This window comes from Armatimonadota bacterium, from assembly GCA_036504095.1.
Lineage (GTDB): Bacteria > Armatimonadota > DTGP01 > JAKQQT01 > JAKQQT01 > DASXUL01.
Genome location: DASXVS010000023.1, coordinates 1 through 57,671 on the forward strand (window position 1 = coordinate 1; position 57,671 = coordinate 57,671).

At 62.5% G+C, this 57,671-nt stretch carries 46 protein-coding genes (1 of these 46 running past the window's edge); 24 read left to right on the plus strand and 22 right to left on the minus strand.

What is annotated here, in order from left to right; genetic code table 11:
* Positions 1 to 177: 177 nt before the first annotated feature.
* A complete protein-coding gene (locus VGM51_03725) occupies positions 178 to 567 on the minus strand; it encodes a hypothetical protein (GenBank protein HEY3412150.1) in 390 nt (129 codons plus the stop codon).
* Positions 568 to 1,727: 1,160 nt separating this feature from the next.
* Here VGM51_03725 and VGM51_03730 point away from each other — a divergent pair.
* A complete protein-coding gene (locus VGM51_03730) occupies positions 1,728 to 2,042 on the plus strand; it encodes a hypothetical protein (protein HEY3412151.1) in 315 nt (104 codons plus the stop codon).
* A gap of 2,282 nt (positions 2,043 to 4,324) precedes the next feature.
* On the opposite strand, the gene VGM51_03735 is transcribed toward VGM51_03730, so the two are convergent.
* The 6 genes from VGM51_03735 to VGM51_03760 form a co-directional block, all read right to left on the minus strand.
* Positions 4,325 to 7,768, minus strand: coding sequence for a S8 family serine peptidase (locus VGM51_03735; protein HEY3412152.1), 3,444 nt, complete (start codon positions 7,766 to 7,768; stop codon positions 4,325 to 4,327).
* A gap of 657 nt (positions 7,769 to 8,425) precedes the next feature.
* Complete coding sequence (locus VGM51_03740) at positions 8,426 to 8,668, minus strand: hypothetical protein (GenBank protein HEY3412153.1); 243 nt, start codon at positions 8,666 to 8,668, stop codon at positions 8,426 to 8,428.
* 234 nt (positions 8,669 to 8,902) lie between these two features.
* A complete protein-coding gene (locus VGM51_03745; protein HEY3412154.1) occupies positions 8,903 to 9,208 on the minus strand; it encodes a hypothetical protein in 306 nt (101 codons plus the stop codon).
* Positions 9,192 to 9,806, minus strand: coding sequence for a ParA family protein (locus VGM51_03750; GenBank protein ID HEY3412155.1), 615 nt, complete (start codon positions 9,804 to 9,806; stop codon positions 9,192 to 9,194). The genes VGM51_03745 and VGM51_03750 overlap by 17 nt, the downstream gene beginning before the upstream one ends.
* Before the next feature lie 167 nt (positions 9,807 to 9,973).
* Positions 9,974 to 10,816 carry a toprim domain-containing protein gene (locus VGM51_03755; GenBank protein ID HEY3412156.1) on the minus strand — a complete coding sequence of 281 codons (843 nt, stop codon included), beginning with the start codon at positions 10,814 to 10,816 and terminating at the stop codon, positions 9,974 to 9,976.
* Between the two features lie 112 nt (positions 10,817 to 10,928).
* A complete protein-coding gene (locus VGM51_03760; GenBank protein ID HEY3412157.1) occupies positions 10,929 to 12,206 on the minus strand; it encodes a DnaB-like helicase C-terminal domain-containing protein in 1,278 nt (425 codons plus the stop codon).
* 324 nt (positions 12,207 to 12,530) lie between these two features.
* Between VGM51_03760 and VGM51_03765 the strand changes: the two genes are divergently transcribed.
* Genes VGM51_03765 through VGM51_03775 form a run of 3 tightly spaced genes read left to right on the plus strand, consistent with a single transcriptional unit; the run spans position 12,531 to position 15,939 of the window.
* Complete coding sequence (locus VGM51_03765; protein HEY3412158.1) at positions 12,531 to 13,826, plus strand: nucleotide sugar dehydrogenase; 1,296 nt, start codon at positions 12,531 to 12,533, stop codon at positions 13,824 to 13,826.
* A 20-nt stretch (positions 13,827 to 13,846) separates the two neighbouring features.
* Positions 13,847 to 14,998: a UDP-N-acetylglucosamine 2-epimerase (non-hydrolyzing) gene (wecB, locus tag VGM51_03770; GenBank protein ID HEY3412159.1), complete on the plus strand. Its 1,152-nt coding sequence runs from the start codon at positions 13,847 to 13,849 to the stop codon at positions 14,996 to 14,998.
* Positions 14,995 to 15,939 carry an NAD-dependent epimerase/dehydratase family protein gene (locus VGM51_03775; GenBank protein ID HEY3412160.1) on the plus strand — a complete coding sequence of 315 codons (945 nt, stop codon included), beginning with the start codon at positions 14,995 to 14,997 and terminating at the stop codon, positions 15,937 to 15,939. The genes wecB (VGM51_03770) and VGM51_03775 overlap by 4 nt, the downstream gene beginning before the upstream one ends.
* 153 nt (positions 15,940 to 16,092) lie before the next feature.
* Here the strand turns inward: VGM51_03775 and VGM51_03780 are convergent, their stop codons facing one another.
* Both VGM51_03780 and VGM51_03785 read right to left on the minus strand, forming a co-directional pair.
* On the minus strand, positions 16,093 to 17,961 hold the full coding sequence (locus tag VGM51_03780) for a helix-turn-helix transcriptional regulator (protein HEY3412161.1): 1,869 nt from the start codon (positions 17,959 to 17,961) through the stop codon (positions 16,093 to 16,095).
* Positions 17,962 to 17,968: 7 nt separating this feature from the next.
* Positions 17,969 to 19,105 (minus strand): DegT/DnrJ/EryC1/StrS family aminotransferase, encoded by a 1,137-nt coding sequence (locus VGM51_03785; protein ID HEY3412162.1) that lies wholly within the window; start codon positions 19,103 to 19,105, stop codon positions 17,969 to 17,971.
* Between the two features lie 431 nt (positions 19,106 to 19,536).
* Here VGM51_03785 and VGM51_03790 point away from each other — a divergent pair, with 431 nt between their 5' ends.
* Positions 19,537 to 20,175: a PEP-CTERM sorting domain-containing protein gene (locus VGM51_03790; GenBank protein HEY3412163.1), complete on the plus strand. Its 639-nt coding sequence runs from the start codon at positions 19,537 to 19,539 to the stop codon at positions 20,173 to 20,175.
* A 234-nt stretch (positions 20,176 to 20,409) separates the two neighbouring features.
* On the opposite strand, the gene VGM51_03795 is transcribed toward VGM51_03790, so the two are convergent.
* The gene (locus tag VGM51_03795) at positions 20,410 to 20,607 is read right to left on the minus strand and encodes a hypothetical protein (protein HEY3412164.1); all 198 of its coding nucleotides are present in this window, start codon (positions 20,605 to 20,607) and stop codon (positions 20,410 to 20,412) included.
* A 248-nt stretch (positions 20,608 to 20,855) separates the two neighbouring features.
* On the opposite strand from VGM51_03795, the gene VGM51_03800 reads away from it, so the two are divergent.
* The 6 genes from VGM51_03800 to wecB (VGM51_03825) all read left to right on the plus strand — a co-directional run bounded on the left by VGM51_03800 (position 20,856) and on the right by wecB (VGM51_03825) (position 23,956).
* Positions 20,856 to 21,317, plus strand: coding sequence for an alpha/beta hydrolase fold domain-containing protein (locus VGM51_03800; GenBank protein ID HEY3412165.1), 462 nt, complete (start codon positions 20,856 to 20,858; stop codon positions 21,315 to 21,317).
* A gap of 207 nt (positions 21,318 to 21,524) precedes the next feature.
* Complete coding sequence (locus VGM51_03805; protein ID HEY3412166.1) at positions 21,525 to 21,743, plus strand: hypothetical protein; 219 nt, start codon at positions 21,525 to 21,527, stop codon at positions 21,741 to 21,743.
* Entirely contained in the window at positions 21,744 to 21,896 is a 153-nt protein-coding gene (locus VGM51_03810; protein HEY3412167.1) for a hypothetical protein, read from the plus strand.
* Positions 21,897 to 21,962: 66 nt separating this feature from the next.
* The gene (locus VGM51_03815) at positions 21,963 to 22,268 is read left to right on the plus strand and encodes a hypothetical protein (GenBank protein ID HEY3412168.1); all 306 of its coding nucleotides are present in this window, start codon (positions 21,963 to 21,965) and stop codon (positions 22,266 to 22,268) included.
* The gene (locus VGM51_03820) at positions 22,208 to 22,666 is read left to right on the plus strand and encodes a hypothetical protein (GenBank protein HEY3412169.1); all 459 of its coding nucleotides are present in this window, start codon (positions 22,208 to 22,210) and stop codon (positions 22,664 to 22,666) included. Before VGM51_03815 ends, VGM51_03820 begins: the two co-directional genes overlap by 61 nt.
* 183 nt (positions 22,667 to 22,849) lie before the next feature.
* Positions 22,850 to 23,956: a UDP-N-acetylglucosamine 2-epimerase (non-hydrolyzing) gene (gene wecB / locus VGM51_03825; GenBank protein HEY3412170.1), complete on the plus strand. Its 1,107-nt coding sequence runs from the start codon at positions 22,850 to 22,852 to the stop codon at positions 23,954 to 23,956.
* A 323-nt stretch (positions 23,957 to 24,279) separates the two neighbouring features.
* Here wecB (VGM51_03825) and VGM51_03830 read toward each other — a convergent pair whose 3' ends face one another.
* From VGM51_03830 to VGM51_03870, 9 genes are all read right to left on the minus strand, one after another.
* Positions 24,280 to 25,290: a hypothetical protein gene (locus VGM51_03830; GenBank protein ID HEY3412171.1), complete on the minus strand. Its 1,011-nt coding sequence runs from the start codon at positions 25,288 to 25,290 to the stop codon at positions 24,280 to 24,282.
* An 8-nt stretch (positions 25,291 to 25,298) separates the two neighbouring features.
* On the minus strand, positions 25,299 to 26,126 hold the full coding sequence (locus VGM51_03835; GenBank protein HEY3412172.1) for a glycosyltransferase family A protein: 828 nt from the start codon (positions 26,124 to 26,126) through the stop codon (positions 25,299 to 25,301).
* The gene (locus VGM51_03840) at positions 26,123 to 27,394 is read right to left on the minus strand and encodes an HAD-IIIA family hydrolase (protein HEY3412173.1); all 1,272 of its coding nucleotides are present in this window, start codon (positions 27,392 to 27,394) and stop codon (positions 26,123 to 26,125) included. Before VGM51_03840 ends, VGM51_03835 begins: the two co-directional genes overlap by 4 nt.
* Entirely contained in the window at positions 27,391 to 28,401 is a 1,011-nt protein-coding gene (locus tag VGM51_03845; GenBank protein HEY3412174.1) for a GHMP kinase, read from the minus strand. Before VGM51_03845 ends, VGM51_03840 begins: the two co-directional genes overlap by 4 nt.
* Before the next feature lie 7 nt (positions 28,402 to 28,408).
* Positions 28,409 to 29,512, minus strand: coding sequence for an NAD-dependent epimerase/dehydratase family protein (locus tag VGM51_03850; protein ID HEY3412175.1), 1,104 nt, complete (start codon positions 29,510 to 29,512; stop codon positions 28,409 to 28,411).
* 40 nt (positions 29,513 to 29,552) lie between these two features.
* The gene (locus tag VGM51_03855; GenBank protein ID HEY3412176.1) at positions 29,553 to 30,227 is read right to left on the minus strand and encodes an EpsI family protein; all 675 of its coding nucleotides are present in this window, start codon (positions 30,225 to 30,227) and stop codon (positions 29,553 to 29,555) included.
* The gene (locus VGM51_03860; GenBank protein HEY3412177.1) at positions 30,227 to 31,090 is read right to left on the minus strand and encodes an exosortase/archaeosortase family protein; all 864 of its coding nucleotides are present in this window, start codon (positions 31,088 to 31,090) and stop codon (positions 30,227 to 30,229) included. The genes VGM51_03855 and VGM51_03860 overlap by 1 nt, the downstream gene beginning before the upstream one ends.
* Positions 31,091 to 31,268: 178 nt before the next feature.
* A complete protein-coding gene (locus VGM51_03865) occupies positions 31,269 to 32,429 on the minus strand; it encodes a VanZ family protein (GenBank protein ID HEY3412178.1) in 1,161 nt (386 codons plus the stop codon).
* Positions 32,430 to 33,620 carry a glycosyltransferase gene (locus VGM51_03870; protein ID HEY3412179.1) on the minus strand — a complete coding sequence of 397 codons (1,191 nt, stop codon included), beginning with the start codon at positions 33,618 to 33,620 and terminating at the stop codon, positions 32,430 to 32,432.
* Between the two features lie 281 nt (positions 33,621 to 33,901).
* Here VGM51_03870 and VGM51_03875 point away from each other — a divergent pair, with 281 nt between their 5' ends.
* The 9 genes from VGM51_03875 (at position 33,902) to VGM51_03915 (ending at position 49,890) form a co-directional block, all read left to right on the plus strand.
* A complete protein-coding gene (locus VGM51_03875; protein HEY3412180.1) occupies positions 33,902 to 35,185 on the plus strand; it encodes a hypothetical protein in 1,284 nt (427 codons plus the stop codon).
* Between the two features lie 533 nt (positions 35,186 to 35,718).
* Positions 35,719 to 40,221, plus strand: coding sequence for a putative Ig domain-containing protein (locus tag VGM51_03880; protein HEY3412181.1), 4,503 nt, complete (start codon positions 35,719 to 35,721; stop codon positions 40,219 to 40,221).
* Between the two features lie 153 nt (positions 40,222 to 40,374).
* Complete coding sequence (locus VGM51_03885) at positions 40,375 to 42,084, plus strand: AMP-binding protein (GenBank protein ID HEY3412182.1); 1,710 nt, start codon at positions 40,375 to 40,377, stop codon at positions 42,082 to 42,084.
* A gap of 32 nt (positions 42,085 to 42,116) precedes the next feature.
* On the plus strand, positions 42,117 to 42,365 hold the full coding sequence (locus VGM51_03890; protein ID HEY3412183.1) for a phosphopantetheine-binding protein: 249 nt from the start codon (positions 42,117 to 42,119) through the stop codon (positions 42,363 to 42,365).
* A gap of 41 nt (positions 42,366 to 42,406) precedes the next feature.
* Positions 42,407 to 43,543: a hypothetical protein gene (locus tag VGM51_03895; protein HEY3412184.1), complete on the plus strand. Its 1,137-nt coding sequence runs from the start codon at positions 42,407 to 42,409 to the stop codon at positions 43,541 to 43,543.
* 6 nt (positions 43,544 to 43,549) lie between these two features.
* Positions 43,550 to 44,998: an MBOAT family O-acyltransferase gene (locus VGM51_03900; GenBank protein ID HEY3412185.1), complete on the plus strand. Its 1,449-nt coding sequence runs from the start codon at positions 43,550 to 43,552 to the stop codon at positions 44,996 to 44,998.
* A gap of 36 nt (positions 44,999 to 45,034) precedes the next feature.
* Positions 45,035 to 47,449 carry a hypothetical protein gene (locus VGM51_03905; protein ID HEY3412186.1) on the plus strand — a complete coding sequence of 805 codons (2,415 nt, stop codon included), beginning with the start codon at positions 45,035 to 45,037 and terminating at the stop codon, positions 47,447 to 47,449.
* A gap of 57 nt (positions 47,450 to 47,506) precedes the next feature.
* On the plus strand, positions 47,507 to 48,802 hold the full coding sequence (locus VGM51_03910) for an O-antigen ligase family protein (GenBank protein HEY3412187.1): 1,296 nt from the start codon (positions 47,507 to 47,509) through the stop codon (positions 48,800 to 48,802).
* Positions 48,799 to 49,890 (plus strand): acyltransferase, encoded by a 1,092-nt coding sequence (locus VGM51_03915; GenBank protein HEY3412188.1) that lies wholly within the window; start codon positions 48,799 to 48,801, stop codon positions 49,888 to 49,890. The genes VGM51_03910 and VGM51_03915 overlap by 4 nt, the downstream gene beginning before the upstream one ends.
* Before the next feature lie 13 nt (positions 49,891 to 49,903).
* On the opposite strand, the gene VGM51_03920 is transcribed toward VGM51_03915, so the two are convergent.
* From VGM51_03920 to VGM51_03930, 3 genes are all read right to left on the minus strand, one after another.
* Positions 49,904 to 51,004 carry a glycosyltransferase gene (locus VGM51_03920; GenBank protein ID HEY3412189.1) on the minus strand — a complete coding sequence of 367 codons (1,101 nt, stop codon included), beginning with the start codon at positions 51,002 to 51,004 and terminating at the stop codon, positions 49,904 to 49,906.
* Positions 51,001 to 52,404, minus strand: a complete 1,404-nt coding sequence (locus tag VGM51_03925) for a glycosyltransferase (GenBank protein HEY3412190.1) — start codon at positions 52,402 to 52,404, stop codon at positions 51,001 to 51,003. The genes VGM51_03920 and VGM51_03925 overlap by 4 nt, the downstream gene beginning before the upstream one ends.
* A 71-nt stretch (positions 52,405 to 52,475) precedes the next feature.
* Positions 52,476 to 53,786, minus strand: a complete 1,311-nt coding sequence (locus VGM51_03930; GenBank protein ID HEY3412191.1) for a nucleotide sugar dehydrogenase — start codon at positions 53,784 to 53,786, stop codon at positions 52,476 to 52,478.
* A 235-nt stretch (positions 53,787 to 54,021) separates the two neighbouring features.
* Between VGM51_03930 and VGM51_03935 the strand changes: the two genes are divergently transcribed.
* The 4 genes from VGM51_03935 to VGM51_03950 form a co-directional block, all read left to right on the plus strand.
* Complete coding sequence (locus VGM51_03935; GenBank protein HEY3412192.1) at positions 54,022 to 55,476, plus strand: polysaccharide biosynthesis C-terminal domain-containing protein; 1,455 nt, start codon at positions 54,022 to 54,024, stop codon at positions 55,474 to 55,476.
* Positions 55,477 to 55,579: 103 nt separating this feature from the next.
* Positions 55,580 to 56,539: a GNAT family N-acetyltransferase gene (locus tag VGM51_03940; protein ID HEY3412193.1), complete on the plus strand. Its 960-nt coding sequence runs from the start codon at positions 55,580 to 55,582 to the stop codon at positions 56,537 to 56,539.
* Between the two features lie 19 nt (positions 56,540 to 56,558).
* Complete coding sequence (locus tag VGM51_03945) at positions 56,559 to 56,792, plus strand: acyl carrier protein (GenBank protein ID HEY3412194.1); 234 nt, start codon at positions 56,559 to 56,561, stop codon at positions 56,790 to 56,792.
* Between the two features lie 8 nt (positions 56,793 to 56,800).
* Positions 56,801 to 57,671, plus strand: the 5' portion of a protein-coding gene (locus VGM51_03950; protein HEY3412195.1) for an amino acid adenylation domain-containing protein. The gene runs 686 nt beyond the window's last position; only the first 871 of its 1,557 coding nucleotides appear in the window; it begins with the start codon at positions 56,801 to 56,803; the stop codon falls past the right edge of the window.

Genomic DNA, 57,671 nt, shown 5'->3' on the forward strand with positions numbered 1-57,671 from the left:
CAGCGCTCGGATCTCCGGAATATGCATCAACCATTGAGGTTTGGCCGGCAACAGCAGTTTCCCCCTGCTTCTCTATGTTGGCGCACAGCTGTGTCCAAACGAGCAAAAATCGCTAACGATAATGGGTGTTATCAACCACGATCCCCTGAGCTGCCAGTTCCCTGCCCTAGTGCCGCGCTAGTTGGTGGTGGACGGGCGTAGCCCTGCTCCTCCAGCCAGGCGCGATGGGCCTGCACGCTGGCCCGCGCAAAGGCCGGCCTGCCCTGCCCGCCAAACGAAGAAGTCGTCGAGAGCCTGGGCGTACATTTTCTTCGTGGTGGGGCTGGAGACGGCGTCCAGCACCTGGGGGCGAATCGTCTCCAGGAAGACCGCCAGGCGGTCGTGGCGGCGGATCTCGTGGTCCAGCCGGCCGCCTTCGGCCAGCAATTCCTCCAGGCGGGCGATCAGTGCAGGCCGCCGGCAAATCAGCGTATTGCCGGGGCCGGGCTCGGCGCCGCAGTGGCGCAGCAGCCGCCAGGCGACGGTTTTTGAGACGCCCAGCAGTTCCTCGAGCTGGCGGCGGTCCACCCAGTCGGCGGTGGAAAGCCGGAGCGACTCCAGTGCGGCCGGAATCCGGTGGTAATAGGTGGGGTGGGTGGGTATAATCGAAGCTCCCTTGACTCTATCAGGTTAGCGACGATCGTTTCACATGATGGTTTTCTAGCATGTTATAATGGAACTTATAGCACGTTGAGAGGCTACCATGCCTTTTCCCCTCCAAATCGCCCTCTTCTGCCCCTGCGGCGCCCCCGCACCCCCAAAAGCCCCCGCTGCCCCCTCTGCCGCCAACAACAGGCCAACTCCCAACGCCGCTTCGGCGGCCTCCGGACTAACCGTTGTACATGAATGACGCCGCGCGCAGGCGACGAGGAATTCCACCAGATGCCGCACGTGAACTTCATACGCCGTCAGCAAGGATCGACAGCGAAATCGTGCCACGGCTTGCCCGTCTGCCTAGCGAGTCCTTCAACAGAGGTATGCGAAGGCTTTCATACGTCAATACTCCGCCCGTTTCTGCCTGCTGTTGCACCAGCAGGACTAAGTGACGATATAGCTAATCGCGATGACGGAGTGACCGAAGCGCCCCGAGAGCAACCAACCCCGCACCTAACAAAACGTAGGAACTAGGTTCCGGTACCGGCGAGGGGGTAGGAATATCCGCTGGGAAAAGTGGTGGGTACACCGGCGAGAGGACTGGGGAGAGATCCTGTGGTAGTATCACCGGCGGTGTCACGGGTGGCGTGACCGGAGGAATTGCGGGAGCAGTCCCTGGCGGAGTGAAGAGCAGATTCACTGCAGGAGTCTCTGGCAGTATCACGGGTGAGGCCACTGGCGGAGTCGCTGGCGGTGTCACGGAGGAGGTCCCCGAAGGAGGGACGGGTGGGGCCACTGGCGGTGCCACTGGCGGTGCCACTGGCGGAGTCGCTGGCGGTGTCACGGAGGAGGTCCCCGAAGGAGGGACGGGTGGGGCCACTGGTGGGGCCATTGGCGGAGTCACTGGTGGGACCACTGGTGGGGCCACTGGCGGGGTCCCCGAAGGAGGGACGGGTGGGGCCACTGGCGGAGTCGCTGGCGGTGTCACGGGTGATGTCATCGGAGGATGGACGGGTGGGCCTACTGGCGGAGTCACTGGTGGCTGTACCGTTCCGGGCTGCGGAGTCATGTACCCGCCGCCAATTGACGGGATAATGTACGTTGGGATCATCGTCAGTCCCTCCGGAGTCGTACCCGGAGGATTCAGCGCCAACGGAACCACCACCGACGCAAGTTCAGTTGCGATCTCGCCCCGCGGCGCGTGGAAGGTTGGATCGTCCGTTGGCGATTGTGGCAATGAAGTCAGCGGCAACTCAGGCGCATTGAATACGTCCTCCGGTGGCTCCTTCCAGCTGACCGGCGCAGAGGGGGAATTCTCCAGCCGGTTGCCGCACCGGGCGCGGATCATGCTCTTGCCGTCGGTGATCACCTTCTCACCCTGTTCCAACCGTAGCTTCTTCTTCGTGTAGTAAATGCGATCATCCTTGCGGTAGGAGACATACGCGACCTTAGGCTCAGTCAGTGTCACCAGAACCGCCTTGCGGTAGTTGAAGCCACGGTAATGCTTCGCCACCACCGGATCTCTGTCCGCGGCTTCCTGCACATCACGGGGTCCGGCGACGCCTCCCGGCACCACAGAGTAGGGATAGACCGGTCGATTCGGCAATCGCAAGCTAAAGTCACGATTCTGTTCATGCACTGAGGCGACCGCGGCGATTTGCCGTTGTGGTGACTTCGCGAATCGCTCACTCACCATGAAGACCCCAGCGATCAATCCGACAGCTGCAATCAACGCCCACAGCCCACGCTGCGGGTACCGCTTCTTTCTCGTCCTCGGTAGTATCTTGGAATTCATTTCAGGACATCGGGTAGCAGTGCGTTTGGGCAGAGAAGGCAGCAGAGAGTCCCACCACCGTAGCGATATGCGAGTAAGTCCACCCCCACCGAGAATGGATCAGGTGTCAAAGTCTCCATATCCCATCTTCCGCCGGTTGTGCTGCAATCTCAATCGCGGTAGCACTAGGACAAAAGGCACATTTCAGCATCCAAACTGTAAAGCGAGGAGAGCCCCTTGTGTGCCACTGGGGGCGACCGCCGGAAGTTCCCTACGGGGATTCACAGAAACGGTGGTTCTGAGACCAAGTCCCTCCATCTACCTCATCACATGGATGAGTTCCGTGATGATCACGATATTCAAGCCCTTCCATTTCCTCGGCTGTCTGTACCCCTTGCCGCCACCATGGTGACGAGTCAGATATCGGGAGGAACAGTCGACGCCGGACACTTGGAAATCGTCTCCGTTCACTATTTGCCAGTCGCGATAAGAATCTGGCTACAGATTGCATGAGAACTTCCGATAGATGATCAGGGACGCGCGGCCATCATGGACCTATGGCCGCATTCGTAGGGCCGTCCTTCTCCTCCTCGACGGCCCTACCAGCCCCCTGCAACTGTCCACAAGAGGCCCTTGCGGCTCATCCGTCTAGGGCCAGTACTACAGTAACCCACTCAAGTTCTCTCTCGATGACACCATCCAGTAAGTGCGTTCGCTACCGGCGAGGCTAACTGTGTCGATCATTCCTGGAAGAACGCTGCCTAAGAATTGGTGCCACATCTCCAGAAGGAGCCCCCGGTGTTACCCGAAATCTCGGGCCGTTGCTACCTGGTATGAACCGCAAGGTACTGGGCTCGCTGTTTTTGCCGTTGGATGCGCGTCAGGTGGTGCAGGACATCATCCATTTACCAACGACGATGGCGAAGCGCAAGTAGTCAAAGGCGCTGGGGACCTAACACTCGGCATCCCGTAGAATCCCGAGCGAACTTTCGTGGAGGCTTCGCCGTGTCCTACATCCGAGAGGGAGGGGACGTGATTAGCCGCCAACTAGTGTGAGGGCATTCGACGCTGAGAAATGACCCGGCGGGACGTCCAATTGAATACCGCCGGCCTCCGGGCCAAGCACAGAGAGCACACGATGCCGTCAAGCGGTAGGCAAATCCAGTCTGAAGAGACCAGAAACGTAGGTCATCGTGCCTCCCGGTCGCGTCCCGGCCCGATCAGATCGAGCACTTGCCTCCACTCACCAGGCGTGGCGAATACGCGGTAGCGATGGCTGCAACTGTAACATCGGAGGGTGTGGAACTGGAAGATCCGCAGGAGAAGATCTCTCAAATCCTTGTCCCTCGATGGCCGAGTAACAGGGGAGGCGCATTTAGGGCAAGGAAACACGGTAGGTCCTTGACCCAGAATACCACTCATTCTGGGAGATCGAGCTCGCCTGCGAGGTGCCTCGGTGCCATAGACCCTGCCGATCGCTGGCACGAATGCGGCGCTTGCGGGTTGTCTGCTAGAAGAGATTCTCCTCAAGGTAATCCTTCAAAGATAGGCACCGAATCCGCCTTTAGGCGCCAACGTCTAGCAGTAGCCAATGGGTTGCCTGACAAGCCGCCTGCTTCAGTTGGCCGTCATTCACCAATGGCTCACCCCTGACCCTCGTATTGGGTGTTCCACACTCCTCGCTTAACTTCCCGCCCCACTAAAACCCGGGCCTGAGCCCGATCGATCTCGTGTCGAGATCAACTTGACGTAGCTGGCTCCACAACCGCTACCGCAGCCAAGTATCAGAGCTGATCGAGAATGCTGACAACCAGGAAGGGGTGATCACGCCACCTGGTGGCGTGATTCCGTTCAGAGTGAGGCTAGTCGAGCTAATGGTGAGCCCTCCCTTAATCGTGAGCGAACTGGCGCTAACTGCTAGGGATTCACCGTGACGATAGCGCTCTTGGAGACTCCTCCATAGCTCGCCGTGATGGTGACCTGAGTGGTGGTCATTACGGCTCTGGTCGCAATGGCGAAATAGGTGGAGTATGTTGCGCCGCCGGCAATCGTAATCGTCGATGGCGGTATAACAACCGTTGGACTAGAGGAGATCAGCGTCACGACGGCCCCAGCCGGCGGCGCCGGGCCATCCAAGGCGACAGACGCACCGGAGGCTTTGCCTCCGGTAACGGCGGCGACCGAAGCAACCAAAGCAGCGAGGGCCGTTGGTTTTACATTTACTGTGATGGACTTGGAGACCCCGCCATAAGTGGCCGTGATTACCACCGGCGTTGCAGCAGTGACAGAGCCCGTTTTGACAATGAACGTAGGAGATACGGCAGCACCAGCGGCCACCGTCACCGTGGCCGGCGGTGTGGCGATGACCGGATTAGCGGAAGACAACGTAACCACGGCGCCTCCGGACGGTGCCGGACCATCGATGTAGATCGAGCCGCCGAGATTCTTACCTCCGGAAATGGGCGTGGCAGAGAGGTAGAGTGCCGACAATGCTGTGGGTTTTACATTCACCGTGACGGACTTGGAAACGCCGCCATAGGTGGCCTTGATCGTAACAGGCTCGCTGGTGTTCACCTGTAACGTCGGGATCGTGAAATAGCCCGAGGTCGTCGAGCCGGCCGGTACGGTCACACTTACTGGCGGAACCGCTGCGCTATCGGAGCTGGTCAGCAGGACCACTGCACCTCCGACTGGAGCCGGGCCATTCAGTGTGACCGAGACCGACTTAATCGGGTTGCCACCCGTAACGGCCGTCGTCCACGTGGATAGGGCTGTCAGTACGGTGGGTGTCACCGTAAAGATTGCCGTCTTGACGGAACCGAAGTAGGTGGCGGTAAGCGTCACTGACGTCGCTGCCGAAACTGTTGTCGTGAGAATAGTAAATGGCGCCGAAACGCGTGACCCCTCAGGAATGGTAACGCTGGCCGGGACAGTTACGGCCGGATTGGAGCTCGTCAATCGAATGATCGCACCGCCGACCGGCGCGTTGGCGCTGATGTAGATCTGATTCGAGGTACTCGATCCGCCGCCCGCCAACTGTGTTGTCGAGAGTACGATGGACGAAATGGTGAAGGGTGCGACCGTGAGGTTCGCGGTCTTCACCATGCCCGCCAAGGAAGCGGAAATTGTTACAGCGGTGTCGACAGTAACGGCCCCGGTGGTAATACTGAACGGCGCGGACTGTGAGGCTCCGGCCGGAATTGTGACGGAGGCAGGCGGTAGGGCAACTGCGGAGTTTGAGCTGCGAAGTGTGACGACTGCACCGGATGCACCGGCCGGTCCAGTGAGAATCACCTTGTTGCCTGCGATCGTCGTACCGCTGCCGAATGACGCTGCCGACAAGGTCAGCTGATAGAGTACCCCAGCGTTCGCCAACTGGAAGTTGGCCACGGTAGACGATCCATCGATGACACCAACTCCTGCCGTTGTGCTGCTGATCCCCCCAGCCAGCGAGGCGGTCGTTGAATACGTGCCTGCCGGCAGCCCGAGGGTTGTGAACTTGCCTTGGGCATCGGTAACCGCGCCGGCCGAAAACGAGCCACTATCTACCGTAATTTGCACGCCTGCCAGCGGAGTCCCCGAGTCGTTCACTACCGTCCCGGTGATCGTGCCGAGATCATGCATCAGCATCTGCACGTAGCGGCTTCCACCCGCCGCCACCGTTTGGGCGCTGAGCCTGTAGGCCGAGTGCCCCACTGCGCTGGAAAGAAGATCGTACGTTCCCGCGGTTACCGGCAACGTAAATAGTCCATTGTTGTCGGTCACCGCGCTGGCTTTCACAACCCCGGCCTGCGACGCCTGCACCACCGCTCCCGCCAGGAGTTGCCCCCCGGCTGTGACAGACCCGGTGAAGGCGCCGGTGGGTACACCGAGCCTCACTCGCAGGGAGCTATCGGCGCCGGCAGGAATCACAACATTGTAACTCCAGGTCGGGTTCACACCATCGCTGACTGTCAGCGTCGTAGCGCCAACGGGCATGTTGCCGAAGCGGAAAAGGCCCGTGGCCGGAGTGGTAATGAGAACGCCGCCCATCCGAACCTGAGCGCCGTTCACCGGCGTACCGGAAGCGTTAATCACCTGGCCCGCCAGGCCACCGGTGGTAGTGGCCCGCATCTCACCACTGAGGCTGTGGAGTGCGTTCACACGGCCATAGCCGTAGTACTGATCCCAGGCGCCGGTGGTACTCTTGGATTCGGCGGATTGCTCGATCCGCTGCGCCACTGCGTCGGACGCCAGATCCGTGGTGGTGGCGGCAATGAGGCCCGCCACGGCGGAAACCATAGGAGTGGCCATCGATGTCCCGCTCATGTTCACGTAGGTATTGCCGGGGTAAGTGGAGAGAATATTGACACCGGGCGCCATCACATCCAGCCCGAAGCCGAAGTTGGAAAACGACGCCTTGGCGTCTGACGAATCAGTCGCCCCCACTCCCAGCACGTAATTCGCACCGGCCGGATAGAAGAGCGTGCTGCTGTTTGAATTGCCGGCGGCGGCGATCACGAGCACGTTTTTCGACCAGGCATAGTCCACCGCATCCTGTAAGAGTTGCGAGTAGCCCGCGCCGCCCAGGCTCATGGAGATGATCCGGGCACCAGCGTCGGCGGCTCTGGTGATCCCACTGGCGATGTCAAAATCGGAGCCGTATCCCGTCTTATCCATCACCTTGTAGATCATCAACTGGGCCGGGAAGCCCAACGATGCGATGCCCTTTCCGTTGTTGGTGGCCGCAGCCAGAATGCCGGCAACATGGGTACCGTGGCCATGGTCATCCTGCCACAAGCAGGCTGGGCTGGTAATGGTGGTCGGCACAATCGCCGTGCTCAGGGCGGCAGCAAACTGGCTACCGCCGGAAGTAGCGGTCGTTCCGCCAACGACGTCCACGAAATCAGGATGGGTGCAATCGGCGCCGGTATCGAGAATTGCGACGCGTACACGGTTGGCCATCGGCACAAAGTCAGTCAGACGGCCTGGCAACAGGCTCCACGCGGCGGCGGCCTGCGTTTTGCCGAGCCACCATTGTGAGGCAAAAGAGGCATCGTTGGGGGTGAGGCCGGTGGACGTGCGAATCCGATGTGGCTCCACATATTCGATCTCCGGATGATTGGCAAGAATGGTAGACACCGTTTGCCGCAAGGCTGCCGGCACGCGAATCACCTGGATCGGCATCGTGGTGGAACTGGCTACGCTCGTTGCCGTGATGTTCAGCGACCCGAGCACGCCCGCCAGTGTGGCGCCAGGCTTCAATCGAATCACGATCTCATCCGGAATCACGATTTCCCCGGGGCCTTCCTTGATCTCCTGGCCAGCCCAGGCGGAAGCCAACGTCATGATGAGAGCAACGTAAAATAGTGCGGTCCTCATATTTTTACTTTCCCTTCGTACAGAACTCCGAGGGACAATACCTTGCGCCACCGTCAGTGGAACAAGTAGTTTCATTCACAAACAGCCATTGGCAGCGTATCCATGTCGCTTCCTTCCAACTGTTTGCTCCGTCCCACAGAGATTCTGTACACTGGCTCGATCGTCAGATCGAAACCGTGAGAGGAGAGCACTAAGGGGACTATGCCAAAGAAACGCGGAATAGGCCCTAGTGGTAAATCAGGAGATGAATTAAGGTTGGGGCGGTAAGTACTACCGGGTTAGCGTCACCGTACATATACCGCCTTGAGTCGGGCCGCTGCCGGTGTGCGCGCAATTCCATGCACATACACTCTGCCTAACCCCTGCTGCTTGCATTGAAAGTGCACCCTGTCGATCCATGGATCCCAAGAGAGCCTACACTCACTTAGCAATTATAGGGCCATTCCGCACAGTAGGTGTCCGTCCAGAGAGGCCGCCGGGACTCGGGCCGCTAGGGAAGGCTGCCGGGCAAAGGCTGAGCGTCCTGCCCGATGCAGTCACGGATCTTCTCGAAGTCATTCTGCGGGGCGTAAATCAGGCGCCCACGGCTTCCAGAAACTCGTTGGCTCCGGCAAAGTCGATGTGGAGGCTGAACCGGGTCAGCAGGACATTGGCGGGCTAGGACTGGAATTGGCGGCTGAGCATCTCCATGGCCCGTTCGTCCTTGGCGACATCGGTGATGTTCGCCAAGACCTGCGGGCGGATGCGCTCAAGAAACCCCGCCAGCCGGTCATGGCGCCGGATCTCACGGTCCAGCGGTCCGCCCTCCCGCCGGAGTTCTTCGAGCCGGTCAATCAGCGCCGCACGGCCGCAAACCAGAGCGCCGCCGGGCCCTACCTCGCCGCCACAGTGCCGCAGCACGCGCCACGATTTTGGAGACGTCGAGCAGCTCTTCCAACTGGCGGCGATCGATCCATTGGCGCGTGGATTGGCGCAGTGCGTCCAGCGCGGCGGGAATCCGGTGTCCGTAGGTGGGGCTGGCTGGCATGGGCAACTCGATCTTTCCCGGCAGATGTTTCAATGTTTAGACATCTGAACAGCTAGACAACCGAGCCCTGCGGCACGGGCTGTGGCAGGGCCGACTGGGATAAACAGCTAGCCATCTACCTGTTTAGCCAGCCAGCCATCCAGCAGCTCTGCCACCAGATCGCTCAGTTCCCTGCCCTGGCTCACCAGACGGCTCTTGGCCCGCAGATGCATGTCGCGCGGTATGTAGGTGGTGAACTTGACATAGCGCGGATCGCGGCTTTTGGCCAGGCCGGTTAGCGGAACATCTGGCTGTTTCTCTATTTGGCTGTCTGACTGTTTAACCATCTGAACATCCGGCACCACTTTGGCTAGCCGCGCGATCCGCAATGCGTCAAACGGGCTCACCCTCGCTTCGTCAACCCTTTTGCCCATACAGAGCCTCCACTTCCTCGGCCACGGCTTCATAATCGCGCCAGGCCAACCCGGCGGAGTCGCTATTGCGCACGCAATCCACCGTGCCGCCCTCCAGCGCCGCCCGCTGAAACGCTACGGTGCGCCGGATGTCCCTCTCAAACAGCGGCAACCCGGCGTTGATCAGCGTCTGGCGGGCGTTATCCCCGTCCGGCATGGGCCGCGGCGGAACCACGGTCAGCAGGATTCGGTAGCGGTCACTGCCCAGGGTTTGCAGCGCCTCAATCGTCAGCAACAGCGCGTCGAGCGCGAATGGGTCCGGCGTGCAAGGTAGAATCAGCAGGTCGCATCCGCTGGCCAAGGCCTGCAAATCGGCCGGATCGGGCCTCGCCTTGGTATCGATGATCAAATGCTCCGCTTTGCGCGCATAGATCGCAATCTGCGATTCCGGCGCCACTTCAAATTCCGGCTTGCCCCGCGCCGCCCACGAGGTTGAGCTGCGATTTGGATCCCCGTCAATCAATACGGTCGGCGCCTGACGGGCAAAGTAGGCGGCAAGATGAATGGCGGTGGTCGTCTTGCCGACTCCGCCCTTGAACGAGGCAACAGTGAGAATCATGTCTGGGGCGCTCTCATACTCACCAGAATACGCGCCAACTGTTCACCTGTCCAGATGTTTACCCGTCTACCTGTCCAGTTGTCTGGCTGTTTAAACGGCTGCCTGTTTAACTGCCTGCCCGTTTAACTGGCTGGTGACTCACCGTTTTGCCCGCCAACCGGAGCCGCTCACGGAGCGTCGGCCACAACTCCGCTCAGCCGCCCGGCGGCCCACGCCTCGTTCACATCCTTGTAGCCGCCGTATGTCTCGGGCGGCAAAAAGCCCACCCGCTTGCCGCGCAACCGCGCCGCCCTGGCCAGCGCGTGCCAGGCCGTCTGGCCGGCCGGATCGGCATCGAGCGCAAACACTATCTCCTTCACCTCGTGGGCCCAAGTCCAGCGCCACCCATGCACCCCGAAGATAGCCACCACGCGCCCCACGCCGGCGGCGCGCAGGCTGAGCGCATCAAAAGGACCTTCACAGACATGCAGCGGCTGATCCAAACCGCCCGCCAGGCCGGCGCCCAGAAAGTAACCCTTCGCCCCGGCCAGATGATCGTGACGAAACGCTTTCGGCACATCATCCCCCACGGCGCGCCCGTACAAATTGACCAGCCGCCCTTCCGGGGTGGTGTGCGGAAACACGAGCCGGCCTCCACGCCAGTCCCGCAGCGGCCGCCCGCGCTCGTCGCGGTGCGCCCATTCGCCGGGGCCGGCGTAGCCCAACCCGCAGCGCTGCGCCACCGCCAGCGGAATCCCGCGGCTTTGCAGATACGCTTCACCCGCGCTGCCCGGCAGCATCTCGCGGTAAGCCGCCATCCAATCCTCAAGAACTTCGGTATCCGGAGTAAACTCCGGTTCCGGCGGTGGCAGGAGAACACCACCGCGGGGCGCCGCGCTGGAAGAGAATCTGCCGCGGGGCAGGGAAGCGGCCTCCTGCTTCCTTTGGGCCGTCCACTCTTCCCGCGCCGCTTCAGTAAAGCCCCATACTCCGCACGCAAAGCAGAAGAAGCGCCCTGAGACGGCATCCACACGCAAACTCCGCTGAGTATCGGATTGATGAAACGGGCAGAACGCCCGCAGCACCCGGCCGCCCTCCCCGCGCATCGGCTTGGCGGCGGACAGTTCGGCCGCCGACAGAGTTTCACCGCGCACTGGTCAGCGGAACCTCTTCGCGAAATACGCCCGTATCCGGGCGAAAGATCAGAGGCACCGTCCCCGTTCCGCCAAAGCGGTTTTTCACCACCACCAAATCAATCGCCCGGGCGGGATCGGTGGCCGTGCGCTCCCGCGCCTGGGTCAGGAACAGCACGGAATCGGCAGCATACTCCAGATCACCCGATTCCTTCAGTGAATCGAGCTGGGCGCTGCCGCCGCGCCCGTAATCGCCGACGCTGCGATTCTGCGACGAGATTGCGATGACAGGCGATTGCAGGCGGCTGGACATTTCCCGCAGCTCCCCTGCCATCGCCGAAACGTTGTGCCGCAACTGCTCGTAGCCCTTGCCGTGTGCGGCCCTTTGCAGATAGTCGAAGACAATCAACACCTGCTCGGAGCCGGCCCGCTCGCGCGCCTGCAATGCCTTGCCGCGCACCTGCGACACCGTCGTTTGCGACGTGCCTTCCATCAACGACACCAGGCTCAACGGCTCGCGCAGCGCCGCTGCGGCCTCCTCCAACAACGTGAGATCGGCAAAGCCGCGCTCCACCTGCGACGGCGACAGCCCGGCCCGGCTGCATGCCATCTTCAAAACCAGGCTTTGAGGCGAATTCTCATAGGTCACATACACCACCGGCACATGACACGCGGCGGCGTGCAGAGCCCACTGCGTGCAAATAGTGGTCTTGCCCACGCCCGGCCCGGCGGCCAGCACGTGCAACCCTTCGTTGAAGCCGTTGAGGATCTGATCCAGCCGTCCCAGGCCCGTCGCGATGCCGCTGCACGGCTTTCCCGTGGCTTTGCGGCGCGCCAGACGCCGGCGGGCCAGCGCCAGTGCGCCATCCAACAGGCCGCATCCCGAAACAGCAGTGCCCGCATCGGTTTCGCGCACCCGGCAGCGCACGGCGGCGGCCTCTTCCTCCAGCAGCGCGGCCACTGCCGCAGCCGGACGGGTCTCATCAAAGAGCGCGTCGGCCAGACGCTCCTGCAATCCGGCCAGGAGCCGACGCTGGTACAGATCGGCCAGACGCACCGCATCGGCTCGCGGGTCTGTACTGGGCTCCACGGACGGGCCCACGGGTGTGGTTCCAGCGCTCACCGCATCCCGCAACTCCGCCCATACGGCGGATTCCACACAAAAACTCCCTTCGGGCAGTAAATCCTGTAATTGCCAATAGAGATTCAAGTCGCCGGCAATGGCAGCCAGCAGTCTCTGTTCCGTCCCCGGGTCGAGAAACTCTGATTCGAGGCTATACGTACGCATGACGCCTTGGGTAGTATAGGGCACAGCTGCGCGGCCCCTGGGCCGGTGCAGCGTGTGTTAATACTGGTTAAAACTAGTTAGAGTTGTGATAACTCCGTATTGTATTGATTCAAAAAGTCTTACATCAACACTTGCGCCGGGATAACGTCTACATAGCGCCGTCATGGCGTCTACTTAGCGCCAACATAGCGTCCCGGTTATCACAACTGTCTGAGGGCTGTTCTGTTCCATCTTCCAGGAGAAAAAATAACAGTGCCATCGTGGAATGAAACCACCTCCGGAGGGTATGCTGACAACGTGTCGTCTCAGGCTCCGTTGGAATCCGTGGCCGCATCGCCCGCGCAGATTGCCGTGGTGGGGTTGGGTTACGTCGGCTGCGTGAGCGCGGCGTGTCTGGCGCAGCTTGGCCACGATGTCACCGGTGTGGACCGGGACGAATACAAGGTGCAGGCCGTTAATCAAGGCAAGGCGCCTTTCTGTGAACCAGGCCTGCCGGAGATGCTGGCGGCGGCGCGGCTGGCCGGTCGGCTTCGCGCCACGACGAACATGGCGGAGGCTCTGGCCGGCGCCGACGTGGTGTTCCTCTGCGTCGGCACGCCATCGGAACCCAACGGGAACATGAGCGTGGAGCAGCTGCGCCGCGTCTCTTTGAAGATCGCGCCGCTGCTCGACGGGCGCGCAAAGCCGCTGATTGTGGCGGTCCGCAGCACGGCTTATCCGGGCACATGCGAGGATGTGGTCCTCGAAAGCCTGCGCCGCCACCCGATGGTGACGGTGGTGGCCAATCCGGAGTTTCTGCGCGAGGGTTCGGCCGTACGGGATTCGCTGGAGCCGGCGCTGCTGGTGGTGGGCAGTGACAATGAGGCGGTGGCCCGCCGCGTGGCCGGTCTTTACGCCGGCCTGCCGGTGGAGCCGTGCCTCACCTCACTGCGCACGGCCGAACTGATTAAATACGCCTGCAACGCTTTTCACGCCGTCAAGATCAGCTTCGCCAACGAGATCGGGGCCCTTGCCGGCGCTCTTGGCATCGATGGCGAGGAGGTGATGGCGACGCTGGCGAAGGACACCAAGCTGAACGCCTCGGCCGCCTATCTGCGCCCCGGCTTCGCGTTTGGCGGCTCGTGTTTGCCCAAGGATCTACGCGCCCTCAACTACCGGGCCCGGCGCCTGGATCTCCAATTGCCGGTGCTGGAATCCGTACTATCGAGCAACGAGGCGCACCTGGCGCGGGCCATCCGGCATACTCTGAATCTGCCCGGGGAACGGATCGGCGTCTACGGTTTGGCCTATAAGGAAAACACGGATGATCTGCGGGAGAGCCCGGTCATTCCGCTGTTGGAGCAATTGCTGGCTGCCGGCCGCGTATGGCGTGTGTATGACGCCCATGTCCGGCTCGATGCCATCTTCGGCGCCAATCTCAACTTTCTGCTCACCGCGCTGCCGCGCATCGGACAGCAGATGGCGGCCAGCGTGGCCGAGCTCGTAGGCTGGGCCGATGAGATCGTGCTGACGCAGCAGCCCACGCCCGAGGACGAAGCTCTGATTCAGGCTTGCGGCAGACCCGTGCTCCGCCTGTACCGTACCGCGCACGCTCCAGACACTCGCCGCGCCGGGCTCTGAAGATAGACTGAAGACTAGCAATGCCTCTCACCGAGCCCGCCCTATCCCGCCGCCAGCGAGTCCTTTTCATCTTTGGCACACGGCCGGAGGCGATCAAGCTGTGTCCCATCGTGCTGCACATGCAGACCCGGCCGGATGAGTTTGACGTGAAGGTCTGCGTCACCGCGCAGCACCGGGAGATGCTGGATCAGGTGCTGGCCGTGTTCCAGGTCCAGCCGGATCACGATCTAAACGTGATGCGTCCCAACCAGACGCTTTCGCAATCGACGGCGCGCATCATCGCCGCGCTGGAGCCGGTCCTGCTGGAAGAAAAGCCGGATCTGGTGATTGTACAGGGCGATACCACCACTACGTTTTGCGGCGCGCTGGCGGCCTTCTATCAGCGCATCGCGGTTGGTCATGTGGAGGCCGGGCTGCGCACGGGCGATCTCTGGCAGCCGTTTCCCGAAGAGCTCAACCGCGTGCTGACGACTCGCCTGACCAAACTGCACTTTGCGCCCACCTCCGCCTCGGCCGCCAACCTGCGCGCCGACGGAGTGGATGATGCCGCCATCTTCATCACAGGCAACTCCGGCATCGACGCCGTGTTGTACGTGCGGGACAAGCTCCAGGCCGGCGGGCTGGCCGGATTTCAAGGTGTAGCGCTAGAGCCCGGCCGCAAACTGATTGTCGTCACCGCTCACCGCCGCGAGAACTTCGGCGACGGCCTCACGCGGCTCTACCGGGCGATCGGGCAGTTGGCCACGCGTCCCGATGTGCAGATCATCTACCCCGTTCACCCCAATCCGAACGTGCGCCAACCGGCGGAAGCGCTGCTCGTCGGGCTGCCGAATGTGCACCTGATCGCTCCGCTGGACTACGTGCCGTTTGTGGATCTCATGCAGCGCGCCTATCTGTTGCTCACCGATTCCGGTGGCGTGCAGGAAGAGGCGCCCTCCCTCGGCAAGCCGGTGCTGGTGCTGCGTGAAAAGACCGAACGGCCGGAAGCTGTGGAGACAGGCACGGTGCGGCTGGTGGGCACCGATGGAGAGAAGATCCTGGCCGAGGCTGGAGCTCTGCTGGACGATGCCGCGCAATACCAGCGCATGTCCATGATGCACAATCCCTACGGGGACGGGCAGGCCAGCCGGCGCATTGCGGACGTGATCGCCAACGGAGAGTTTCTAGATTGAGAGTATTGGTAACCGGTGGCGCCGGATTCATTGGTTCGCACGTCAGCGCCCGGCTTCTGCGGGATGGTCATGCGGTAGCTGTGCTGGATGATCTGAACGATTACTACCCGCCTGCGCAGAAGCTGCGCAATCTTGAGGATGCCCGCCAGGCTGGCGAGTTGGAGTTTGAGCAGGGCGATATCTGTGATGTGGCGGCGGTGGAGCGGCTGATGAGCCGTTTCCAGCCCGACGCCGTCATTCATCTGGCGGCCCGGGCGGGGGTGCGGCCCTCGCTGGAAGCGCCGCTGCTGTATCAGCGGGTGAATTGCGAGGGGACGACGGTGCTGCTGGAGTGTGCGCGGCGGCGCGGGATCCAGCGTTTTGTGTTCGCGTCGTCCAGTTCGGTGTATGGCGCCACTACCCAAGTGCCGTTCCGCGAGGACGACGCCCAGTTGCGGCCCATCTCCCCCTACGCCGCGACGAAGATCGCGGGCGAGGCCATCTGCCACGCCTACTCGCATCTTTACGGGATGCGGATCGCCTGCCTGCGCCTGTTCACCGTCTACGGGCCGCGCCAGCGCCCGGATCTGGCCATTCGGAAGTTCATCGGGCAGATCCGCGCCGGCCAGCCCATCCAGATGTTCGGCGACGGCCAGACCGGGCGGGACTACACCTACATCGATGACATCGTCAGCGGCGTTCTGAGCGCTCTGGCTTTGGAGCGCCCCTACGAGGTGTTCAACCTGGGCAACTCTCATCTGGTGCTGCTGCGCGACATGATCGCCACCGTGGAGCGCGCCGTGGGCCGGGCGGCGGTGATCCAGCAAATGGCGGTGCAACCCGGCGACGTGGCGGTCACTTTTGCGTCCATAGACAAGGCGCAAGCGATGCTGGGGTATCATCCGCTGACCACTTTTGAGGACGGAGTCCAGCGGACCGTGGAGTGGATGGCCGCGCTGTAGGACAGCTACTCTATCACACGCACGCAAGCGTTTTTATCACAGAAATTTTCAAGTTGTTGAAAACAAATGAGATGTTTTCTTGATTGCGACGTGATCGCGTCCCGATTATCACTGGAAGCCGGTTTGTAACGGTTCTAAGCCTCTGATTCGCGGTTAGTTACCGGGTTCCAGGTCGCGCATCCACTCCTGGAGCCGCTGATGAATGGCCTTAGACGGCTGGCGGGCGCCCTTTTCCAGCATGGAGTAGTAGCTCTGGGCGATGCCAAGCTGTTCGGCTGCCTGGGTTTGCGAGAGACCGAGCTGATTGCGGCGGGTTTGGAGCCGCTCAGACCAGGCGGTGTCGGAGGCGAGGGGCAGGGCAGTGGCGGCCTGCGGAGTGGGTGACAGAATGCTCATGTACGCCTGGCGGATTGTCTCCGGCGGCATGATCAGAACGGTCCAGTTGGGGAGGTGTTCGGCCCAGCCGCGCTGGCCGGCGATGTCCTCGTTGTAATCGTCCCACTGCCAGCTTTCGATGATGTGATCGTTGGCGAGGGTGTCGAGGGCCTTCTCCATGCGCTCGCGGGTGCGGCTGGGATGGTCGCTATCGATCTCGTAGCCGCAGGCCTCCAGGAGGGTGCGGACCTTGAACGGACGCCTGTAGGAGCCCTGGGCGGCCTGTACGCGCCATTGCCAGCTCAGATAGCGGGCGAGGCGTTTTTCAATGTCCTGGCGGTAGGGGTCATATTCCACGGCGCGGGCCGAGAGCAGGGCGGTCTGCCGGCCGGGGCCGAAGAGAAACTGGCCGAAGACGGCGCCGGGGCGGAAGAGAAAGTGCTGCAGCTCGAAGTTGGAGCCGTCAAAGCGCCGTTCGCCGCTGACGTCGGTGATGACGAAGGCGCGGCTCTGCACTTCATGGAACGTCCGGCGGCGGCGGCCTCCGGGGCCGCTGGCCTGGTAGCTTTCCACGCGGCTCATGTTGATCCACAGGCTGGAGAGGCGGTGGAGGGCCTGATAGAGCTGCTGGCGCTGCTCGGTGCGGTAGCCACTGGGGCGGCCGCCGGCGCCGGTCTTGGGTTTCAAGGCGCGCATTTCCAGGAGCTGATCCACGTCGGCGGTGCCGGGGTCGTTGGGTGTGCGGGCCTGTTTCAGCCACAGGTCGCTCAGCATGTCCAGCACGTCGGCGTCGGCGTCGCTCAGCTCCAGGCGCTGCTGCCACATGCGGCCAATCATCTCCTCCTGCATCTCGGGCGGCAGGAATGCCTGATTGTCGTACTCCACCGGAATCAGTTGGGCCTGCCCCTTGGCGGCGCCCTTGTTGAGTTGCGCGGTGGGCCAGGGCGAATCCGGATTCTTCTCAAACAGATTCAGGGCGAGCGCTTCGCGCAGGGCCTGGTAGTGGCCGGCGCTCATGACGGAGAGGTATTTTTCGCGGAGATCCACCTTGAGGCGGCGCGCCGGGATGGTGGTGCCGTGCTTGATCTCGGACTGGAGCAGTTCATTCTCGACAGGCAGGCCGAGCTCCTCCAGCAGGAACCAGGCGATGGTATGGGAGTGGAGGTGGAGAAGCACCGGGGTCAGTCGGGCAAAGACGCTCTCGTCTCGCCACATGCCGCCGCATTCGGTGATGACGGCTTCGGCGAGGCGGTCCGGCCCGGCGGCGGTGAGATACTCGGCCAAAATCCAGCCGGCCAATATGCCTTGCATCTCCTGGGCGAGCCGCTGGAGGTAGGCGGGTCTTTGGGTGGCGGCGGCCACGGCGTCGTTGCCGGCCTCGTAGATCAGCGGCGCGGCGCGGCGGGAGGCGATGCCGAGCAGTAGTTGCAGATTGCCGTGCAGATACATCTGCAGGCGGCGGGAGAGCAGGGAATCGCCGGTCGGGATGGCAGCCAGCAGGCGTTGGGCTTCGGCCTGGCGATGCGCGGGCGGGGCGGGGTACTGATCCGGCAACAGGAACACGCGGGCCGGCTCGCCGCTGAGCAGGGCGTGGTAGGCGCGGGGCAGCGCCGGCGGCTTTCCTGTTTTGTTGGCGTGACGGGACAAGGTTTCCCTATTTTATGAAGAATCCGGCGATGGTGTCGCAAACATATTCGATATCGCCGTCCAGCAGTCCGGAATGGATGGGCAGGGCGAGCACTTCCCGGCAGGCGCGCTCGCTCTCCGGCAGGGCGCCTTCGGCGTAACCGAGATCCAGATAGCAGGGCTGGCGGTGGAGCGCGATGGGGTAGTAGATCTCCGAGCCGATGCCGGCGGCGGCCAGGTGCGCTTTTAACTCGTCGCGGCGCGGCGTGCGGATCACGAACTGGTTCCAGACGTGGGCCGTCTGCCAGGGTGCGGCCATCGGCACGGTGATGGGCAGACCGGCGGGCGTGAGCAACTCCTGATAACGGGCCGCGTTGCGCTGCCGGGCGGCGGTCCATTCGTTCAAATGACGCAGCTTGACGCGCAGGATCGCGGCCTGCAGCGTGTCCAGCCGCGAGTTGAAGCCGATCCATTCGTGCTTGTACTTCTCGCGGGAGCCGTGGACGCGCAGGGCGGAGAGCAGCTCTGCTTTCCCCTCGTCCGTGGTGGTGACCATGCCCGCATCGCCGAAGGCGCCCAGGTTTTTACTCGGGAAGAAGCTCAAGGTTGCCATCTGGCCCAGGCCGAAGCAGGGCCGGTTGTTGTAGGTGGCGCCGATGGATTGCGCGCCATCCTCGATCACGGTCCAGCCATGTCGCGCAGCGATCGCGAGAATCGGATCCATGTCGGCCGCGCCGCCGAACAGGTGGACGGGAATCACTGCTTTGATGCGCGGATGCTGCCGGGCGGCCTCGTCGAGTGCCGCCGGATCGAGATTGAATGTCAACGGATCGATGTCGCGGAAGACTGGCGTGGCGCCGGTGCGCGAGACCGCACCGGCGGTGGCGAAGAAGGTGAAAGCCGGTACGGCGACCTCGTCGCCCGGGCCCACTCCTGCGGCCATCAGCGCCAATAGCAAAGCGTCGCTGCCGTTGGCGCAGCCGATGGCGTGGGGCACGCCCAGAAAGGCGGCCATCTCCTGCTCAAACTTCTTATTGTCCGGGCCGAGGATGAAGTACTGCGATTGGAAGACGTTGGCAATGGCGGCTTCAATCTCAGTGCGAATCGGCTCGTTCTGGGGCCGCAAATCCAGCAGCGGCACCGTGCGGGTGTTCTGGGAAGGCATGAAACTCCTTCAAACTAACATAGGCCACAGCCGGCTGGGTTTGTGAGCATTAGCTACAAGAGTTGATACTGTTTGCCTTTGATTCTCGCGGGTTGGGTTCGTAGAAGTGAAACGTCCTTCGCTGGGATCTGGGGTGATGTCAAATCTCAGGACGAGCTGGTTCGGATCTGCTACCCGGTTCGTGACTAGATGTCTCACTTCTGCTGGTCACTCGGGTGGCACCACAATTAGTACCAGTACTATCACTGCGAATTCTGCCTTGACTTACCTTTTCCGGGGGGGTAACATTTTATCATTAACCGAGAGGTATGCCCGGTCGGGCGGATCGGCTTGGAAGACGCGAGACCACGAGCGCGAGTTGCGCTGACGGCGCACCGGCATTGCAAACCGTATGCTGGAACAGCTTAGAAATCAATCGGAGGAGTTGAAGAATGCGTAAATTTGCCTTTTGCCTGGTACTCAGTGTGACCAGTACGGTGGTCAGTGCGGCCAGCCTGACTTTAGACCCCGTGACCGTTGTCCACCAATATCAACAGACCTCGAACAGACCATGTGTCATTGGTGATCCATCCTGTCACAATCCTGCAGGTTTTGATTTGACCATCCTTCCGGTCGGGGGGCAGGTGTCGTCCTACAATGCGTTCTCCCCTATTTATACCGTGGCGCAAGTTCAGAGCATCGTCGGAAATACCTTCATGGTGGGCGTTGACATCAATCAGGCTACGGGGCAGGGACCTCAGTCGCTCAGCCTGTTCACGATGTTGATTAACGGCGTTGTCGTCGATACCTACACGGGGGCGCCGACCTCAGTTCCACCTACGGTTGGCGGAGGCAACGGGAACGGCTATGCTGATTACCTCGTACATGGATTTACCAGCCTTGCGGGCCTTGCCGCAACCGACACAGTGCAGTTTCACGCAACCATGCCGGTGATCAATGACGGCAGGGAAGAGTTCTTCCTTCTTGCCAGCACTGCCCCCCCTTCCACCGTTCCTGAGCCGGCTACTTACGCCCTCCTGGGTGGTGGATTAGCGGCTCTCGGCGTTCTTCGGTCACGTCGTCGCGTTTAGCTGTTATCCCGTGCCGCCACCCTCTTCAGGGTGGCCCATACTGAGCTGGTGCGGACTCCCCTCAGGGAATCCGCGCCAGCTCTTCGGCGTTATGGCGGATAGGTTGTGTCCTCCACTGTCGACCTACCGTGAAGGGAGCATTTGTCCATTTGCACCATGCCATAGCGGCCAAATCAGGTTACTTGCTCCGGGAGGCTGCCAGCCGTACCTGTGTGGTGGCGCTACTCGGAAGGCCTAGTAGCCGCTGGTCTGGTCCACATTTGAAACCGGCCGGTTGATGCTGCATCCCGCTCCGAAGCCACGGTTGATGACTCTGCGTCCGTAGACCCCTTGGACGGTGAAATGGTAGCTGATCGCGACGGCAGCCAGCACATCCAGCGAATGCTCCGCATCGGAGCCATCCCTCGTCTTTGTCGTCCCGTCGATGTTCACCAGGCGGTCTGGATCTTAGGTGTCCCCTGAGAGTCCGGATGCGGAGTGCAGCGGGGACTACATTCGAGTAGCGGTCGTCCAGCCGCGAGTTAATAGACCCCGGCCGCTTGGGTTCGGCGATCCCGGCAGCGTGCCATCCCGGCGCCAGCCGGGCTGAGCCGGACGGAGGCCCAGGCCCGCAAATGCTAAACTGCAAGGAACGAAGAGCCCTTTCCGCCCCGGGATCTGCACTTCTTACCCAATTGATCATGCCGATAGAGCACTGGTTTTCACGCCGGACATTTGCCGGTCTGCTCCTTGGTCTGGCAGCGGCATGTGGCTGGCGCCGGGCGCCCGTCCCCGCTCCGGCCACCTCGAATCTCTCCTATGGACCCAGCCCCTCCCAGCGCTTTGACGTGTACTCGGCACCAGCCTTGTCTGGAAGCCTGGCGCCGCTCGTTGTGCTGATCCACGGAGGAGGCTGGGAGAGCGGCTCGCGTGCCGAAGTCGCGAAGTTCATCCCGTATTTCACGGAGCGCCGCTGGGTGGTCGCAAACATCGGCTACCGGCTCACGCCGGAAGCGGTGGCGCCGGCCGCAGCAGAGGACGTTCGCAACGCGATCGCGTCCGTCTGCGCCCGCGCCGCGTACGGTGCAGGTGACCAGCGGTGGCACGGCTCTCGGTTTTCAGGCCGTCTCCGCGGCTGCTTGGCTGTCGGTCAGCCCGGCTAGCGGTAGCACGCCAGCCCCTCTGGCTGTCTCGGTGAATCCAGTCGGCCTACAACCGGGCGTCTATCAGGGGGCGATTACGCTCACCGGCGCCGGCACTCCGGGCAGCTCGACGACCGTCAATGTCACCCTTACCGTGTCGGCACCGGTGGTTGTGAACTTCACGGCCTCTCCCTCCGCACTCTATTTGTCGTACACGCTGGGAGCACTATGCCGGCGCCGGTACAGTTGCGCATCGTGTCTTCGCCCACCGGGGCAGGGTTCAGCGCCACAACCAGCGCGCCCTGGCTGCTGGTGACGCCGTCGTCCGGGACCGCCACGGCGTACGTGACTGTTTCAGTTGTGCCGGGTATCCTCACAGCGGGCACGAGTCTAGCCAATGTCGTCATTGTCGGCACTGGCGGCGGGCAGTTGACGGTGCCTGTTTAGGTGAAAGTCACGGCGCAGCCGGACTTCATTCTGAAGACGAAGTCCTTGAGTTTCAGTTACACGATCGGAGACGCGACGCCGGTGGGCCAGTCGCTGTCGATTGCTTCGACATCGGTCCAGTTCAACTGGACCGGCAGCACCAATGCTCCGTGACTGCGTCTATCGGCCAGCTCGGGCGCGACTCCGTCGTCGGTGGTGGTGACGGCCGATCCTTCTGGCTTGAGTGCCGGCGTATACAATGGCGCTGTGACGCTGGCATCGCCGTCGACGGTGAGCGGTACAGCCGTGGTGCCGGTGGCATTGACGGTGGTGAGCGTCGCCACTGCCAATCCGGCGACTTTCTACACATCGCCGGCTGGGCTGTATCTGAACTACACGGTGGGCGGCGTGGCGCCGGCGCCGGTGGTGGTGCGGATCACGGCTGACAAGGCGGGAGCGACGTTCACGGTGGGAACGGCGGCAGGGTGGCTCCAGGTGATGCCGGGCAGCGGAGCGGTGACGTCGACGATTACAATTACAGCCTAGCCGGGGCTGCTGACGCCAGGCACGCATCTGGCGGACGTGGTGGTGACGGGAACGGGGGAGGTACGCGAACCATTCCGGTATCGCTGAAAGTCGCGGCGCAGCCGTCGATCACAGTGAACCCGAAGTCGCTGGCCTTCAGCGCCGTCGCGGGAACGATGCCGGCGGGCAAGAGCCTGGGGGTGGGTTCGACAACGGTGGCATTCAACTACAGCTTGAGCGTGAATGCGCCGCGGTTGAAGCTGTCCACGACTTCAGGCGTGGCGTGGGGTACGGCTGTGGTTTCGGCGGACACGACGGGGTTGGCGCCGGGCACCTACAGCGCGGCGGTGACGGTCACCGCGCCCACTACCGGGAACGGAACCGTGACGGTTCCTGTGACACTCACCGTGCCACCTTAGCCCCAATACTGTGCACCTAACAATCAACTCCGGACCGACTACCTAACTCGACGAGCCGATGAATCCTGGGCAACTTTGCGCGGCTGCGCTAGACTCAATTCACATGAAACCAGCACGGCGCATCTTTCATGATGTGTCCTCTGGCAACTGCATCACTGCCACAATATGGCTGAGTGGAATCATATGCAAGCGGCGAAATTGATCTGTGTGGGCGGAGCCCGGCCCAACTTCATGAAACTGGCTCCCCTGGTGCGTCTCCTGCGCGGCGATGATCGCTTCCAGACGCTCCTCGTCAACACTGGGCAGCACTACGACGATCAGATGTCGGGTCAGTTCTTTCGCGACCTCGGCATGCCTGAGCCTGACTATCAGATGGAGGTGGGATCGGGCTCACACGCGGTGCAAACCGGCGAAATCATGAAGCGATTCGAGACGATCGTGCAGAACGAGCAACCGCGCGCTGTGCTGGTGGTTGGCGATGTGAATTCCACCATCGCCTGCGCGCTCGTGGCGGCAAAACTCCATGTACCTGTCGTACACGTGGAGGCAGGCTTGCGCAGCTTTGACAGGTCTATGCCGGAAGAGATCAACCGGTTAGTCACCGACGTGCTGAGCGATCTGTTCCTGGTCACCGAAGAGAGCGGGGCCTTTAATCTTCGTACAGAGGGCGCGGCTGAGGAGAAGATTGCGATGGTGGGCAATCTGATGATCGATTCCCTCTTCTTCCATCTGAAGCGGGCTGAGGAATCGGACATCGCCCGGAGATGCGGACTGCAAGAGAATCAGAGCTTTGGCCTGGTAACGCTGCACCGGCCTGCCAATGTAGATGACGCGATGCAACTGGCGGGCATTATGGAGGCGTTGCGAGAGATCAGCCAGGACCTGCCACTGCTATTCCCGGTTCATCCGCGAACCCGCTCCAGGCTGAGTCGGGAAAACGTTGGCGAGGGTGACTGCATCCGCTTGCTGGATCCTCTTGGCTATATCGATTTCCTCGGACTAATGCGCCGGGCCGCTGTCGTTCTCACGGATTCGGGCGGGATTCAGGAAGAGACCACCGCTCTCGGCATCCCGTGTCTGACTATTCGAGACAACACGGAGCGGCCTATCACCGTGGAGCAGGGCACGAATATTCTCGCTGGAACTTGCAAGAAGAGCATTCTAGCCGCATGGGAACAGATCGGCCGCCAGCCGAAGCAGGGACGGATTCCCCCTCTTTGGGACGGGAGAGCCGCGGAGCGGTGTCGAGATGCGGTCTGGCAAATGCTGGAAAAGCACGGCGTCCGGTAATCGGAATCCGTACGCTGGAAAGGCGACGGAGACCCGCCCCGTCTCCACCCGGTGCGGATCGTCAGTGTTCTTTCGGCAAGGCTGCGTAAGAGTCCGATTGCCTCTACTTCCGGTTGAATCGGTCGGAGTTACTCACCCGACGTGCTCGGGGCTGCAATTCGGCTCTGCTTCCACTGAGCAGGCAGCCAGCGCGGCGGATCGCTCAAGCGTGTGGCCGGCAGGTTCACTCACTGTTGCGTCAGCGGGTCCACGTCATGAACAGATGGGCCTGCAATGACGGATACTCTCGATCCCGGTTTGCGCCTCAGCTTTTCGCTCAGCGTTCACCCTAGGCGAACGGCTTCGATCCGGTTGCGCATCGCCCATGTCGTGGCGAAGCGCAGGCGGTGGCCGCGCAGGCGGCAGGCGGTGCCCACGTGGCGGAACAGATCGTCCAGGCCGCCTTCCAGCAGCGCTCGCGAGTTGCGCTCCTGCGTGCCGTGGGTGTGGAGCTTGAGGAAGATGTCATCCCCGAGGTGCGGGGCGAGGTCCAGCCAGCGGTCGGCGCGATAGGGCGTGGCGAGGTCGTAGCCGGCCAGGTCGCCCGCCTCCATGCGCGGCATCAGGCGCCCCCGCCAGCGCAGGCCAAAGGGGCCGGGGATCATCAGCAGGTCGCCGGTCTGGTGGCCGCCGGGCGTCACCGGCGTGCCGAAATCGTAGGAGCGCGGACGGGCTGGATCGTCCACGGCGTAATAGATCTGGTTTACCGTACGCGGCTGGGTGGGTGAGGCGCCGGAAGGAAACGTCAAGTCGGCGTAGCAGCCAATCTGCCGCAGCAGCGTGATTTCGTTGTTCAGCCCGCACCAGCGGCCGTCCGGGCGGCTGTTGTCCAGGCACCAGTTGCCGTGAATGAAGGCGAAGACCGGGCGGCCGTTCTCCTGGTGCAACAGGCCGTGACGGGTGTGGAGCGTCTCGAGGAAGACGCTCATGCGGTCCAGGAACGCGGCCTCTGTGTCGTTGTCGTGGTGGAGGTGAATCTCCACGTCGCCTAGGCCTTCATGCACCATGGCGGCGAGCGAATCCAGCAGCCACGGACGATACTCCTCCTCGGGGTAGAAGAAGCAGTATTGCGGTTTGCCGCCAAAGTCGTCGATATGACGCGAGGCGATCTCCGGCCAGAGGGCGCTCCACCGGGCGACGCGCTGGCGGGCGAGTTCGTCGTCCTGATTGCGCCAATAGGGTTCAAAGTGGTCGCAGATGCTCAACCACACCGTCGCCGCGCCACGCGGGCGCGGGCTGAGGCGATCCCTCAGGTAGCCGGGCATCCAGATCTGGGCGTTGCGGGGCAGTTGCACGGTGGCCTCTATCCGAAAAGCTTGCGTTTGGCTCGCGCCACCGTGGTGTGTATGGCGCTGTGCAGGCCGGGCGGCAGGAACGCATACCAATACTGGAGATAGTTGATGACGATGGCCCGCGAGTAGCCGGGGTACTTGTCGTGATAGCGCTTGGTGAGCATCAGTGACGTTCTCAGGTGCGGCTTCATGTGCACGATGGAGGTGTTCTGTGAACCCATCGTGTAGAAGCTCAGGTATTCCGGGAAGTTATAGAGTTTGCCGAGCAGGCCCAGCTTCATCCAGAAATCGCGGTCGCCGGAGTAGCGGATGGATTGGTCGTACCAGCCCGCACGCTCGCCGGCCTCGCGGCGGAACACAGTGGTGGAGTTTGCCATCGGGTTGGAAAACAGCATCGATTTGCGGATAGCCTCGTCGGTTTCCGGCTTGAGATAGCGGTACATCTCCTTGCCTTCGAGATCGACGATGATGAGGCCGCCGCCGCAGCCCACATACTCCGGATTGCGGTCGAGAAAATCGATTTGTGTGCTGAGCTTCTCGTTGATGCACCAGCGGTCATCGTCATCGATCATGGCGATGTACTCGCCGCGGCAGCGGGCGAAGCCGCGATTGTAGTTGACGCTGATGCCCTGGTTGTCGTCGTAGCGCAGATAGGCCATGCGCGGCTCGGTGGCGGCCAAACGGCGGGCCACCTCCGGCGTGTTATCCCGTGAACCGTCGTCGGGGACAATCAGTTCCCAGTCGGTAAACGTCTGGGCCTGCAACGCTGTGAGCGCGGCTTCCAGGAAGTGGGCGCGGTTGTAGGCGCCCATCAGGATGCTGACTTTCGGAGTACTCATGCGGCGGATTCCAGCAACGGCAGCATGGCTGCCAAGCTATCGAGCGTGACCGTGGGCTGCACGCGGGCCTCTTCCTCCGCGTTGTGTGAGTTGCGCAGAAAGGCGGTGCGGCAGCCGAGGGTCTGGCCGGCGCGCACGTCCCGGTCGCTGTCGCCGATCATCCAGCACTGCGCCGGATCGAGGGCGAATTCACGGGCGGCGCGCTCTAGCATTCCAGCTGCGGGCTTGCGGCAGGAGCATTGATCGGCGTCGATGTGGGGGCAGGTGTAGAAGGCATCGATGCGGCGGCCGAGTTGCACGGCGACGGTGTCATTGATGTTGTCCAGCGCTTCGGCGGTGATCAGGCCGCGGGCCACCTGCGGCTGATTGGTGACCACCAACAGGCGGTAGCCGAGCGCCTGGGCGCGGCTGAGCAGTTCCACGGCGCCGGGCAGCAGTTCCACCTGATCCGGACGCGTGAGATACTCGCCCCGGGCCAGAGCGCCAATCAGTGTGCCGTCCCGATCCAGCAGCAGCGCCTTGTTTGTTTTGGGGCGTGCGTCCTGCCAGCGCGCATACCAATCCTTGGCAAACTCGTATTTCTCTGGAGTGCCGATATCGAGAATCTCCAGATCTTCGGGCAGGCCGTAGACGGCGGCACCCTCCGAGACCAAGCGCGGCAGCACTTCCCGGTCGAGACTGACCGGGCGGCCGGCGGGGATCTCGTCCAGGATGCGGCGCGAGATCACGTCCAGGCCGGTATTCAGGTAGAGACCTTCGCGAAACTCGGTGATGCCGTGAGGGCGTCCGTGCCAGCGATGAATGCGGCCGGTGGCCGGGTCGATCTCGGCCAGGTCCCCATTCTGAGGCAGGTCGGAGCGTTTCAGCGTGACCGTGGCCAGCGCGCCGGTTTCGTTGTGGCGGTGCACCAGGGCGGAAAAGTCGTAGTTGTGGAGTTGATCGCCGTAGACCAGAAGAAACTGCTCGTCCAGAAGGTGGGCGGCGTGGCGCAGGGCGCCGGCGGTATCCAGCAGGCCGGCGCTCTCGTCGCTGTATAGGATCTCGACGCCGAGGCGGGCACCGTCGCCGAAGTGGCGGATGATCTGTTCGCCTTTGTAGTGCACGCTGATGACAAAGCGGCCCACACCCTGGTCTTTCATCTGCCGGATGAGATGCTCCAGCAGCGGAAGGCCGCTCGGGGTGAGCGGGGCCATCACCTTTGGCATATGGTCCGTGAGTGGACGCAGGCGGGTGCCGAGGCCGGCCGCCAGAAGAAACGCTTGCATCATGCGAGGATGTCTCCGTTGTAAACGACGGAAGCCCCGCCTGTGACCAGCGAGATATGGATTTCGCAGGAGTCCGTCAGCTCCAGCTTAGCGGCCTGTTCCTTCACCGCCTGGCGGATTTCGTCGTGCCGTTCGGCCGGGGCCAGGAACAGAACGCAGCCGCCGCCGCCGGCGCCCAGGAGCTTGCCGCCCCAGGCTCCGGCACCCAGGCCGGCGTTGTAGATGTGATCGATAACGCTGCTGGAGATCATGCCGGAGAGCTGGCGCTTACGCATCCAGTTTTCGTGTAGCAAGTTGCCCATGCCCTCCACGTCGCCGCAGCACAGCATGCGTTCAAAAACCTCCACGTCGGCGGCCATCTGCTTCATCACCTCAAAGTGGCCGTCCATGTGGGCGCGCTGGTTATCGAGAACTGCCGCCGCGCTGCGCGTGATACCGGTGTAAAACAGCAGCATGTGGTATTCCAGCTTGCGGCGCAGGGGTACGGTGAGCGCCACGGGTTGCACATCCACGGTGCCGTCCTGGTTGAACTGGTAGACGTGCAGCCCGCCGAAGGCGGCGGCGTACTGGTCCTGCTTGCCGATGCGCTCGCCCACGAGCTCGATCTCCAGGCGGCTGGCGAGCTCGGCCAGGTGGCCTGGTTCCAGGCTCTTGCCGAGATAGGAGTAAAGGCCGGCCAGCAGCGCGACGGAGAAGCTCGATGACGAGCCCAGGCCGGTACGCGCCGGCAGCGAGGCAAACGAGCCGATCTCAATCTTGCTGCGGATGTTGAGGTCCAACAGGGCGGCGCGGAGGCGCGTGTGCTGCAGGTCCTCGGGCCGGTCCACGGTCTCCACAACGGAGTAGCGGGCCGACACCTTCTCAATGAAGGGCGTGCGGTTGATGGCCAGAAAGACGTATTTGTCGATGGCGGTGGAGATGACGCGGCCGGGATGGCGCGTGTAAAACTCCGGCAGGTCCGTACCGCCGCCAACGAAGCTGATCCGCAAAGGGGCGCGGGCGACGATCATGAATGGCTCACTTTCTGATTCCTGCCTTGATCGCCTTCAATTGCTCCACGGGGGCCGTCTTGTCGAATCCCTCCGCCTTGTACCATTCGACGTAGGTGCGAATGGAATCATCGATGCCAAACTTGGGTTTCCAGCCGAGCGACTGGAGTTTCGACGCATCGCTGACGGCGTTGCGCGTGTCGGTGCGGCGGTAGCTGCCGAGAACGATAGGCGAGGCTGTGCCGGTGATGCGCTGTACCGCTTCGGCAAACTCCAGCACCGGAATGGCCCGGCCGCCGCTGACGTTGAAGACCTGGAAATCGGCCTTGCGGGACTTCATGACGAGCAAGTTGGCGGCCACTACGTCGTGGACATTGACGAAATCGCGGAGCTGCTGGCCGTCCTCATAAACCGTGATGGGCACGCCGGCCAGAGCCTGGCTGATGAAGATACGCAGCGCGCCGGAGTAGAGATTGCGCGGCGACTGGCGCGGCCCCTGAATGATGGAGTAGCGCATTATTTTGGTGGGGATGCCGTAAGTCTTGCCGAGGCGCAGAGCCATCATCTCGGAGGCGTATTTGGAGAGCCCGTAGCTGTTGGTGGGCTGGACGGGTTGTTCCTCGCGGAACGGCGTGAAACGGGCCTCCCCGCCATCGGGTTCGCGAACGGCCCAGCGGCCGGCCTTGAGATCGGCTTCGCGGCGAAGCTCAGGAAAGAACGTCTCGCCGGCTGCGTTCTGATAGGCGCCATCGCCGTAGACAAACTGCGAGCTGGCATAGACTACGGAGCGGACGGGGTGATTGTTTTCGGCAATGACTTCATAAAGCAGGGCGGTGGAGACGGTGTTGGTGGTGTAGAAGCGCGAGAAGTCCGGCCGCTGATCCTGATAGGCGGCCAGGTGGAAAACTGCCTTCACGCCGCGCAATGCCTTCTCCCATGTGGCCTTCTCGCGCACGTCGGCGCGGATAAGTTCATAGCCCTTGCGCTGGATGTAGCGCGGCCATTTACCGGCGTGGACTTCACCCTGGAGATTGTCAACGATGCGGACCGCGTAGCCCTTGGCGGACAGGGCGTCGGCGGTATGGGAGCCCAGGAAGCCAGCTCCTCCGGTAATCAGAACGGTTTTTGTCATAGGTGCGGAATAGGGGGCGTTACGGAATGACGGCGTTGTATCAGGCGCCGGCGCGAGGGCCAGGCAGATACTGTTTGATGACTGGGTAAACGGAACGGAGGAAGTCCAGGGCGGCTCGCTCCGCCTGAACGCCCTCTTCGTCCGATTCCTCCAAGGGCATTACGATGCGCACCATGGCTGTGTCGCTGCGCTGGTAGCGCAGCGAATCGGCCACCAGGAAAACTTTGGCCATGTACTCGCTGGCAACCGAGCGATAGGGTGTCAGATACCAGTAGTAGACCAGGCTCCTGGAGTTGCCTTTGCCGACGATGTAGCGATTGACATTGACGGGTTCGGGCGAGCCGGGCACGTCGATGTTGACGATGGAACTGGATTTCTGCACCCAGCCGTTGGCCGGCAGGCAGTGCTTGGGTGAGTGCGGGGCGACGCCGGTGCGCTGCGTGCGGAAGAACGCGATGTACAGATTGGCGGGCGCGGCATAAGCCGGATTCTGGTAGTTGCGGACCAGCGTCCCATCGGCTTTGAGTTCGTCCTGCACTTCCTTTTCCATGGGGAAATCCTGTACGCCGTGCCAGGCGCCCGCGGTTTGGGATAGGCCGTCGAGGGGGTTGAGCTGCGGCACGTATTCGGTCCTTTGCACCGAATGGTGGGCGATGATGGCGGCCAGCAGCAGCAAGGCTCCGGCGAGGAAATGGGGCCCGCGGAAGATGCCCATCAGGCGCTCTCCGGGCGTGTGGCGGTGTGCCGTCGGCGGCTAATTACATCCAGGGTTCGATGAAGAACCACCAGAGCAGTCAGTGCAACCATGAAGATAACCCAGCCTTCAAGACTATGATAAATCCCCTCCGACCACTCCCGCTTGTACTCGCTGAGGACGCCTGTGATTGTGACGCGAAAGGCGTTGGCGGCGATGGCAATAGGGATGGTGGAAGAAAACAGCGTGACGCGTATCCAGAGGCGCTTGTCGAAGGCATAGCCGTAGATCAGGGACAGGAAGGTGAGCGAGAGCAGGGAGCGGATGCCCGAACACGCCTCCACGACGCTAAGTCTCTGGCTGGGCAGTTCCAGGACGTTGCCATCCCGCAGAACAGGGATGCCGACGATACCTAACCCGATCTCCGCCACTTGTGAGGCCAGTAACTGGAGAGGGAACGTGATCTGGTTGTAGAGGATTGTGGGCCAGCGAACCATAAAGCAGAGCAGCACAAGCGGAAAGATGAGCGCCCGCAGCATGGCAGTGCCGGCGGTGAGCAGAATAATGCCGATCAGGCCGACGATAAAGGCGGTTCTGGCAAGAAAATACTCCGCCCCCAGTTCGGCCACTACCAACTGGGTAAACGCCATGAGCAGCACGATCCAACCCGTCCACGAGGGCCGGATCGGAATCTGCGCCAGCTTGTCGCGTTGGGTCCAAATCACCCAACCCACGACGAAGGGCACGAACAGGCCGTGGCCCATCTCCTCCAACCGGAACCATTCGTCCACCATCTTGAACAGTACGTTCCAGAACAGTGCGGCCAGGAGCAGAGCAAGAACGGCAGTTCTCGCCAAGACAGACGGCATCTGTTTTGCAGTCATCGACAAGGGGGGACTCCTCAGGACCTATATCTGTTCGGCTCTGGCTCAGCGGCGCAGGACGGCATCCTCAAACAACCTCGGCGAGTTGCCCCGATCCTTATCAGAGACGGAGACAAATCCGGCCTAGCCTTTCATGGGTACGCTCACAATTATTGCAAACTTCCTGATTGCCGTAACTTTAAGCGGTTGGCGGACAATGGCGGCGGGCGAAGCGGAGGTCGACCAGCCAGAGCATGGAAGCCGCCAACAGTGCGATGGCCAGGTCTGTGATGCCGGCCGTCCGGCCAGGGATCCAGCATTGCGCCGCCTCAACGGCAGTGACGGTAACGGCTGTGATTGCGAGCGAGGCGGGGCGGCCGTATCTGGTGTGCGAAAAGAGCCAGAACGCAGCGCCGTATGTCCAGGTTTTACGCAGAAAGACGCCGATACCGGGCATCCAGGCGGCGTTTAGCAGCTCGCGGAACAACACCCATCCAAAAGGCTGGGCCTCAGTGGAGAAGACGAAGGGACGAAGGCCGTCGAGCACCAGCCAGAGCAGCCAGGCCCAAGCCAGGGCGGAGTTGGTGATACGCCGGTTCTCGGGTAGCAGCGAGAAGATGCCGACCGCTGCCACGGCGCCACCCACATAGGACCAGGTAAATGTATGGCCGGGCGATGCGAGCATCAGGCCGAACACAGCGGACAGCAGAATCCAGAGCCACCAGCGAGGGAGATTGGCGCCGACGATCACGCTGAGGAGGCAGCCCGCCAACAGCCAGGGCATCGCTCCGTTGAGGCTATCGAGCGGCGCCCACGATCCGGGATGGAGAAGGGCTCTCAGCCGGGGCACCATGCCCAGGCCGAAGATGCGGTCGGGCCAGGCGAGGCCTGAAATCCATAGGGCGAGCAGCAGTACGGCGGAGGAGAATTGAAATGTGTGTTCGCGCCGCCTCTCCAGGTGATGGGCCTCGATGACCATCTGGAAGATGGCGGCCAGGGCCAGCCCGAGGGCCGTGCTGATGGTGTTGCAGACTACATCGGTTAGGCCGGGCATCCGGCCCGGCACATAGCTCTGGAGAGTCTCGACCGTGAACGAGAGCAGTGCGCCGGTAAGCAGCGGGCAACCGAGGCGCGTGAGCCGGGAGCGCCAGCCGCGCCACAGAAAGCCCGTGAATCCGATCGGTATGTAAATGACGAGATTGATTAGAACATCCCGGAGTCCGGTGCTGCTGACGGATTGGTCCCAGCCGTTGAGCAGTCGCCAGACGGCATGGCCCAAGGGCGGTCCGGAGACGAAGCTCCAGGGGAAGAGGGAGCCGGCCAGCAGAAGGACGGCGAAAGCAGCGAGGAGGATCAGCATTTAGCGCCGGCCGCCGGAGAGAGCGGTCTGGCAGACAGCTAGCGTTTCCTGCGCCACAGTGTCCCAGCCACGTTGCATGGAGGCGGAGAGGGCGTCGTCGTCCCAATTGCGGTTCAGTGTTCGCTCCAGGGCGGCAGCGAGGGCGTCCGGGTTTTGAGGCGGGGTGAGTTCGCCGCGGCTTTGGTCAACAAGGTCGGGTATCGCGCCAACGGAGCTGGCAACCACAGGCCGGCCGGATGATAGGGCTTCAATGACCACGTTGGGGCAGCCCTCGTTGAGGCTAGGCAGGCAGAAGACGTTGCAGGCGTGCATCCAGCGAGCGACCTGGCGGGGTGTGCAGGAGCCGGCAAAGTGGACAGGCAGCGCACTGCCGGACTGGGTCAGGGTAGCCTGAAGTTCGGCTTGCTGGTAACCCTCCCCGACGAAAACCAGCACGAGTTTCGGGTGGCGGGCGGCGAGCGAGATGGCGGCGGTGAGTAAGTCCTTGACGCCCTTTACGGGGATCAGATGGCCAGCAAAAAGAACAATCTTCGAGTCAGGATTGAGGCCTAGTTCGGCTCTGGCGTCGATGCGGCTGCCCGGCGTGAAGATGCTAGAGTCACAGCCATTAAGGATGACGTGAACGCTGGCGGCATTGGCGCCGAGCTCTAGAGCGCGATCTCTGAGTTCACTGCTGACTGTGAGTACGGCGGCGGCCTCGGCGAGCACGGTGCGGGTGCCGCGGGAAGAGAAGGGTTCCGGCGGTCGTAGGTCGGTGCCGCGAGAGCCGACAACGACAGGTACACCGAGTTGGCGGGCGATGAGGCAGGCTGCGTAGCCCTCTGGGTAGAGCCAATAGGCGAGGATCAAATCAGGTCGGAAGGCGCGGATGGGGCCGGTGAGGCGGCGGACGGCCAAGCGTCCATTGAAGGGGCGGGTGATGTGGGGCAGAACATAGTATTCGCAGTAGTGGGTGCGGACGCCGCCGGGTTGCCAGGCGGTATTTGCGCGGCGGTAGATGTAGCTCTTGGGCTGAAGCCAAGAGACAGGCGGATAGACGGCGAGAGGGACAAACGCTTCCACCTCGGCGAAGCGCGCCAGTTGTACGACGGTGTGATAGATCGGGATTCCGCGGTAGGGCTCGGTATCGAGCGGAAACAATGGGGTGACTACAGCGATGCGCAAGGGACGGGAGGTTGGGTCTATGGCCATCGGCAACGGTCTTACAGTAACACGTGGCCCGTTCCTGGCGGAATCGTGTACAAGCTTGAGGGCCCGGCGCCTGCCCGACGAGGAATCAGCGCGAGTTATCCTCCGGGCCGATACAATGAAAGACAGTGGATTCGTGGAGGAAAGGCAAAATCATGCGGGTGAAGGTTTTGGCTGCGGTGTGTACATCGGTATTCTTCGGCGGCGCAGTCCAGGCTCAGCTGGGAGGACCAGGCGGACTGGGGCCTGGCTTGGATCGGCTTCCTTCGAGAGATTCGGCGTCGATGACGACGAGCACGGGGCTTCATCCGTGGCTGTTGGCAAACGGCATCTACAATCACACCTTAAGCGCCAGTGCGGATACCGCCAAATACAACACGATCATCGGGACGTTGTCCGGTGGGTTGGGCGGCTTCAAGTCCTGGGAGAACAGCCAGTTGGGCGGCAGTCTCATGGCCAGCGGATCGTATTTTGACAGGGGGCCTGCGGCTACTGGCGCGCAAGCGGGGGGCTCATTCTGGCGGCAATCGTATGTCGCCGATCTGGGGTATTCGCAGCAAGTCAGCCGGAGGTTGAAGTTCATCGTTCAGCAATTGGGCGGTCTTTCAGATGGCGGTTATGGGTTAGGCTCTGGCTTTGGTGCCAACGGCGTGCCTGGCATGACGAGTTCATACGGGGCGGGCAGCACGACGGCTGGTGGTGCGTCCGGACTCGATGCATTTGGCAACCCCGCGAATAACGGATTAGTGGACAACGAGATCTTTTCGAGCCGGACGAAGTTCTATAGCGGCAGTGTGTCGATGGATTATCAGATCAGCCAGCGTCTGTATGCAAGCGGGTGGGGGCAGGCGTCAATCATCCGACGGAGTGGGAGCCTTTACGGCATGGACAACGCCGGCGGCGGGGGCAATGTGCAGTATCGGGCGACACAGATGTCCGTTCTGGGTGTCGGTGTGCAGTTGGGGACAACTCGCTACCCGGGGCAGTTCGGTGGGATTCGGAATGAGAGCATCTTTGGTGTGTTCACACAGCGGGTCACGCGGACCATGTCGTATACGATGCAGGCTGGCGTAGGGCGCGTCCGGTCTGAGTTTATCGGCGCAGTTACTCTGCCGCCGGAGGTGGCGGCGATTCTGGGAGCGGGGTCTAGCCTGCAGGTGACGGACACACAGTTTCTGTCGCCAGTCTACAATCTGTCAATCCACAAAATCTTCGAGTTGGGGACGCTGATTCTGGCGGGCGGTCGCTCCTTTAGCGCTGGGAACGGTTTCGTTCAGGCGGGAATCCGGGACACCGCCAGTATTAACTTCGGCAGAGCACTGACGCCTAAGCTGTCCGCAAACCTGGTTGCGACCTACTTCCGGATGTCGGGGCGTGTGGGCCTGCTGCAGGTAACCGAGACGGCCCAGGTGGGTGGGATGGCCAGTTACCGATTCTACCGTCACCTGAGCCTAACGGCGCAGGCAGGCACGCGCTATGTCGGAGTGACGCATGGGGCCCGGCGGTTGGATGCCTACGCGGGCGTGGGGATTGGCTGGTCGCCCGGCGACCATGCGTTCAGCTTCTAGCGGTGCAGTTCCCGGATGGGCGATGTCTGACCGGCGTCTCGTTGGGTGGCGTGGCCATCGGGACCGAGCCGATGTTCCGTTCCAAGCAGGCGGATGTTAATACGGTGGTGAGGGTCGGATTGTCGTGTGTACTGAGATGATTTGCAGTCGGCTGCGGCCCTCGGGTGGCATCTGGCTGGAGAAAACGGTCGTTGCCGCGAGCTGGCTGTGGCTGAGTAAGGGCAGCGAGTACCGAACTGCAGTGCGCGAATACCTAGTACGTAGATAGCGGTGACCGCTCGTGGGTGGGTGAATCTGCCAGTCTGGAGAGTGGATGCGGTGACCGTTGGATTTGTTGTGAGTGGGGCTCGGATGTGACGTCGATAACGGTGCTGTCGGCCCAAGCGCTTCGCCATGAGCGATGGTCCATAATGGGGCAAGGGGCCGCAATGGAGACAGAGCAACGAGTCGGACTCTCGACATCGACTGTTTCAGTTTGGGCGTAATGGGCTTGGTTCGCTTACGGGGTGACGGTGACAATGATGAAGCTCTCTTTGCTGTGTTGGATCGTGTCGGTACCACTCTTGGCGCAGACCACTTTGTACGTCCCAACGGGCCAGACGCGGTGCGTGGCGTCGGCAACGAATGCAACGCCAATCGTTATTTCAACAGCGGGCTGCGACAATACATCGCTCGCTGCGGCCACGCCCGCGCTAGTTGCGCACGGCTGGACGAATGGCACAGTCATTGTTCTGGCTGGGGTGGAAGGCAACACGGCCGCGAATGGCACTCGAGTGGCGACCAACGTGACCGAGACGACGGCGGAACTGTATGACTTGGCTGGTGCTCCAGTGGCGGGTAACGGCGAATTCCTGCGGTACACGGGTGGACAGGGCACCAGCTATCCGGAAGCGGCGGCGGGTTCGCTGGTGACGTTGAAAGATCACCCGCGCGTGTGGCTGGACGGCCCGGGGGGCGCGCTGACTTCGACGCTTTGCACCCACGGGCGCCGCGATTGCAAGGCGGTTTCGAGTAACCCGGCCTACGCTGCCATGAAAACAGCCATCGACGGGCGCGTGCTCACCGCTGACACCGCAGCGCCAAGCGAGATGCTGATTGCCCAGCTACAGAACGGAGATTTCGGGTATCTGGGCGGGGCGGCGTTGATGTACCAGTCAACCGGAAACACGGCCTACCGGGACAAGGCCATCGCCGCGCTCAACAACATCGACAAGTACGCCAAGGGTTTCGGGTGTCTCACCGAACAGATCTCCGCCTGTGGCGACTCCATCACGCTGGACTACGGCAGTAAATATATGTGGAACATCGCGCAGGCGTACTCGATTGTGCGCTCTGGGATGACCTCGGGCGAGCGCACTGTGTTTGTTAACAAGATGCTGACCGACGTGGATGATGGATGCACAAGCCGCTTCTACGCGGGCACGGGCACCGTGAACTACACGCTCTACGCCAAGACCATCACCGGCAACGGCACGCAGTGGCTGACAAACGCCGACACGACACAGCGGATAGCGACGGGTGACTCGATCGGGTGGACGGCAGGATGCACGTCGGGCTACTGCGTGGGCATGACGATGATCGTCAAGTCGGTGGAGTCCGACACTTCGTTAACCATTCAGGGCTCCCCTACTGGAGGGTTTCTCGCCACGAGTGCGACGGACGGGCCTTTCTGGATCGGCAAGCCGTGGACGACTGGGAACTGTGGGTTTGTGAATTTCATCAATTACTCCGGGTACTCTCCAATCGCAAGCGGGAAGGCGCATGGAAACTCATACCTAAGTGGCGCGGCATCTAGCTTTGGCGGGGCAACGATCTACTCCCGCGACGAGTCGAGCCGAAACGAACTCTACAACCAGAACATCACGAAGGGCCTCGGCTTTTTGGCCCTGGCAATTGCCCTGGCTGACGACGACCCTAGGGCGCAGGCTATGTTGCAGCGGCTGGTTTTCTGGTGGAAAGACTTCTGGTATCCGCTCCAGAAGCAATGGACGACGGGCGCAATGCAGATCACGGCGAAGTACTACGCCACTCGCGTTCAGCCGTTCACCGCCGACTTCGCTATCCAACTTCGAAACAGCTTCTACGAACCGAGCATGGACTTCACGGGCGGGACGTGGCTGAAAACCCCACTGTCCCTGTGGGTCTACGGCTACAGTCGGGCAGACAACCGTAGTATCCGATGGGGCGGGCCTGCGCCTGTAGCCATGACGGCTGATCACTGGAAGGGTGGCTTGGCATCGGCGTATCTCACGCCGGGGAGCGATGAATCGAAAGCATGGCTCCACATCCTGAAGAACTACACAGGGTACTACCTGCCAGCGGAGACGCAATTCGGCTACGCCAACATGCTCGGCTACCCCGACAACTACCTCTACAGCGACCCGACTGCGCCTACGGCAGACCCGAATACGACACTGCCGCTGTCCCGAAATCTAACAGTTTCCGATTCTCAGCCGAATGGCGAGGGCACTGGGCTAGTGATCTCGCGAACTGGCTGGCTGGCCGATTCCAGTATTTTCGAGATTCACGCGCTGAGTGAATTTCGGTTCTCCAGTCTGTACGGAACGAGCTACTCCGGTGATCCGGCCAGCTATAAGATTTTCAAACGACACTACCTACTGGCTGAGGACTATGGTAGGGGCATTCAGCCCACGTTTACGGCCTACGGTGCTCCGAACGAGCAGAGCAACTTCATGCGGATCGGACCGTATCTCAGCAATTCACCGTCACTACTCCAACGGGCAAACTTCAAGTCGCAGATCCAGTTCGTCAGGACTTCACGATTCTGGAACGATCCCAGCAACGCGGCCACCTACGCGATGGTGGACTATGCGGGGGCGTATCAGGCGGCCGCTCAGATCACATTCGCGCACCGGCACTTTGCGCACTTCAAGAAGTTGGGTAGAAGCGAGTACATCATTGCCGCCGACGCGGTGCGAACCAGCGGCGGGCAGCAGAAGGTGACGTACCTGCACTACCCGAATAACGGGCAGTCGGGGGTTTTCGAGAACGGGTCTACGCCGTGGCCGGCCAACGGGGCTGAAGGCAATACGGTGTTGACGGACGATTCGCTTGTGTCCAGCGGGCCGGCGTCGAGGATCCTGACCAAGGTATTGAAGCCGGGCGGCGCGACCTCGCTGCGTGTCTATACGGACAATCCGGACGGATCATACACGGGCACGGTTGATCCGGCGAAGGGGCCGCTAGGTGGGGTGGGGCAGACCTTCCGAGTATCGATCTGCGCCTCGGCTGATGGCGTCACCTGCGACGCCTCGAATCTGAAGACGAATGTGCTGGTAGCGCATCGCGTGGTGGACGGCACGACGGAGACCGCGAATCCGGTGGCGCTGCTGTCCGCGATCGACCCTAACTTCATCGGCGCACAGGTGGACGACGGAGCGAACTCCATTGTGGCCGTCTTTCCGGCGGAGGGCATCACGCTCTCGGCGGCGGCATTCACGACAACGCATTCCGACGCCGGGCAGTACCTGGTGAGCGGGCTGACCGCGGGGCTCTGGTCAATTTCCAGAGACGGGGCCGTGATTACGGCGGCCGCGAACGTGGATAGCAGCGGAACATTGTATTGGGAGGGAGGCGCAGGAGCGTATGTTCTGATTCGGACGGGCGCGGGGCCGCTGAGCGTGGCGACGGGGAGTTTGCCGCCAGCGCTGCTGAACGGTAGCTATTTCTTTCCTTTGGTGGCGCTGGGCGGGACCCCGCCCTATCAATGGAGCGTGACCTCCGGCCGCCTGCCGGATGGCGTGAGCCTGTCACCGGCAGGCCTACTCTCCGGCACGGCCACGCTGAGCGGCGACTTCGCGTTCACGGTGAGTGTGGACGACAGTGACGGGCAAAGCGTCACGAAGGATTTGATGCTGACGGTGGGGACGACGCCGCTGAGGATTCTGACGAGCGTGCTGGGCGGCGGCGTGGTGGGGCGTCCTTACCAGGCGTCCTTACTGGTTGGGGGGGGAGTGCCGCCCTACGCCTGGACCACAGTGAGCGGAACACTGTGTGGCGGACTGTCATTGGTGAGCGACGGCATAATCAGCGGTCAACCGCTGCAGGTGGAGACGTGCGCGTTTCGAGTGCGGGTGACCGACCAGGGCGGCCTGTCGGCGGAGCGTGATCTGGAGTTGAGCGTCGTGGCCGAAAATTCGCTATCTATTTTGACGACTAGCCTACCGGATGGGAAGAGCGGCAGTGACTACATGGTGCAACTGACGGGCAGTGGCGGGGTAACGCCGCTGCAGTGGTCGATCAGCGCTGGGAATTTGCCGGATGGATTGCAGTTGGACGAGGACACTGGGATCATTTCCGGAATACCCGCCTCTGCGGGTCAGTGGGCGTTCACGGCGCAGCTGACGGACAGCTCCACACCGAGCCTGCAGGTGGCACAGGACTTGAGCATTACGGTAACGCCGGACGTTCCGGAGCTGGCGTTAGTGTCGCAGGAACTGCCAGTGGTTCAGGCCGGCTCGGATTGCCGGACGGCGATTCAGGCGCTGGGCGGAGTGCCGCCGCACCAATTTCAGGCGACCCGGCAGAGTCTGCCGACGGGGATGACGCTCTCGGCGGCGGGCCTGTTAAACGGGCGGCCGGCGGCGGCGGGTGTGCCGCGATTGGAGTTGGCCGACGCGACGGAAGGGTCGCTGCTGTTGCGATATGGCGGGGCGGGGCTGCGATGGGCGGCTTTCGGGCCGGGTCTGGGGCTGACGCTGAACCGGTTGTACTATGCGCGAGTGAGTTGCGGCGGGGCGGCCGCCGCACTGGCAGCGGCTACGCGGTCGGCGGGCAGGGCGGGCACGGGTGCGGCGAAGCTGGCGGTAAAGGCTCCAGCCGGGGTAGATAAGCTGCGCGTGGATTACGGGGGCACGGCGGCGCTCGGCGCCCGGCTGGAGACGACGTGCGTGGCTGGGCGGTGCGGGGCGTCGATTCCCGCGGTTTCGGGCCAGCCGTTGTGCCACCAGAGCGCCTATCTCTCGGGCAGCCAGGTGGTGCGGGTGTCGAAGCCGGCGGTATTGCTGGCGCGATAAGACGAGCGGCGCAGGCCCGGCCGAGAAAGCGTCGAAGCCGGGCCTCCAATGCTAAAATCAAGCATTGCCGGGCGGATAAGCCTGTCTTTATGCCCACTCAGCCGGGAGTGTGGCCGTGGGTTTTGCAGGGGGATGGGGAGGTTTATGGAGGCAGTGACTTTTCGCGCTGAACTGATCAGCCGGCTGGAGAAGAACCTCCACAAGGTTCTTCTGCGGATAGTATTGTCACCGGACTTGGAGAAGCCCGTTGAGTTTACGGGCGGAATGATCCTGGAACAGGCGCGCGCCGCGGCCCGGCGTTATGCCGTGGTGGACAAGCCGGGGGTGGTGCTGTTGCTGCTGCCGCACTCCCTGGAGCTGTTTCTTCTGCATTTAGGCTTGGTGCTGGAAGGTTGGCTGCCGGCGATTCTCCCGTGGCCGACGAGCCGCATGGACCCGGCGAAGTATCAGCGCAACCTCCTGCATCAATTACGCAACCTGCCGGCGCAGCAACTGATCACGCTGCCCAGGCTGGTGAGCAATCTGGCGGCGGGCCTGCCGTTTCCGGCCACGGCATGCACGGTGCCAGGCTGCGAAGCTCTGGAGCGGGCGTACGAGATTCCGCTGCCGCTGGAGAGTGCCGGGGACGGTGTGAAGGCGGGGCTGGATACGCAGCCGCCATCTGATTCCCTGTTCCTGCAGTTTTCGGGCGGGACGACGGGCGCGCAAAAAGCGGTAGTCGTGACAGCTCCGATGATGGCATCGCAGATGGACCGGCTGCGCGATGCGTTGGGGTTCGACAGCTCCGATGGAGTAGCCTCCTGGCTGCCGATGTATCACGACATGGGGCTGATTGCGTGTCTCTGGTTTCCGCTGTGGCACGGGGCGGCGTCCACGCAGATCAGCGCCAGCGACTGGCTGCTGGCGCCGGATCTGCTGTTCTCCTACCTGGACCGTTACCAGGCGACCTATTGCTGGCTGCCGAATTTCGCGTTCTCCTATCTGGCTGGCCAGCGCGGGCGAATGAACGGGCCTTACCGGCTGGGGCACGTTCGTGGATTTGTGAACTGTTCCGAGCCAGTGAGGGCGCGTTCGATGAACGCTTTCGCCGACACATTCGCCGATTGGGGCGTGCGGCGAACGGCGCCGCAGGCATCCTACGCGATGGCGGAGAATGTCTTTGCCGTGACACAGACTCCAATGGGCGAAGAGCCACGGCAGACGCCGCGAAGTGGGCTGCGGCATGCGGCCAAGAGCTACCCGCCGCTGGCATTCGACATGCTCGACGAAACCTATGTGTCCAGCGGCGCCGTTTTGGAAAGCATGGAAGTGCGGATTCGCGGTGTGAACGGCGACGACTGCGCGGAACGCGAACCGGGCGAGATTCTAATCCGGAGCGAGGCGTTGTTTTCCGGCTATTGGGGGTCGCAGGGGTTCCTGACGTCGTCGATCTCGGCGGACGGCTGGTACTCCACGGGCGACTACGGATTTATGGAGGCCGGCCATCTTTACGTGATCGGGCGGCTGAAGGACATCGTGATCGTCGGCGGCCAGAACATCTTTCCGGAAGACGTGGAGGCTGTGGTCAACGCGTTGCCGGGCGTGTATCCGGGGCGAGTGGTGGCGTTTGGCGTGGTTGACGAAGTCAACGGAACGGAAGCGCTGGCGGTGGTGGCGGAGATGCGGGGCGAGTGGGGGGCAGCGGCGGCAAAGCGGATGGAGCGAGAGATGCAGCAGGGCATCATGGCCGCCATCGGAATCGCGCCGCGCTATACGGGAGCGGTGCCGGAGCGCTGGATTGTGAAGAGTACAGCCGGCAAGATTTCGCGACGCGACACACGCGAGCGTTTTCTGACCGAGAAGCTGCGCCGTCAGCCCCAATAGTTCGTGAACGAGATCGGAGTACGAGGTAATTCATGCTGGATGAGTCTACTATCCGTGAAGCAGCCCGGGCCGTTGTGCAGTCGATGACGGGCGCGTTGGTGGCTGACGACGAGGCGCTGATCTCATCGGGGCTGATCGACTCACTGTCGATTCTGAAGCTGATCGGGCAACTGGAAGAACGCCTGAACATCGCTATTCCGGCGGCGCAATTGCAGCCTGACGATTTTGAAAACGTGGACTGGATTGTGGACACGGTGGGGAGGGTGGGCAAGGCTCGATGAGTCCTGGGCGCGCCGCCGGCGTGTTGCTGCCGTTGACAGCCATGGCGCTGGCGGGACTGCTGTGGGCCAGGCCGTTTGCGGCAGTGAACTTCGCGCTGGACCACCTAGTAGGCGCCGCGCCGGAGTGGACGCAGGTCAAGACGCTGCTGCGCGATCCGCAGCGGCATGAGACGACATCGGGCGAACTGGCGCGGCAAAGTTACGAGACCCTGTCCCGTTTCTGGGGGCCGCAGACGGGCCGCCGGCGCGTGGTATTCGCGGGCAACTCGCAGATGATGACCATGAGCCTGGCCCCAGGGGAAGCGCGCCCCGGACCGGTGGAAAAGACCTATTTTGATACTCTGTACGACAGCCTGTCGGAAAAGGCGGGCGCTCCGCTCTGCTACCGGTTGGCGGCAGGCGGGCTGACGTACGAGGAAGTGCTTTTCAATCTGCACTATTTCCTCGGCCGTCCGGAGTTGAAGCCGGACGTGCTGGTGCTGCAGATCAACTACCAGGCATTCCGCATGGGCGGCATCCGCGAAGGGCTGACTGATCTGCTGGCCAACCCGGCGATGCACGCCGCAGCGGAGGAAGAAGCGGCATCGGGCGCGCTGTACGCCGACGAGTTCCGCTCGACGCTGGATCGTTTCGCGCAGAAGGCGGCGGAATCAGCAGGCGGGACCGGAGCCCAGGAGGGGCCGGTGGTTCTTGGCGCCCGCCTGGAGCGCCAGTTCCGCGACGCCGCCAAGCACTCCAACTTGATGGCGGCGCGCCATATCCAGAAGGAAGAGTTTCTAGATGTGCTCTACCGGCTACGGCTCTACGTTTTGCAGTTGAAGCCGAGCACGGCACGCTCGATTGCCGGTTCACGGCTGTCGCGGAACCGGAGTTGCCTGGAGCGCATTGCGACTTTGTGCCAGTCTCAGAACGTGAAGCTGGTTCTGTTTCTGGCGCCGGTGAACCCGCGGGTCCTCCTGTTCAGCTCGGAGGAAGACAAGCTCTCCTATCGCGGCTACGTCACGGAACTGGCCGAGCGCTTCCACCTGAGCCTGTATGATTTTGAAGCGGCGATTCCTGAGCAATACTGGGGCTCGTATTACAACGCGCCAGACCCACTGCACATGGGCCGCCGCGGGCATGAATTATTTGCGGCCACACTACAACCGGCCGTGGAAAAGGCGCTGAGCCTCCCGTAACGCGAAATGCAGTTCAACTCCTATTCCTACCTGGTCCTACTGATTCCGGTGACTGTTCTGTTCTGGAATCTTCCGGTGGCTTGGCGCAAGTGGTACCTGCTGGCCGTGAGCGCCGCTTTCTATGCCAGTTGGAGCGTCACGTACGCGGCCATTCCCTACGCGCTGATCGGGATGTCGTGGCTGGTGGCACGGCGTATGATTGGCGCGTCGACAGAGAAAGACAAATCGTTCTGGCTGACTGTGGGTATCGCGGCCGTGTTGGCGGTGCTGGCATTCTTCAAATACCGCGACTTCGCGCTGGTTAACATGAGCATGATGCTGGCGGCGTTGGGGGCGGCGCCGATCCACACGACGCTCCAGCTCGCGCTCCCGTTGGGCATCTCGTTTTACGCCTTTGAGGCGGTGAGCTATCTGATCGACACGCGCCAGGGCAGGGTGCGTGATGCGCGGTTCCAGGATCTAGCCCTGTTTGTGACATTCTGGCCGCACATGATCGCCGGACCGATTGTACGCGTCCGCGAGTTTTTCCCGCAGATTGAAAAGCCGAAGCCTTTCAGCACGTTGCTGTTGGTAGAGGGCTGCGACCGGCTGTTGTGGGGACTGGTGCAGAAGAACCTGATTGCGAACAACCTGGCCGGATGGGTCAGCGAGGGCTTTCTACCGCAGGCCGCGGCGGCCAACTCGACGCTGGACAATTGGGCTCTGACAGTGGGGTTCGGCCTGCAGATTTACTTCGATTTCGCATCCTATTCGAACATGGCGATCGGCGCATCCCGGCTGGTGGGCATCGTACTGCCGGAGAACTTCCGGTTCCCGTATCACGCAGCCAGTCCGCCTGATTTCTGGGGTCGCTGGCACATGACGCTGTCACGCTGGATTCGCGACTATCTGTTCTTCCCGGTGAATGCAAAGTACAAGGGCGCGCAGGGGCCGCTGTACTTGAGCTTGTTGGGGATTATGGCCTTGGTCGGGTTGTGGCACGGGGCGGGGTGGGGTTTTATGCTGTGGGGCCTGTTCCACGGCGTGTATCTCGCACTGTACCGGATGTGGGAACACGTGACTGAGACGCGTTACCCGCAGTGGGCGAAATCGGCCGCCTGGGGCTGGTTCTGGCGTGTGTTCATCCTGGCGGGTGCGATGCTGGCCTGGGTTCCGTTCCGGTCCAGTTCCCTGGGCCAGACGGTGACGCTGCTGAAGTCCATGCTCTTTTCGTTCCGGTTCCATGTCTCCTACAGCTTGAATTTCTACCTGACCGTTGCGTTGGTATCGCTGTTCTGCATGCTGGAGCCGTGGCTTTGCAAGCAGTTGCGGCGGCGGCTGGTGCCGCAGGGCGCCGCGGCGCCCTGGCCGGTCTGGAACATCGCCTTGGCCCGGCCCATGATCTACGCCGGCGCGCTGCTATTGTTTCTGATCTTCGACGATAAAGATGTGCAGTTCATCTACTTCCAGTTCTGAGGTGGAAACGTCTCAGCACAAACGCGGATAGAGCTTATGACAACAACCAGGCGGAACTTTCTCATTCCGTTGGCGGCCTCTCCAGCGCTGGTCTGCTGCCAGGGCGCGCCGCGAGCGCAAAGTTCCGGCGGGCCGCGCCCCGGCGGCAAGGTGAGCGCGGCGGAGAATGCTGCGGCGTCGAGGCTGGATCAGTGGCGGATTCTCGGACCTGGCGGCGGCGGGGCGATGTTCTTTCCCGTTGTCAGCCCGCACGATCCAAAGCTAATGATGGTCTGCACCGACATGGGCGGTGTGTTTCTGAGCCGGGATGGCGGGCAGTCCTGGCGCTCGATCCAGCTACGGACCAAGGCGTTCTGGATGGCCTTTCATCCGGTGAATCCGCGGCGGCTGCTCATCAGCAACCGGGTTGGCCTCTATGAGAGCCTCGACCAGGGCGTGACATGGTCTCTCTTCTATCCGGACCCCGCCCAGGTGCGTGGCTTGCAGTACAGCGACTACGGACCTAGCCTGAGTCTGGTTCTGGCCAAGGGCACGGCGGGCGGGGCGACAACGATGGTGATTGACCCGCAGGACGCGGAGACGATCTTCATCACCGATGGCCGCATCCTGACTGCGACGGCCAACGGGGGAAAGAGCTGGAGAGCGCTGGCGACGCTGCCGGTACGGGCGCAGGCGATATACCTGGACCGCAATAGCACGCGCGGCAACCGCAGGCTGTTTCTTGTGGTGCACGGCCCGGCGCCTCTGGCGATCTACGAAGACGGCAAGCTGAGGCTGACGGAGCCGGCCAAGGCGGGAGAGTGGGTCACCAGCTCCGCCTGCGCCTTTCCGCCCGGAGGAGGACCGCCGGTGCTGTACGTGACCGCCGATTATCAAAAAGACGCGCAAGGGCGGCCGTTTGGCGGGCTGATCGTGACTCGCGATCTGGGGCGGACGTGGTCGCTGGGGCTGAATAACCTGCTCACGGAGCGTTCACAGCCTGACGCTTGGCCCCAGGTGACGGCCGTGGCGGCAGATGATTCGGGTGTTGCCTATGTCTCGCTGTCGCGTCTGAGCACCGCCGGGGATGCGCGCTCTTTGTTTCTGGGTGTCGGCAAATCGACTGACTCCGGCCAGACGTGGCGGCTTGTCTGGAAGGAGAACAACCAGAAGCTGGCGGCTAATGTAGAAGACCCGTGGATCACGGAGCGGTTTGGCGCGGAGTGGGGCGAGAATCCGTTGAGCATGACGATTGCTCCAGGCGGGAGCGGCGTCGTGTTGGGCACCGATTACGGCCGGCTGATGCGGTCAGTGGACGGCGGCAAGAGCTGGAAGGGTGTCTACAGCAAGCGTCTGGAGGATGGCTCGCACACCAGCACCGGCCTGGACGTGACAGCTTGTTCCGGAGTGCACTTCGATCCGTTCGACAAACAGAGGATCTTCCTCTCCTGCTTCGACATCGGCCTGCTGATGAGCGAGAACAGCGGGGGGAGCTGGCGCAGCACGACGAAGAACGGCGTACCGCAGGAGTGGTGGAACACCGCCTACTGGATGGAGTTCGATCCCTCAGTGAAAGGGCGGATGTGGGCGGCGGTGAGTCGGAATCACGAACTGCCGCAATATAGCGTCTTCAGCCGCGGAACCGGCGGGTTGAAGGGCGGAGTGGTGACGAGCGACGACGGCGGATGGAGCTGGCGGGCCAGCAGCGTGGGCCTTCCTCAGATGGCGGTAACACATCTGCTGGTGGACCCGAAAAGCCGGCCCGGACAGCGGACGGTCTACGTGACCGGATTTGGGCGCGGCGTCTACCGGTCCACCGATAACGGAGAGTCCTGGACCTCGGTCAATCAGGGACTTCCGCCGGGCGAGAACCGGGCCTGGCGTCTGGCAATGGACAAGGACGGCACGCTCTATGTCGTGCTTTATCGCAGATCCATTGACGACAAATTCGGCGGCGATGACGACGGCATGGTGTTCCGATCCAAGGACCAGGGTGGGAGTTGGCAGAGGATTGCGCTGCCGGCGGGATTCAACGGACCGACGGGCATCGCCATCGACCCAAGGACACCAAACCGGCTGTATCTGTCTGCTTGGGGGCGGGCGAAGCCCTACGATCTCCGGAAGAACGACGGGGGCGTGTGGAGTTCCTCCGACGGCGGCCTGACTTGGCGGAACGTATTGAGCAAGTGCCAGCATGTCTATAGCGTGACGGTGGACGACACCCGACCGGATGTTGTGTACGCGGCGGGCTATGAATCGTCCATCTGGCGATCAGACGACGGCGGAGGTAATTGGGCGAGAATCCGCGGTTTCAATTTCCAGGCGGCCAACCGGGTGATTCCGGACCCGCACAGCCCTGGCATGATCTACGTCACGACGTCGGGCAGCAGTGTTTGGCATGGCCCGTCGGCGGGAGATCCGGCTGCGGCGGAAGACCTGACAGGGCCGCCGGTGCTCCGGTATTCCGGATGACAGCATCCACCTGGCAGGCTGTTCAACTATCATAGAAAAGCGGCGTTTCCCCCCTCCATGGGCTTCATCATCACAACTGCAGTTATTGTTCTGCTCTACCTTTCGCCCGCGGCCACAATTCCGTGGCTGGCGCAGTATGGCTTCATGCCGGCGTTAATTGTATTGGGGTGTTTGGTCACCGTGGTGGGCTTCCTGGGAAGCCGCCTGTCGTTCACCGAGCCACAGATCATCCTGCTGCTGTTTTTTTGCGGGTGGACCACGATCAGCCCGGCGCTGCATGGCTGGGTGGGCGGCTTGGCGCCGACGTTCATGAAGATGATTTTCCCGGCCGTGGCGTTTCTGATGGTGCTGGCGAATGTGACCACTCTGCCGCGATTCCGCCTGTTCAGCGGCGCGATGGTAGCGGTGTCAGTCTACCTGGCCATTCGCGCGGTGATGGCCTTCCACTACGGCATCGACCGCGAAACCTACACAATGGAGCAGTTCACGGAACAGAGCGAGGGCATGGAAGAACGCGAGGTCTTCTATCGCGCCTGCGGCCCCGGTTTTCTGGCCGATCCCAATGACTTCGCTCAGCACCTGACGCTGTCCATCGCGCTGTTGGGCGCCATCTGGAGGCCCCGTTCTCCGTTCCGGAATCTGCTTCTGATATTTGTCCCGCTGGTGATCATGTCCTATGGCATCTACATCACAGCTTCGCGCGGCGCTCTGCTGGGTATCTTTCTGTTGCTGGCGTTTGCGCTGAAAGACCGCCTGGGGATAGGCGGCCCCGTCTTGGGCGGCGCTATCGTGGTGGGACTGGTGACCTTTTTGGGATTTGGAGGCGGGCGGGCCATCTCGGTCTCATCCGGCAGCGGCGGCGGGCGCATGGATATCTGGTCTGACGCGCTATTCGCCTTTATGTCCTTCCCGTTCCGCGGCGTCGGTTTCGGTTCCATCCGCGATTACACCTACCTGACCGCTCACAACACGCTGTTGCTGTGCTTTACGGAGTTGGGCCTGATCGGCTACTTTTTCTTCGTGGGATTATTTGTGCTGACGCTTTGGCAGCTGCAGAGCGTGTTGAGACTGGTGCCGGCCGGCGTGCCCGCCAATACGGACACCTTGCGCGCAGTCAAGACGATCCGCAATTCGATCATCCTGTTTCTGGCTACCGGCCTGTTTCTATCCCGTACCTACGTGATCACGCCGTATGTGCTGCTGGGCCTCGGACTGGCCGTGTTCCTGATGGAAAGGGGCAAAGAAGGCTCGCCGGTGGCTGCGATCAAAGTGCCATGGGTGAAATACACCCTGATCAGCATGGCATCCAGTATCGTCCTGATCTATCTGGCTGTGCGCCTGCATTGGCTATGATGACACCCAACCTCTCCGGACAGTGGGCCGCGAAACTGCCTAGTCGGATTCCCTCGCTCGATGGGCTGCGCGCCATCAGTATCCTACTGGTGATTCTGGGCCACTCCGTCTCGAAACTCAGCCATCCGAAGGCCTATCAACTGCTGGGCCACTTCGGCAACCTAGGCGTGAAGGCCTTCTTCCTGATTTCCGGATTTCTGATCACCACGCTGCTGCTGAAGGAGTGGGACAAGTCCGGCGGCGTCTCTCTGAAGAACTTCTACATCCGGCGGTCGCTGCGAATCTTCCCCGCGTTCTTGGTGTACGTGGGGGTGGTGGTTGTGTTGGAAGCGCGAGGTATGATCACACTGGAACCCGGCGACGTCCTCCACGCGCTCACCTACACGATGAACTATCACATGACCCGGGGCTGGGTTTTGAACCATCTGTGGTCGCTCTCGGTGGAGGAGCAGTTCTATCTGCTTTGGCCGGCCGTGCTGCTGCTGGCCGCGCCGGTGCGCGCGTGGAAATTCGTCCTGGCTGCGGTGGCCGTGGCGCCGCTGATTCGCGCCGTGATGTGGTTTGGCTTCGGCGCCGGTCCCACCGCGGTCAGCCGTCATTTCGAGGCCGTCTGCGATGCCCTGGCCTGCGGCTGCGCGCTGGCGTTCTTTTATAACCGGCTAGGCGAACTGACGTGGTACACGCGGCTCATTCACGCCCGCTGGTATCTGCTGATTCCGCCCGCGCTGATGCTGATCGCCGCGCTGGGCCACAAGATCCATCCGTGGATCTACTACGTACCGGGCCAGACACTGGCCAATTTCGGAATTCTCCTGCTGCTCGACCGCTGCATCCGCTATCCGGAGGATTGGTTTGGCGATCTGCTCAACTGGTCGATTTTCCGGTGGGTGGGCGTCATCAGCTACTCGTTGTATCTGTGGCAGGAGTTGTTCCTGGACTACGAACCCGAGCACCTGGGCCTGACCTTGCCTTGGAACATGGTGCTCACCTTCGCGGTGAGCGCGGCCAGCTACTACCTGGTAGAGAAGCAATTCTTAAAGCTGAAGGAACGCGCCACCGGCCAGGCCAAGCGCCAGCCCGCAACATGAGGTAACGCGCCGCTCAGCGGGCCAACAGGCGGCGAAACAGCGCCTCGTACTCCAATTGAGTCTTCTCTATGCCGAATCGCTCGCAGGCGATCCGGCGCGCTGCCTCGCCCATGGCAGAGAGGTCCGGGCTGGCGGCGGCTTGCCTCATCGCGGCAGCCAGACTGCCGGCGTCACCCGGTTCGGCATAAAAAGCGACGCTGCCTTCGGGCGCCATCTCCGGAACGCCGCCGATGCGCGTGCTGACAATGGGCAGGCTGGCGGCCATGGCTTCCTGGACGACAATCGGCATGCCCTCGCTGATGGACGAGAGCACGAAGACGTCGAGATCCTTCAAAAACGAAGGAGGATCGGAGGTGATGCCGGGCAGATGGACGCTTTGCCTCAGTTGGAGTTGCTCCACCAGGGCGGCATTCGCCGCAGCCAGCGTTCCGTCTCCGGCGATGTGCAGTTCCGCCTGCGGGTAGTGCTGCAGAACCTGGGCAAAGGCACGGATGAGAACATCGTGCGCCTTGGCGGGCACCATGCGGCCCACGGTGCCAAAGCGCAGCCTGGGCCGAAAAGCGCCGGGCGTGGCGGGTTGCGCGAGGAAGCGCGCCAGGGGAACGCCGTTGTAGATCACCTGGCAGATATCCTGCGGAACGCCACGATGACGGACGAAGAACTCGCGGCCGTCCTCGCTGACCGTCACGACGCGGTCAGTCCACGGCATGGTGGCCCGGAAATAGTAGTCCTGGCGCCGGGCCGAGTGCAGCACTCCGAGACCGTGCCGCGTGTTGACGGTAACGCGCACGCCAGCACGCCACGCCGCCAGCAGGCCGTAGTGATGGATGACCGAGTTGTGGGTATGGACCACATCGGCGCGCAGCCGACGCAGTTCCGCCGCCATAGCGCGGATGTTGGACCAGGTGAAGCCCTTCTTCTTGTGAAACGCGATCACTGGCACTCCGGCTGCTTCCGCCTGGGCGGCCAGCGCGCCGGGATGGAAGACGCAAAAGATGGCGGGTAGATGGCCGGCCTGTTTCTGAGCGCTTGCCAGATCGACTGCCAGCCGCTCCAACCCGCCGACATCGAGCGTCTCGACCACCTGGACGATCCGCAGCGGCTCGCCGTTCATGCCGCGCCCCGCGTGATGCCGGTGAGGCGGGCCAGCAGCGCCACCGTGTTGGGCCGGGCATAGGCCTCGATGGCGGCGGCGTTAGGCGCGAAACCGGAGTTGACTTTGCCGGCGCGCCAATGCGTCCAGGCCTCCAGAATCATGGCCCGCAACGCCTCCGGATCCTCGGCGGAAGCCACTCTGCCGCCGCCGGTCTCGGCGATCACGCGGGCCACCTCGCCATCCGGCGGCGTGACGGCCAGCACCGGTTTCCCGGTGGCCAGATACTCGAACAGCTTGCCGGAATGGACGGTCTTCTCACCGATCAACAGCAGCAGATAATCGGTCTCCTCCAACAGCGCGAAGCCCTGGTGCTGGGGCAGGAACCCGTAGAGGCGCACCTCGGCGCGGCGGTTTCTCAGCATCGGTTCGGCCTCGCGGGCGACGCGGCCGATGAAGCGCGTCTCCACCTGCCCGCGCACCTCTTCCTGGAGGCTATCGACGGCATCCAGCCAAGCTTGGGGCGAATAGACCGGATTGGTGTAGACGCTGCCCATGTAGGTGACCACCATGCGGCCTGTGCCGTGCGGCCGCGGCCGAAAGTGGCGGAACATCTCGGGATCGTAGCCATTCGGCACGGTGAGAAACTTCGCGGGCGGCAGTTCGGGATAGCGGTTGATAAGGGCTCGGGTCCATTCCGGTGTCACAGTCACGACGTAGTCGGAGGACTCGACGGCGAGCCGCTCTTCGCTGAGGGCCAATTGGCGGCGGAAAGCGTCGTCGGCGGAGTTGTCCAATTGGGCGAGGTAGTAGCCGACCCATTGATCGCGGAAGTCACTGATCAAAGTGAGATGGGGGAATTGGCGCTTGAGATCGACGCCGATGCGCAGGGCGGAAAACGGGGGCACTGTCACCAGAATGGTATCGATGCCGTGGCGGCGCACCAACTGGGCTGCCTTGCGCAGGGCGAACGGCCGCCAGACCACCTGGGGGTCCGGCGAGAACAGGCGCTTGACGGCGGAGACGGCGCGGTGCTTCCAGCCGCTGGGCGGTGCGGGTGGAGCCACATCAGCACAATGTGCCATTGCTGGGCCTACAGCGCCGCTCGGAGCAATTTTGTTACTCGTCTCATGGGTATCTGATATCTCAGTCGTCACCGTGGCGGCGGCGCATTCAGTGGCCCGCGTTTGAGTCTTAGTTCCTGCGCTGCCCGGGGCGGGCTTTGCCAGCCGCTTCCAGATCCAATCGCGCCACCCATAGGGCACCTCCGGCGTGAAGGCGCCGTGGACGGGCGTTCCGGGCGGGATCATCTTCACCAGCGCCTCATCACGTACGGGCGGCGCGGCGTTGCTGGCGGTCAGGACATGGAGCCGGCAGCCGCAGGCGGGCAGATAACGGGCGTAGGCCAGGGCGCGCTGCACCCCGACCCCGCCCGAGGGCGGAAATAGGTAACTAATCAGCAGGACCGTGCGAGTGTCCGAGGCGGACATTGCTAAAGCCGGAAGATCTTCGGATCGGAGAATTTCTTCAGCGCATTGCGCGTATCGACAATCAGGCGGGCGTGCTCCACCACCGAGGCGTAATCCACTTGCTTGTGATCGGTGATGATGACGACGCAATCGGAGGAGGCGACGGCGGCATCGATAGGCAAGCTCTGGTGCTTGACGCCCTCGACGTCGATCGAGGGGATATAGGGATCGGAGTAGGTAACCACGGCGCCGCGCCGCGTCAGCAGGTGCATGATATCGAGCGCCGGGGATTCGCGCACATCGTCGATGTCGCGCTTGTAGGCGACGCCGAGGATATGGACATTGGAGCCCTTCAGCGGCTTGCACTGCTCATTGAGCGCGTTCTGCACCTTGTCGACGACGAAGTGCGGCATGGAGCCGTTGATATAGCCGGCGAGCTCAATAAAGCGCGCTTCGATGCCGGCCTGCTTGGTCTTCCAGGAAAGATAGAACGGATCGATAGGGATGCAGTGGCCGCCGAGGCCGGGGCCGGGATAGAAAGGCATGAAACCGAAGGGCTTGGTGGCGGCGGCGTCGATGACCTCCCAGACATTGATGTTGATGCGTTCGCACATCATGGCGAGCTCGTTCACCATGCCGATGTTGATCATGCGGAATGTGTTTTCCAACAGCTTCACCATTTCGGCGACGCGTGTGGAGCTGACCGGCACCACGGTTTCGAGCGCCTGCTGATAGAGGGTGGCGCCGGCCTTAGTGCAGGCGGCGGTGATGCCGCCGACTACTTTGGGGATGTTGTGGGTTTGGAAGTTGGGATTGCCGGGGTCGACGCGCTCGGGTGAGAAGCAGAGGAAGATATCCTCGCCAACCTTCAACCCCTTGGCCTCGATCATGGGCTGAATCAACTCGTCGGTGGTGCCGGGATAGGTGGTGGATTCCAGGATAATCAGCAAGCCGGGCCGGGCGTGTTCGGCGATGGACTGGGACGCAGAGACCACGAAACTCATGTCCGGGTCCTTGGTCTTGCGCAGCGGCGTGGGGACCGCGATGTTGATGGTGTCCATGCCGCTGACAGCGGCGAAATCGGTGGTCGCCTTCAGGCGGCCCGCCTTGACGAGCGCGGCGACCTCTTCGGTTGGCACGTCCTGGATATAGCTGATGCCTTGGTTGATTTGGTTGACCTTGTTCTCGGAGACATCGATACCGGTGACGGTAAACCCCACCTTGGCGAACTCGACGGCGAGTGGCAGGCCGACATAGCCCAGGCCCACCACGCCAACGTGGGCGGTCTTGTTGCCGATCTTCTCAATCAGCGAGTCGAAATGCTTAGTGCTCATAGTGGTTGTGAAATGAAGACGCGAATCCAGGATTTTAGGATAGCGTGGATGGCGGCCCGGGTTCTGATTCGCTTTCGCTTGCCGCCGGGGAACCGCCTCAGCCACAATGGAGAAACCCGCCGGGTGACACCGGCCGCCGCGCTGGAGCAGGATGTCCCCCCCCACAGCCTCAAATACTAAACTCATCGCCCGCAACTCTTTCTGGTACGGCATCGAAGTGGTGTTGGAAGTTTTCGTGGCGCTGGCCACTTCCATTCCCCTGGCGCGCGTCATCGGACCGGAGCGGCTGGGCTACTACGGACTGATGGTGTGGGTCGCCAATATGAGCAGCCTGTTGGGCTCCATGGGGGCGCCGGCGGCTACGCGCAAGTACATGGCCGAGCGGTTGGGCAAGGGCCGGCCCGGTGAGGCGCGGGCGGTTTTCCAATACACGTTCCGGGCACAGGTGATTTCGGCGCTGGGCTTCACGGTCGCGGCGATGCTGGCGGCCTGGAAGTTCTCCGACCGGGGCTATGAGACTATCGGGCTGCTGGTAGCGGCCAGCCTGCTGCCCTCAATGGTACTGATGATTCCCGCGCAGGCTAATCAGGCGGCCGAGAACATGCGCGCCAACGTACCGGCCACACTGATCAGCCAGACGTTGTACACCATTGCCGTGTGGGTCAGCTTGTGGCGGGGCTGGGATCTACTGGGCGTCAGCGCCGGGGTGCTGATCTACAAGTGGGTGGAGCTGTTCATGCGCCTGATTCCGGCGCGGCGCTGGCTGGCCGCGTTTCCGCAGGAGCCGCTGCCGGCGGAGCTCCGCGAACGGCTGCACTCGTTCTCCATCCGCAGCCTGGCAATCATGCTGCTGAACGTGCTGGTCTGGAGCCGGTCGGATCTGTTGCTGCTGCGGGCGCTCAGCCCGGATATGCGCCAGCTCACCTTCTTTTCACTGGCGCAGAATCTCAGTGAAAAGGCGATTCTGGTGCCGCGCATTTTCAGCGTGGCGGCCGGGGCCAGCCTGATGGCCCAGTTCGGGCGCGATCCCGAGAAGCTATCCGGCCTGCTGCGCCTGGCGTTACGCTACCTGCTGCTGGCCGGGATGCCGTTGCTGTGGGGCATGTCGGCGGTGAGCGTGGCTCTGGTGCCGGCGCTGTACGGCAGCCGCTACATGGAAGCCATCCCGGTGCTGGCCCTGGCCACAATGGCCGCCGTGCCGGCCTCGATCTTCATGCTGGCGCAGAACTATCTGGAAGCGCGGGAGCAGCAGCGCTCCATCATTACTTGGACGTGCGCCGCCGGCGTGGTGAAGCTCGCGATGGACTGGCTGTTGATTCCGCACTGGGGCGCGCTGGGCGCGGCCGTCGGCAACAGCAGCGGACAACTGGCGGCCGCCCTTGGCATCTGGGGCTTCATTCTGAGCCAGGGCCGGTTGCGGCTCGATTGGCCCTACATGGCCCGCATCGCCGTCGCGACGGCGATGCTGTATGTGGCGGCCCACACCGTTGCCCAGTCATTCGCCCCATGGCCCGGCCTGCTGCTGGGGGTGGCGGCGGGCACGGTGACATTCCTGGTGGCGCTGCGGCTGTTGAAGGTGCTGGACGCCGAGGACGGCAGGAGGTTGCTGACGGCGCTGGAGAAGGCTCCCGCTGCGTTGCGGCCTCAGATCCGGCGAGTGGTGGGCTGGTTGGCCCCGGCGGCGGCGTGAGGGCGGCGGCTTCGGCCGCGCGGACGATCCCACCAAATCCGGGCCACCACCCGTCCCGGCTATACTGGTGAGGATCCTCAGTCTGGAGGATTGCCCCACGCGCATGGAATCCACCCCACTTCAGTTTCACGATTTTTCGGGTGACTACGCCGCTCTCAGCCAGTTGATGACCGCCTCGTGGAACCAGAATCAGGGACAGGGTCTGGACTATAGCCCTGAGTTTCTCCGCTCGTATCTGCAATACCCCGGCATGACACCCGCCCTCGCGCCGGTAATTCTGGACAATGGCCGCCCCATCGCCTTTGTCTGCGCCTTTCCGCGGACGCTCCGCATCGCCGGACAGACCAGGCGCTTTGCATTGCTGACGCTGTTCACTGTCTCGCCCGCCTGCAAGGGGCGCGGCCTGGGCGTCAAAATCTGGGTTGAGTGCCTGCGCCGCGCGCGCGAGGCCGGCTTTGAGGGCACACTGCACTATTGCGTGGATGGCAACGTTTCCAACCATGTGATCACCACCGCGGCGCGCCAGGCCGGCTACACCACTCAACCGGTTTTAAGCGTCCCCTATCTGATGGCTTATATCGGCAATCAGCCGGGCGATCCGCTGCCTGAAGTGGACGCCGCGCAGGCTGCCGCCGCACTGGTGGACCACGCCGAGCGCCTGTCCTCACGCCTCCCCATTGCTCGCCTGTGGAGCCCCCAGGAGGCCCTCTGGCAGTGCCGCGACCGCTTCGGCGCCCTGGCTTACTTTGATCCCGCCAGCGGCGCACTGCTCAGCGGTTACGTCGTATCCTCCACCGACGAGGCCCGCACCCCGTGCCTGTTTCTCGACGAGGTGCATTGGGCTGGACTCGCATCCGAACAACGCGGCCCATTTCTGAAGACGTTTTTGCGCAGCGCCTCACAGCGCGCCCGCCTGGCGACCGTGCCGCTTCTCGGCTATGTGGACCCGGCCGATCTGAAGGCCGCCGGCTTCCGGCGCTCGCCCCGTCTCCTGCACACCTACCTCACGCTGTGGACGTCGGAGGCCGCGCCGGTGGATTCGCTCTACGCCGATGTGCTCTGAAATTGAGGAGAACGACGATATGGAAGTCATGGAACAAGTCCGCCAGTTGATCTGCGGCATCACCGGGCTGGCAGCCGATTTCGGCCCGGCCGCCAATCTCTACCAGGATCTGGGCGTGCCCTCTGTACACGCCATGCAGTTGTTGACCGAACTGGAAGAGAAATTTGAGATCGCCCTGCCCGATGACGAGTTCATCGAGGCAGTGACCTTGGAGAGTCTCACGGCGCTGGTAGCAAAGGTCAAGGGAGCCTGATTTCGCTCATGACATCTCGCCAGGATCTTGGACAGGGTTTTTCCGCCGTCGCCGCCAGCCAACCGGAACGGGCCGCTCTGGTGGCCCACGGGGCAACCATCACCTACGGCCAGATGGACGACACGGCCCGGCGCTGGGCCAGAGTCATCACAGACCGGCTCGGGAGGCCGGCACAGCGAGTCGGCCTCTTCGGCTCCCGAAGCGCCGTTTCCTACACCGGCACCATCGCTTCCCTATACAGCGGCGCGGCGTTTGTCCCACTCAATCCCAGATTTCCGGCTGATCGAACGCGGCGCATGATCGCCTTGGCAGGCCTGGACGCGATCCTTTGCGACAAGTTGGGCACGCAGCAACTGGGCGCGGTCCTGGAGGGCCTGACCGAAACACCGCTGATCCTGCGTCCGGAGGAGGACGACGAAGCCTGGCTGGCCACGGCGCCCCGCCTGGAGGAGTTGCCGCCGCTGCGGCCCGCCAGTGTCGCCTACCTGCTCTTTACCTCCGGCAGCACCGGCTTGCCCAAGGGCGTCCCTATCACCCACGCCAACGTCTGCGCCTATCTCGACTGGGCATCGGATCGTTACGGTATCGTGCCGGAAGACCGGTTCTCCCAGACCTTCGACCAGACCTTCGACCTCTCCGTGCATGACCAGTTTCTCTGTTGGGAGAATGGCGCCTCGCTCTTTGCCATGTCGCCGGTGGAGCTGCTGGCGCCGGCCCGCTACATTCAACGCAACGAGCTGACGGTCTGGTTCTCCGTGCCCAGCGTCGTGGCCCAGATGCGCAAGCGCAAGACCCTGCTGCCCGGCGCGCTGCCCACGCTCAGGTGGAGCCTGTTTTGCGGCGAGCCGCTGCCGCGGGCCAGCGCCGAGGCTTGGCAGG

Coding starts and splice junctions, on each gene's coding strand:
- VGM51_03730 (HEY3412151.1), top strand. CDS start 1,728: ATGTACGTTGGGATCATCGTCAGTCCCTCCGGAGTCGTACCCGGAGGA.
- VGM51_03735 (HEY3412152.1), bottom strand. CDS start 7,768: ATGAGGACCGCACTATTTTACGTTGCTCTCATCATGACGTTGGCTTCC.
- VGM51_03745 (HEY3412154.1), bottom strand. CDS start 9,208: ATGGGCAAAAGGGTTGACGAAGCGAGGGTGAGCCCGTTTGACGCATTG.
- VGM51_03750 (HEY3412155.1), bottom strand. CDS start 9,806: ATGATTCTCACTGTTGCCTCGTTCAAGGGCGGAGTCGGCAAGACGACC.
- VGM51_03760 (HEY3412157.1), bottom strand. CDS start 12,206: ATGCGTACGTATAGCCTCGAATCAGAGTTTCTCGACCCGGGGACGGAA.
- wecB (HEY3412159.1), top strand. CDS start 13,847: ATGCCTCTCACCGAGCCCGCCCTATCCCGCCGCCAGCGAGTCCTTTTC.
- VGM51_03785 (HEY3412162.1), bottom strand. CDS start 19,105: ATGCCTTCCCAGAACACCCGCACGGTGCCGCTGCTGGATTTGCGGCCC.
- VGM51_03790 (HEY3412163.1), top strand. CDS start 19,537: ATGCGTAAATTTGCCTTTTGCCTGGTACTCAGTGTGACCAGTACGGTG.
- VGM51_03800 (HEY3412165.1), top strand. CDS start 20,856: ATGCCGATAGAGCACTGGTTTTCACGCCGGACATTTGCCGGTCTGCTC.
- VGM51_03805 (HEY3412166.1), top strand. CDS start 21,525: ATGCCGGCGCCGGTACAGTTGCGCATCGTGTCTTCGCCCACCGGGGCA.
- wecB (HEY3412170.1), top strand. CDS start 22,850: ATGCAAGCGGCGAAATTGATCTGTGTGGGCGGAGCCCGGCCCAACTTC.
- VGM51_03835 (HEY3412172.1), bottom strand. CDS start 26,126: ATGAGTACTCCGAAAGTCAGCATCCTGATGGGCGCCTACAACCGCGCC.
- VGM51_03840 (HEY3412173.1), bottom strand. CDS start 27,394: ATGATGCAAGCGTTTCTTCTGGCGGCCGGCCTCGGCACCCGCCTGCGT.
- VGM51_03845 (HEY3412174.1), bottom strand. CDS start 28,401: ATGATCGTCGCCCGCGCCCCTTTGCGGATCAGCTTCGTTGGCGGCGGT.
- VGM51_03850 (HEY3412175.1), bottom strand. CDS start 29,512: ATGACAAAAACCGTTCTGATTACCGGAGGAGCTGGCTTCCTGGGCTCC.
- VGM51_03855 (HEY3412176.1), bottom strand. CDS start 30,227: ATGGGCATCTTCCGCGGGCCCCATTTCCTCGCCGGAGCCTTGCTGCTG.
- VGM51_03860 (HEY3412177.1), bottom strand. CDS start 31,090: ATGACTGCAAAACAGATGCCGTCTGTCTTGGCGAGAACTGCCGTTCTT.
- VGM51_03865 (HEY3412178.1), bottom strand. CDS start 32,429: ATGCTGATCCTCCTCGCTGCTTTCGCCGTCCTTCTGCTGGCCGGCTCC.
- VGM51_03870 (HEY3412179.1), bottom strand. CDS start 33,620: ATGGCCATAGACCCAACCTCCCGTCCCTTGCGCATCGCTGTAGTCACC.
- VGM51_03875 (HEY3412180.1), top strand. CDS start 33,902: ATGACGACGAGCACGGGGCTTCATCCGTGGCTGTTGGCAAACGGCATC.
- VGM51_03890 (HEY3412183.1), top strand. CDS start 42,117: ATGCTGGATGAGTCTACTATCCGTGAAGCAGCCCGGGCCGTTGTGCAG.
- VGM51_03895 (HEY3412184.1), top strand. CDS start 42,407: ATGGCGCTGGCGGGACTGCTGTGGGCCAGGCCGTTTGCGGCAGTGAAC.
- VGM51_03900 (HEY3412185.1), top strand. CDS start 43,550: ATGCAGTTCAACTCCTATTCCTACCTGGTCCTACTGATTCCGGTGACT.
- VGM51_03905 (HEY3412186.1), top strand. CDS start 45,035: ATGACAACAACCAGGCGGAACTTTCTCATTCCGTTGGCGGCCTCTCCA.
- VGM51_03910 (HEY3412187.1), top strand. CDS start 47,507: ATGGGCTTCATCATCACAACTGCAGTTATTGTTCTGCTCTACCTTTCG.
- VGM51_03915 (HEY3412188.1), top strand. CDS start 48,799: ATGATGACACCCAACCTCTCCGGACAGTGGGCCGCGAAACTGCCTAGT.
- VGM51_03920 (HEY3412189.1), bottom strand. CDS start 51,004: ATGAACGGCGAGCCGCTGCGGATCGTCCAGGTGGTCGAGACGCTCGAT.
- VGM51_03930 (HEY3412191.1), bottom strand. CDS start 53,786: ATGAGCACTAAGCATTTCGACTCGCTGATTGAGAAGATCGGCAACAAG.
- VGM51_03940 (HEY3412193.1), top strand. CDS start 55,580: ATGGAATCCACCCCACTTCAGTTTCACGATTTTTCGGGTGACTACGCC.
- VGM51_03945 (HEY3412194.1), top strand. CDS start 56,559: ATGGAAGTCATGGAACAAGTCCGCCAGTTGATCTGCGGCATCACCGGG.